Genomic DNA, 57671 nt, shown 5'->3' with positions numbered 1-57671 from the left:
TCGCTACGGCCATAGATCCTCAGGTCTCCGTCTTCGACGCGCCCTTCAGGCGTATAGAGGTACGCAGCCTTAGTGCGCTCACAGAAGCTGTTAATTTCGGACCAGGGTGCTCCGGAGCTTCCGAAGAGGCTCCCTTCGGGCTGCGTTCGCCTGCCGGAAGGGACAATCAGAAAGGTGATGGCCCTGTCATTGATGGCTTCGAGGAGCGCAAGCGGGTGGTTGGGCAGGAAGACCTCTTTGCGTGGCGGCCAGAAGTCGAACGGCCGGTGGTCCCCGTGCTGTCCGCCCACATGGAAGAGGTATATCTCCGGGTATTGGGGAGATGTTTCTCTGCGGGCGGGTGCGACGTCGTAAAAGGCTGTGACGGCTAACTGGATGAGTAAGCTAGCTCCCAAGGCTCCAAAGGGTTCTCTGACAATGACTCCGAGGCGGTCGCTTCGCTCCCAGTTAGGCAGGACGTCTTCTCTGGTGGCCGGATCGTTGGCCACCCTAACCTCGAACATTGAGCGGTCGATGAGCGTGGCCATGTGCATGGGTCTGCCTGCCCGCGTTTACTTCTGGGTGTATTTGGGGTCGTCCGCCCCATATTCGGCGAGGACGTTCTGGACCGTCCCATCGGCCTGGATGTCGGCGATGTATGCTTCGAGGGCTTCGCCTAGGGCCGGATTGTCCTTCGAGTGCGGGAAGTTAACGTCCCCGCCCTGTGTCAACTCTGGGTAGGCGGGGTCCTCTTCGAGGGCAACGACCTGTAGCTCGGTCTCACCGCGGGCTTCGACTTGATGCCCCATCTCGACGGCTGTACCAACGCCCGCCTCGATGCGGCCGGCCTTCAAGTCTTGGAGGATGGCATCCGCACTCTGGTACTGGCGTATGTTGTCGCTTCCGATGGCCTTTTCAAGCGGCTCTACATACACCGACCCGCCCACAACACCGACTGATTTGCCTTTCAGATCAGCGATAGAGTCAAGACCCTTGGAGGAGACGATGCCGTTGTAGTTGAACCAGACGGGGGTGGTTTGGCCAATGGACTCGCTGCGCTCCGGTGTTGCGTACCATCCACCTGCTGCCACATCTGCTTGGCCTTCGGTCATGGAAGCGACAGCGGCCGGGCCCCCAAGATTGCTGAACTCGGGCGATAGGCAGGCACGCTCCGCGAATTCGGTGTAAAAGGTTCCGTCGATGCCGCCGGCCTCGGTGGAGCCTGGCTTGATGTCGACATAGGGTAACGTCCCAACTGCCGCGATCACCAGTTTTCCATCCTGTACAGTCTCGAACTCCCACTCCGGCGTGCAGTTTTGGGCCCCGGCGTTCGGGGCGGCTTCGGTGCAGCCAACGAGCAGGGCTGCGGTGGAAGCGCAGAGGGCGACAAGGGCTAGGGTCTTCTTTGACATGTGCGTTCCTTTGAATGTGTTGTTCTTGACCGCTCAGGCGATCGGGGTCAGGGATGGAGAATGATGAACAGGTTTGGCTTTCACTGTTCCCTCGATTCGGCGTTGAACGAGTCGGGCCACGCCGGAAATTGCCAGCGCCACCAGCAGGTACATGACGGCGGCGATGATCATGAAGTGCAGCGTGTCGAAGCGCAGTGTCCCTTGGTCGTATGCCCGGCTTACGAGCTCCCTCAATCCGATGCTGTAGGCCAGCGCCGTGCCTTGGAAGACGATGATGGAGAAGCCAATTACGGGTGGTAGCACGATGCGCACTGCTTGCGGGCAGATGATGAGCACGAAGGCTTTCCACCGGCTAAGGGACAGTGCGGCTGCGGCTTCATGCTGAGCCTTGGGGACACTGGCAAGGGCACTGCGGAAGAGGTCAGCAGTGTATGCGGCAGTCGTATATCCAAACGCCGCCACCAAGGCCGGGAAGGCATCCAAAACGACCCCGAGAGACGGCAAACCGAAGTAGAACAAGTAGAGGGTCACCAAGGCAGGAAACCCGCGGCCAATTTCTGCAAGGATGCTGACCGTTAGTCGGAGCAGCCGGCTACTCTCAAACAGTGCCAGTCCGCCGGCGAGCCCGAGCGGAAGCCCGATAGCTAGGGAAGCGAGCATCAGTTGGACGCTCAATTGGAGGCCAGGCAAGAGGGCTTGAATGTCATCCAGCATCAGGCCACCGCCATCCTGTTGCGCTGGGCCCGGCTTTCGATCGTTCTCGCCAAGACACCGACAGGTGCGCTCAGAGCAAGGTACGCCAGTCCGAGCAGAAAGAACGCAAGGAACCCGTCGGTGCCGCGCTGAACGACATCATTCGTCAGGTAGGTCATATCTTGGACGCCGATGAGCGAAGCCAGAGCGGTGTCTTTTAGCAGGTGGATCCCGTAAGCGGCACAAGCGCTGATCATTACCGGGTACGCCTGAGGGAGGATCACGAGGCGCAGGGCCGCCCAGCGGGATATACCCAGCGCGTCCAACGCCTCACGCTGCGCTTTCGGGACGGACTCGAGTCCCGCCCGGTAAGCCTCCCCAATATAGGCCGATCCCACCGCACCGAAGGTAACCACCGCGGCGCTAATCGGTGTGAACCGCGCACCCTGGATCGTGATGCCGAAGAAGACAACGAACATCCAGACCAAGGGCGGCACGCCGCGTATGACTGTAATCCAAGCGATGGCAAGACATCGAACAAACGGATTGCCCGATCTGCGCGCACCCACGACCAGCACCCCAAGGGCAGCAGCAATGACGAACGACAAGGACGTCACCAGCAGGGTGATTCCAAGCGCACGGAGCAGGATCTCGATTGTCACAGCCCCTCCTCGAAAACAGCCGACAGGAACTGCTTGGTGCGCGAGTGCTGGGGGGAACTGAAAATCTGCGACGGCGTCCCCTGCTCCACGATGTTTCCGTCCGCGAAAAAAACCACTCGGTCGGCAACGTGCTCCGCGAATTGCATCTCGTGAGTAACTACCAACATGGTGACACCGGCTGCGGCAACGTCACGCATGACCTTCAGAACTTCGACCCGAAGCTCTGGGTCGATTGCCGATGTGGGCTCGTCAAAAAGCAGCACCTTTGGATCAAGCGCCATGGCCCGCGCGATCGCAACACGTTGCTGCTGGCCTCCCGATAACTGCCCCGGCTTGTGACCCGCCCGGTCGGCGAGGCCCACTTTAGTAAGGAGTTCGAGCGATCTGCTATTCGCTTCCTTTCTCCCCCGTCCCAAGGCATGGACCTGGGCGAGTGAAACGTTCTCAAGTGCCGTGAGCGTGGGGAATAGGTTGAAGGACTGGAAGACCATCCCCACATTGCGACGAAGCTTTTGAAGCTCCTGACGTCCCGGCTGGTGCCGCTCACTCCAAGCCTCCAGCCCGCCAACGCGCAAGGTTCCTGCCGACGGGGTTTCCAGCAGATTTAGACACCTGATGAAAGTGCTCTTACCGGAACCGCTCGGCCCGATAATAGCCACAACCTCGCCCTCTCGGACATTGAAATCAACTCCCTTGAGGACCTCCAGCGAGCCATACGACTTACGCAGCCCCACAATCTCCGCAGCGTAAGCGGTTGGCGCCTTCGTCAACATGAGAACCTCCGGGATTGTGCAGTATGCATCTGGGTGACCCTCTTCACAGTAGTGAGGTGGCCCCAGGAAATTCGCTAGACACTTGCATAGCGTTTATTAGACAATTGTCCAATGTTCGATTTGCAAGGACTGGTGGACGACCTGTGCGACAAGTTGGGCAGATCCATCGCCGTCGACAACGAGCACGTCGAAGTCATCGCAGCTAGTGCCCAGGTGGGGCGCATCGATCCCGAGCGCTCAGACGCGATCCTCAACCGTCGCACGCGCCCTGATGTCGTTGATTACGTGGATGCGCTGGAACTACGTCATGCCGTCGACCCGATCGAGGTTCCACCGCACCCTGAGCTAAAGACGCTCCCGCGCTGGTGTTTTCCCCTCAGAACGGATACCCGTCTGCTTGGCTTTCTTTGGATCATCAACGATCCGCCTCTGAGCGCAGACGAATTGGCCCTCACCAATTCCTACACCAGCAAAATGCGAGAGACCCTCGCCCGCAACATAGAACACGCAGACTCGATCCTGCGGACGAGCATCAGGTTGACCGAAGCAATCCTGAATGAGGGGCAAAGGCAGGCATTATCCGAGGCAAGCCGTTCCGGCTCGCTACTATCCCTGGGCCCAGTAACCGTGTGGAGCTTGGTGCTGTCCAGCGATGATTCTCCCAAGAAGGCGTTGACGACTGCGGACGTCATCGAACTCCTGGCAGACCTGCTCATGACCACACGCCCAGGCAGTTTCATAGGAGCACCAGCAGAGGATCGACTGGCACTAATAACCAGGGCGCCCTCCGGCAATACCGACCATGACGCCCTCCTCCGGGCTGTTCAACTCTCCTGCCGGAGAAAAAAGCTTCTTCTGGGTGCCAGCGGCAGAACCACACTGCAGGCCGCGGAGGATTACCGGGAAGCATATGAACGAGCGGCATTCACAGCCTCTGTGGCTCGATGGGATTCCGAAGGGACTGTACGTGAATGGGAGAAGCTCGGGGCTTGGACGCTCATCAAAGGCAAGCCTTGGACCCCTGAACTGGTTCGTTCCCTCAGCCCGTCCGTGCACGCGCTCGTCCACAACGGGAAATCGACGCTCTGGGAAACGCTCTTGGCTTACCTCGACTGCGGCGGGAACGCCTTAGAAACCTGCGGGGCCTTGCACATTCAACGTGCCACCCTTTACTACCGCCTCGGACGCATACGAGACATAACCGGCGACGAAATATTGACCTCCGGCTGGGATCAGACCTCGGCCCACATAGCCCTTCGCGTCTGGCGTGCCCATCAGCGTGCCGGTGCAAGCGACGAGCAGTTCGCTTACTAGATTTGCGCTGCGGCGTCTACCAAAACAACCGGACGAGCGGCCAAACACGCCTTCCGGGCCTCACCACCAGTTGCTCGGAAACACGTCAACCAGCCGTGCGCGACGCCCGCAGCAATCCGTGGACGCCATGGTCTTGCCTTCAATGACACGTTCGAAAAGGCGTGTACTGCCGTTCCCGCCTTGCCACGCCGAGAAGTCGCCTCGTCGCCCCTGCTCCAATGACTCGGCATACGCTCTGGCATGATGTGCTCGTGACTAATTTCTCCGGCCCCTTCGACCGCAAGGACGAAAGCTTCATCTCCTTCGACATAGGCATCGACCCACACGAGGATCCGTTCTCCTCTGCGACCCGAGAATTCACTGTCCAAGCACGGCGAATCAGCAACGACGCTTATCACGAGTGGGCTGCCGGTACGCTCCGGGGCTCGTTCATCGATGTTCGGGATGATCCTATTGAATGCCAGCCAGAGGGCTATGGCCACGAGCGGCAGGCCAGTGTGATCGGCTACGCTCACCGGCGACTGGAGAGCAGCCATCTGCTGGTGATCCGGACCGTCGAGGTCGTCCTAGAGGAGCGCGGCCGCCTGTTGGGGGCGTTCATGGCGGCGGCGGCTATTGAACAGTTCAGCTCCGCGCGCCGTATAGACGTAATCGTCAGACCGTATCCAGACTACGATGGAGACGAGCCTGGACAGGATTTCATCAACGAGGACGTGGATAAACTTCGCGGCTACTTTGGACTGCTCGGCCTGCAGACCCTTGCGGGAAATGAGGACTGGATGATGCTGCACGCAGAGGATTACGACCCGGAAGCGTTTTTCAAGCAAGCACGCCCCGTGCTAGCTGGCATCTGAGCCTCAATCACAGTCTTGCCAGGAACCTTCTAGTCATGGGAAGTCAGAAACAGGCTTCCTCTCCCAGCGATTGCCCATCCCTCCCCCGCTTCGCTCGCCACTGGCACGATGCCGGGATCGTTCCACCGCTTCGAGGACACGTACAGGATGACATGTACCTTCTCCCCTTGATTTCGCTGTCACGAGGCTCGACCCCCCTCGGCCTACGATCACTTAGATCCGGTTGTGATCATCGCCCAGAGAGCCGAAGAAGTCATTATGCTGGCAGGTTGCAGGAAGAGCTTTCGGCCAGCTGACGCCACGCCGGAGAGGAGTTGGCATGGACCGCCCTGTGCCCTCCCCTGCGTAGGATTCTTGAGGACCAAGAGGTAATCGAAAGTTGGGGAAGTAATGTCAATGCCACCGGGATGGTACCCGCAGCAGGACCAGCCGCAGCTTCTGCGCTGGTGGGACGGGAATCAGTGGACCGAGCATACCCGCCCCCGTGAGCCAGTGCCGGGACCGGGGTCCGCACCGCGGCCGCCGCGCCGGAAATGGTCAGTGCGCCGGAAGCTGATCACCTTCGGCAGCCTCGGGCTGGCCGCCCTCCTGATCCTCGGATGCCTCACGGCCGTACTGGGCATGTTCGCGGCTCAGCGGATGGAAGACGACCAGGCTGCCGCGAAGAACCGTGAGTGGCTGGCGAGCATGGCCGAGCAGCGGCTTCAGGACATGACGGACGCCGATACGCCGACAACCAGCAGCTACGCCGACCGCCTCCGGGCTGAAGCAGACCTCCGGAAGCTCATGGAACAGCGCGGCTGGAAGGGCCCGGGCAGCGGAGGCGTCTACTACAAGGTGGCTGACCGCTACTCCTCCGAGTGTGACGGCAAAATGTGCTTCAGGCTGGTTGTGACGACCACGGATGTCGGCGGCTGCAGCGGCGGTGTCGTAACCAAGATCCGTTTTAGGGACGACAAGGGAGTTGTGGTCGGGGAAGACTTCCACGTCACCCCGCCTGCGGATGACGGTGAGACGACCACCTTCCACGTTCGGGACAGCACCGGCACCGGAACCGCGGATGAATACCACGTCTATGAACTGAGCTGCGCCTCGGCCTGACCTGCGGGGGTGGATCGCACTGTCCAAAGGGCAGAGAACGGTGTCGATGTTTTGGCTAGGGTATGGGTGCCGAATGGCGACCTGCACGTCGGCTATCAGTGCAAGCATGTGCAGTCATTGACTTTGGCGGAAGTAAAAGCAGAGTGAGCAAAAGCCGAAGGATTCAGTCCGAGCCTGGCACAATACGTCATAGTCACCAGTATTGTGCGGGACGCGGGCTTGCAGTCCTCTGTGGCTGGGATCCCGAGGAGTCAATACGGTTTTGACGTAGACATCTGGTTTTGGGATGACCTCAACGAACTGTTGAACCGTACCGCTGACGCCGCCCAGGAGTACTTTTCCCAAGATCACCTCCGAGGCACAACCGGCGGCGGCCAAAGTCCATGCCGATGCCTTGCGCCGGGCGCTCGATCAACCTGCCTTCACGGACTCCATCCATTTGGAGCGGGACGTGGATGAACTCATCGAGGCCCTCTCCGCAACAAAGGGTTTCATGGGGACTGGACGCCTCTACGACAACCGCCGAAATCTCGTGGAGTCACTTGTGCCCCATTGGAGGATTGACGAGATTCAGTATGTGACGTTCTGCAACGAGTTCACGACAGGGCTCGACAAGCTTTATGACTTCGTAGTTGCGAACAGGCAAACCCTACGGGAAACCAGCACTAACGATGGTGCGAAAGCTGACATCAAATTCCCCTACCGGCGCTCAAACTTGATCGACCGCGCCAACAAAGCGTTCAAGAAGCACTCCGTTCCTGAATTGCCAATTCGCTGGTGACGCCCTACTTCATGCTCCCCAGGAGCAGGGGAAACATCCAACCGCTCAAATCGCCCCTCCCCTCTGCGCGCACTCCATCACACATTTCCTGTTAACGAGGTTCGAGATGAAGTGAATGGTTCTCCGGCGACATAGGATCCGTATGGATAACCGTTCGAGCATAGTTGGGGGAAGTATGTCATTGCAGGCCGGGTGGTATCCGCAGTCGGATAATCCGAGCATCTTGCGTTGGTGGGACGGCAATCAGTGGACGGCGCACACACGCCCAGCAGTCGACCAGTTTCAAGCACCGATCCCACCAAACAAGCCTCGTCGCCCTTGGAGCGGCCGCAAGAAACTTTTGGTCTGGGGTTCCCTTTCCCTGGCGGTCGTCCTAATGGCCGTCGCAGCTATAGCCGGCGTGCAAAACGTTCGCCAAAGTGTCCAAGCTCGCGCGGCCGAACAGGCTGAGGAAGCGGCGTGGCAGGCCAAGCTGAACGCTGCCAAAATCAATGCCGCAAGGGAAACCCTGAAAGCGGGGTTGAAGGCCACGGCCGAGGAGGACGAAGCAGTCCGGCGCGCAATGAACGATGCCGGATGGCAGTCCGTCGAGGACAACGATGTGTACTACTTCATCGATGAGGAAGCGACTTGCAGCTACACCGGTTGCGCAGTTTTGGGAGTGATGTCGCTGCGGCCTGACGGTTGTCCCCGGGGCGCCTACATCTCAGCCAGGTTTCTTGCTGATGGCATCGTGGTCGGCCAGGACAACCACATCACGCCGATGATTCGGAATGAAGAAGGTACCGTGTTCGAGTTGAAAGACTACTCCGACACTGGCGAGCAGTTTGAAATCACCGAACTGCATTGCGTGGGCGACTGACGGCAAGACGCCCACGGCTCGCGGATGAACCCGCTCACCCATAGGACGAAGGAAGCGCGAGGCTCCCGTCATTACGGGAAAGCGGCACCCCTTCGATCCGGAGGATGGCGAGGCATTTGGAGCAGAGACCGCCTAGATTCTGAGCCCCGCCGATAGCGCGTCAACACCAGCGCTTCGCTAAATTCGAACATATGTTCTACCTTTGATACATGGATCGGGACGTGCTGGCGAAGCTGGCGGCCCGTTACACCCGACGGGCTGAGCCGGTGTCGCTGACCCCGTAGGAGCTGGATCTCGAGCACTGCAAGAAAACCCGGGTGTGCCTGGGGTGCCGGTGTGGGCGTGGATACGCTTCCCCGGTTCGGCCGAGCTGGTCGCCGGCGAGGCGTTTGGGTGGACATCGAGAGCGGTGCAGGTCTCGTGGACGGATGCCGGGAATCGGAGGGTGACGTGGGTGTGGGCGTCCGCTGTGCGGCGACGAAACGATCAGGTGAGAAAGACGGCTTTGGGAGACAGGACAGCAAGAAACGATGACGTCGGTACAGGAACAGACAGACCCGCGGACGCTCAATGATCCGGTCGAGCTCCGGTTCACCCCGCAGGGAGTGCCACTGGCGGTACGCTGGCGCGGCCGGCTGTGGCCGGTAGCGGCGGAGCCGTTGCACTGGTTCAGCCGATGGAACTGGTGGGAGTCAACCCTGTCGGCCCGGCGCGGTCGGGGAAGCATCATCGACATTGAGTTTTGGCGGCTCCAAGTACGTGCCACGTCGACATCGCCGCTACGCACCCTGGAGGTACGGAAGCACCCAGGCTGGGATGGCTGGCATCTGACCCACGTGTCGGATGAATAGCGGAATTTGCCGCCAATGTGCGCGGACTAGGAGACCTATCGCTCGGTTGGCTCTGTCGCTAGCCTAGAACAAGGGACCAACGGATACACTGCCGAGTGGCCTAGACTGTGGGGGAATCTACCAGGAGGTGCGAATGCCCTTCATAGATCGCCCAAGCGGGAAGGCGCACATCCGTCCTAGGACTGTCGGCGCTTGGATTAAACAGCGACGCCCGGCCTTTACGGAGTCCGACCTCGTCGGAGCCTTGGAAGAGCACGTACGCCCGTCCGGCACCGTGAGCCTAGCCGCTTTCGAGCAGGAAATCTGGGAGAAGCATTCTGGTTTCACGGCCACAGCGAAAGACATCGCACAGGCTTCGGCCTCGAACGCTACGGCCACGGTATTGATGGACTCCACGTCGATGACCACTGCCGCGGTGGCCCAGATGCTGGGGCTTTCGGCATCCACGGTCCGCCACTATCGGGCGGATCGGAAGCTGAACTCTTACATGGTCAACGGCAGGGCCCTGTTCCCGGCCTGGCAGTTCGTCAACGGCCACCCCCTGCCGCATCTGGACCAGGTGCTGCAGGCGATGCCCCGGGACCTGCACCCGCAAACCGTGGCCGGCTTTTTCAAGACGCCGCAGCCTGAACTGGCCTCGGAAAGCAGGACCTTAACGGCGACGGAATGGCTGCTCTCAGGCGGCTCCCCCGAACCGGTGGTGAAGCTCGCCTCCGGGCTGGGTACCGCCTTCTGATGGCGCTGACACCGCATCTTTCCGGCACTTCGCGCGGGATCGGTGCCGATACACGGGCGCCCTAGGACGATGGGAAGCTCGCAGACTTCTGCAAAAGAGCACCTAGGATCGCCCCGGAAAACACTGGAGGAATGATGGCTCCACGACAGCTGGCGGGCGAACTGCTCAACGCTCTCCAGTCCACCACGGATCCGCTCGGGGTCTTGGAACAGGTGCTGCCCTGGCTGGTGTGGATGGGCAGCAGCGCCCGCAGCGAGGCCAGCGGGGAAATCCTGCTCCGGGCCCGTGACGCCGCTGCCAGGGGGAACTCTGACCAGTTAGCTGAAGCGATCCTTGTTTGGCACGACCGTTTGACGCCCGGCCGGCCAATCGGCCGCGATGGTGACCCCGAGCGACTTGACGAATCAATGGCGCCCCTCATACCGCCCAAGCCCTGGGACTTGCGGGAAGCCAAGCTCGAAAGGTCCTTGGAGCCGTTTGCGGGGCTTCCGCCCCGGGACTGGCGCCGGATCGGTCACATCATCTTCCGCCTGGGCGAGGCGTGGCGGGCCCGCGGCAGCGATCAGCGGTTCTTCCAGTTCGTGGCCAACCTCCCCTACTACCTCGGCTTTCAGGACCGGGACGTGTACAACATCGAGGACGATGAGCTGCTCTCGGCACTGACCCAAATCCAGGAGGACCGGGACCGCGAACGGTGGTCCGAACACAAAGTCGCCACCATGCCTGCCCCAGAGCCACCGCCGGCACACGTGCCCGAGGCCGAGGAAACGATCCGGCTGCTCTTTGAGGCCGCCCGGGACAACGGATGGTCCGAACGCGACGCCCTGCTGTGGCTGACGGCCCAGTCCACCTACTTTTCCGCCAGCGCGGCGTCGATCACCTCGACAAACCCGAATACGTCGCCGAACGGGCGCGGAACGCATTCGGCAGTATCTGGTGATGGAAGACCGATCTACTTCGTACAGCCAACATGGTTGCAGGGCGCCTACACTTCCGATGATGCGGACACGAAGGGTACATTTCTTTGGCCAAAACCTCTGCGGCGGCAAATTACTTCGCGACTACGTCTGCTTTGTTCGGACAGGTGAGCGCGGACCTTCTCGGCGAAGGCGTCCGTCGCGCCGGCTACCTCCTGGAGCAGGGCTCCGAGTCCATCCGCAGTGGGCAGCGAAAGTGCATAAGAGCCGATCGCGGCTTCCCCCAACTCGTCGAGTTGGGCCAGCAGCGAGTGCGCTTGCGACGGCCCGGTCGAAGTCAGTTGCCTCGCGGCTATTTTGCACTTTGTGAGTGGGACGGAGCACTGGTTTCAAACGGTCGCGGGTTTTTTGCCGGGATACTGCCAAATCCAGGAGACGCCGTTGGATTCGAATGCCACTTCCCCCTTGGGTGTTGTCACATCGAGGATGATGATTCCGGAGGCCTTTTCGCCTTTGCCTATGTAGTCCGGCAGTTCCTTCGCCTCATGGGCGAAACAGTTGATGGTTACGTCGGTGTCGACTTTGTTCATCCGGGTCCCGTTGGCGGCGTAGCCTTTCCAGTTATTCGGGGTGAAACCAATGAAGCCCGGCTGTCCGTCCACGGTGAGCGGGCCGACAAAATCAGCGGAGGTCTTTACTTCCAACGCGACTGCGATCGTCATCCCGTTCGGCTTGGGTGCCTGATCTCCGCAGTCGATGCGCTTGATGGAGGTGACCTTGAAAAGGAGTTCCTGTGTCTTGCCGTCTTCTGAGGTCCAACCGGCTGTCTCACCGATCTTCTTGATGATCTGACCGCGCTCGTTCACTGCCGGCCCTGGCGGTGTTGGCGTTTCTGCGGGTGCCGCCGGTTCGACATTCAACGTAGGGGCGGCTGATGGCTGTGGGGAGCATCCCGTGACCAGAAGTGCGGTTGCGGCCAGGGCGGCTAGGGCTGTTTTCTTCAATATTCCCTCAAAAGACTGCTGCGGTGTGAGTGACTCCACTCATCATATGGCCCGGTGGCCGCTTGACTGGGCAGTGTCCGGTCGTGCCCTGAGGGAAGGTGGAACATTCGAGAAAACAGCCTGCGTTCCGACGCGCCTTCGGGATCCTGAACGGTCTTCCTGAAGCTGCTAGAGGTGTGAAGTACTTGCAAGCCAATACTTCACGAAGATACGGCGAGTGAGGAGGGTGGTGTGCAGGAGCGGGAGCAGGTGTCGGGCAATTAAGTGACTGCGTCGTTCGAGAATGAAACGCCCGCAGTTAGAGCCCATTGCAGCCGAATCATCTATCTCGGGGACCGTCTTGCCGTCACCGGCTACCTTGCCGGTGACCGGCTTCATCGCGACACTCATCTGTCCCATTGCCAGCTCCACGCCTCCGCGGTTATGAGGCCCAAACGGCTGCGTCCCGCCGCGCCAAAAGCATCACTTGGTCCAGGTCCCCGCCTCGTGCCAGCCATTCAACCGCATTCTTGCCGTCGAGCTGGCCGGGTACGCGCCCCAGGAGCCAGAAGGCCCAGGTCCAACTGTCACCCGTACCGGCGGAGAGGACTCCAAGAACTTCAGACAGGCCGGAGATCGGTCCTCCGTCCTTTCGGAACTGCCAGACGGGATAGAGCCACTGGTTCTCCTCAGTCAGCAGGCCCAGCAGCCGGTGCGAGCACCGTTCCCGGGACTGGGCCTCCGGCGTGAGGCCAAGCCAAGAGGCCAAGCCTGCTGCGTCGTAGCATGGGCCGATGATTTCGGCCAGGCGGTTGCGTTCCTCCATCATTCCGCGCCCTCCAAGGTCGCCCTGAAAGTCTGTCGTGCACGACGCTTGGGGGCGGGGTCCACCTAACGTTAGGCGTTAGGCGTCCTCCCCCGTCCTTGTATCGCGCCGGCCCTGCCGCAGTGCTTTAAGTCTGCTCCACTAAGGGCAACTGCCCAGCCGCTCTCTTCGTTCATCCGGTGTAGGCATCGTCTGCCCAGGCGTGGGCGGCGGCGAAGACCGCATCTGAGTCGTCTTCCCTGATCGCGTGAATCGGGCTACGGCCACCGAGCATCGGATTTGGCGACATGAAAAACCTCTGGGCCCCTCCATTGCCCCGCGAACAGACTACTTCCCAGGCACCTGAGGCTGTCCTCAATCTGGCAGTCTCAGCACTATTCGGTGAGGCAGAACCGTCTGCCCAACGCAGCGGCGCGTCCCGATCCGTAGTACCGGCCATAGATGCCACTAGCGCCGCGGTCAGGTGCCCGACCAACATTCTGGCGACTGCGCTGATGTCTTGAGAAGGTTTCATAACTAGTTGACCCTCTCGAGGGACACGACCGGAGTAGTCTCGCGGAGAGTTAGCACGCCGTCCTCGCGTATATCAACCCAAATGTATCCTCGCCGAAAAAGCTGCAGTTGGTGAATCGACAGGAGTCTGAGCGTCTGGCTGTCCCTACGAAGGTCAGCCACCGGGAGTTGAGCATCTTCTCTGCGCCGCCTCTCCCCTGCCGGCAGGCGGGTCAGAGTTCGATGACCTGGCGTCAGGTCGATAATGTATACGGACCCCGAAGCAGTCCGAATCCGCCAGGTACCCTCGTCACGATCGGTTAGCCGATCCTTCAGCTCTACCATGGTCAACAGCACTTGTCGGTCCGCCGGGTCGTCCACCCCGTCCAGGTCTTCGATCCCGTCCACGCTCACCCGCGCCCCAGGCACGATCCGCTCCACCGCCTCACGAAACCAGGGCAGTGTGTGCACAGATATGGTGCGACCAGAGCCCGCTTGCACAACTAGGTACAAATCTGCCGGCGCATCAAAGGGCCCCAGATAAGGGTCAGAAACTACCCATACCCGGTCGAAAGCGATTCGTCGGGCAGCTCGAAGAATCAGCACCCGCTGCTCGGCTGTTAGCTCACCCACGGCCTGTTCCGATCGGTTGGTGGTTTAGCTTCGGGGCAGGTAATTGGGACCCGTGTGTCGCCGTCACGCACCCTGTCGACGTCTGACAGCCTGGCCCGGGTGACCCGCCCCGGCTAGTAGAGAGTTGGTCTGTGTTCACCTGCCGGCCCCGCTTATCCCAGCCTTGGCGGCCACGGGTGTATTTTCGGATTGCGTCAGCCACCCTGTCTTCCGGCGCGCACTCCGTACAGCCGCCAGCCCGACGGCGATTAACCACGCTGTCGTACTGCGCGTGCCCGGCAAAGCAGGTCCACCACCGTTTCCGGCTGCCCGGTACGACCTCGTCCGGACCTATTCCATTCAGTTCGTTGTCCCAGTCGCGGGCCAGTTTGGGTTCTTTCGTTGCTACGTCGTTGACACCCTGTACGAAATACCGCCCGGTTTCGACCCGGCAGGTCAACTTCCGATACCGGCAACGGGTGGCGACGGATTGTGGGAACTCGTGCCCCGCGGGGCAGCGCCACCACACCACCGATTCCGAGTTCGGCTTCACATCCACCGGCGTCAGGTCTCCATTGAGGTTCGGATGCCATTGCGCGGCGACATCCGGGCGGACCGTGGCGAGGTCGTTGTTCCCAGGGACCACGACGATGCGTCCTTCGCAGGCCTGGCAGCGTCCGCCGCTCTTGGCCATGCCCTCTGGACTTCGGACGAACTGGTGGCCTTGGGTGCATCGCCATGTGAGCGAAATTTTGGAACATTTTGCTGTGACTTGTGCCGGCGTCCTTATGTTCTCGGATTCCGGGTCCCACATCTTTGCCAGTTCCGAGTGAGTTGTGCCGAAGTCGTTGAATCCGACCAAGATCCGCTTGGATGCACAATACGGGCAGCCGGTTCCGAGTAAGGCGCGACTGCGAAATGCCGCCCGATACGGGTGGCCTTGCGTGCATATCCAGTAACCCATACGGTTGCTTCCGGCACTCACAGTCCACGGGGTGTGGTCAGTTGCTGCCCTACCGTCCCATTCGCCTGCCAGCCGGGGCAAGATGTCAGCCAGTGAGTTGTACCCGGCTAAAACTCGTTGTCCTGAGCACAGCGAGCACGTGTAGCCGTTCTTGTCTGGCCGCTTCGCATTACCCCGGTGCCGTTTTTCTATGTGGCCAGCGGGACACATGCGCATGCTGGCTGATCCCGGGCGGCTGAACCGGTCGTTCCACCAGTCCGGGTCGGCACGCGTGGCCGCCCGCACGCAGTCCAGATAGCGGTTGAACGGTTCCAGCGGACCAATGAGGTTTTCCTCGGGCGCCACGGGTTCGATGAGCGGAGCAGGATACTCGGTGTTCCACTCCCCCTGCCAGCGATAGCGGGCTGCGGCAGCCGTCCAACGGAGCATCAGCCAGGCCTGCTCCGCCACAGCAGTTCCAAAGGTATTTTCGTAATCTGCCGTCCGTTCCCTCATCATCGCGTATGCGGCCCTGTATGACAGGAGCGGGTCGCAGACGGAAGCCACGGTGGCAGGGTCAGTGACCGTGTCAAGTATGGCCCCAGCCAGAGGCAGGTCCGCCGGCGCCGGGACACCGGTCCACCTCCGCCGGTGAGTAGACGCCGCACGGCGGCAGGCCTCCCACACGATTGACCGGTCAGCAGGGTTGGCGTGGATGCGCTCAGCAGCTTGAACGACCGCACCACTGACCCGGCGGCAGTGGTCAGCGGCCGGTTCCGGGAGGCGGCCCACGCGGCGCGAACCGCTCATCCGCACGGGACCGGTCCAGCGTGAATGCTTTCTACACACCAGGGTGGCGAAGCGTGGATGAACGACGGCGGCAGCACCACACGTACATTCCCGGCAGGAGTGCCAGACTGTTTCCGGCGCGGTTCCCACGAGCTGCAAGCCGTCTGCCCATTCCCCGACTGCCTCACGACACAAATCCAATGCTGCCAGTTCAGCACTGTCATCGGGAACCCTGATAAGGGAGTGCGCCCCTCTTAGCTCTCGGTAGCGGGTAATCGCCAGCCGCCACAGGTGACCCGCCGGCGCACCGGTGGCTTCGTCGAGGCGAAGTGCGTAGCTGGACACGATTTCATAGGGCACCGGGACGGGTGCCAGCGTCCTTGGGAGCCGTCCATCGAATTCAGGCAACACTGGACTTATTCCGGAGCCACTGGGCCGTATGCGCTTCGCCGGCTATCGCGGACTTGATCAGCATTTCCTGTTGCAGCTCATTGGCCTTTGCCTCGGCGATACGGGTTTGGACCACCTCGTTGTCCGGGTCATTGGCGTCGATAAGGTCCAGTGATAGTTGACTAATGAGCGAGTTCAGGTGGCCGATGTGACCGTCCGATAGTCGGTGCAGGTCGTTTGCCAATGTTTTCAGGCCACCGCTGTTGTCGCCAAACAGAGGCATCGAGTCAATGAGTGCTTTCACCAAGCAAGTCCACCGCCGCCTGTCATTGATGCTTTCGATACTCGTATAGGAGCCCATCTCGGCCGCCCTGTACCGTTCGAAGATTTGGGCTCCCTCCTGGCCTTGCAGCAGATTCGTACTTTCCAGGGCGACACCAGTCAGAAGGATGGGACAGTTGATGTCATCCCCGAGCCGGCGGATAGCGGCGCTTACTTTGCTTGAATGTGCGCCTCCGTATTTCAAATTGTGGACATCGTCAATTACAAGCAGTTGCGTGCGGCACTCGTTAACTGCCTGCTGCACCATGCCTTCCAAGGTGGCCTCGGTCTCGCGGGGGCCAATAGGAAGACCGTAGTAGTGGGCAAGAATCCGATACAGCCCAAGGGGCGTCCCTGTGGAAGGGAGATTGACGTAACAGACGGGAACCTCGCCGCGGTACAGGCACTCCGGGTCCTGCCGGAGCCCCTGCTGCAAGATGTCCAGTATGAGGATCCGCGCAGCGGTCGTCTTGCCCAGGTAGGAGTCCGCCGAGACCAGAACGCCATGACCGCCGCCCTCACGAAACTGGTGTTCCCGCATCACCCCGGCCATTACCTTCTGGAGGTTCAAAAAAGAGTCGTTGCGGACCATGATGCCCCTGGTGATCGTCCTGACCCGCAGTTCGTTGTAGGCAAGGCGGTCGGCGGGGCTCTTGGCTTTGTAATCGGTCAGTGACATCTTTTTCATTGGTGTGCCGAGTTCGAGAAGGTGTTCGATGAACCCCTTGTGGAGCTTCAAGTCGCGCCCGGTGTGCTGGCGGAGTGGATACTGGCTCATGGGACCACACCATTGACTGTCTCAAAGCCTTCGATGTCATCGTCACCGGGATCCTCCCGGGCTTCCTCGGGATCATCGGAAGGGTACGGCGACGCCATCTCGGCGTCTGTAACATTGTTGATGGATGTCGAGTTGGGCCGGTGTCCCTGCTGCGTCTGCTGAATTTCCAGTTCCAACTTCATGGCCGCCGCTTTCCTCCGTTCCTTGCGAAGCTGGGCCAGGGCTTTTTCGATAAAGCTCATGCTCGCCTCATCGGAGCAGTACGAGGGGTCGACCAGCCCGTCCTCGACAATTCGCCGGGCCAGACTTCGGATCTGTCCGGAGAACGGTTTGTCCAGGCGGTCCTCCTTCCAATGGCACTCGATGTAGTTCCCCTTGTCTGGGTCGTAAACCCAGACCAGGCTGGGGTCCGTGGGCATGTAATGGACCTCCCACCTCGCCCCGGGCAAAGCGGTACCCGACGTGCGGCGGCGCAGGGCGTTCAGTTCCGGGGAGTCATACATCCTATAGTCGTACTGGATTCCGTCGTTCTGGATAGTTCTGAAAATCACGGGGAGCAGGGAGATGTAGTCGTTTCTGGACAGCGGCACCGGAACATAACCGACGTAAGGGAACAGGGCGTTGTAGGCGGCGTTCGGACTAAGCGGCTGCAGCGCGCCGACCAACGGATCCCGAAGTGCTTCGGTCGGTGTGTTCTGCCAGATATGCACCAGCCACCGGTCCAGCAGCCACGCAAACTCAGCCATTGTCAAGAGCTTTTCCCTCTCCGGGTGCTCGCCGCGGCTGGACTGCGAACCCCCGGTGAATCCGGGCAGCTTGGCTAAGAACCTGGTCTTGAGGGTGCCGAACAGGCGCTCGATGGCAGCCTTATCGGTCGCTGTGCGCACGGCCGCCCGTACGAGAGTGATTCCGAGCTGCTGGCAGGCAGCGTCTGCGACCCGAGAGGTGTATTCAGGTCCGTTGTCGGTTGTAATGCTGCGAAGACGCATTAGCGGAACCATGAGGTCCAACCGCTCGCGCTCGGCTGCGTCGAACATCTCGGTCCACGGCAGCTCCCGATTTTTGACCTCCCAGCGGTTCTTCGGCTCGGCCGGGATGTCCGGACGGGGCCGCGGTGTCATCGCCTGACCAATCATGAACGCCAGGTCCGCTCCGCGGATGTGTTGGGCCAGTGAGAACGCCACGACGCTGTGCGTCGCCTGGTCGAGCATGAAGGCTCCTTCCGGCCGGCCTGGCTTACCATCCGGCATGATGAGCAGAACATCCAGCCTGGTTGAGTCCACTTGGCCTTTCCCAGGCAAGATGGCAGGCTGGCTCCGGAAGACGCGCTTAGGCGCATTGGCTGCCGTTCGGCGGTTCAGCGAATCACCCTCGGGGTACTGTCCACTGGACAGTTCGGCCAGAATTGCCCTGAGGCGTTTCTGGGACGGCAACTCGAACTCATGCTCCGGATACTTTCCGTCAATTCGTTTCAGCACCAATGCGACCCTTTGCTTCTTAGTCACCCTTGAACGTGGTGCCAGATCTTGGATGACCGACTTGCATACCTTCAGCACCTCGGATGCAACGCCATCCAAAACGTGATGGTGACGGGTGCGCCGGCCGTCAATTAGTGCAGCCGGACCCTCCTGAAGGTACTTGCTGGCATCCCGGAATAAGGTTGACTGTCCCCTTGCCAGCCTGTTGGCCAGCTTCGGCTCTCTATCTCGCAGTTGTTCGGCCAAGGCCTTAAGCTCTGCAGCCTTCAGGCCGGCGCGCGACCAGAGGGATGACCCTTCACCGTATCCGGGCGCGGGAGCCGAAGCGCCGATAGAGGTGCCATAGGCGACCTCGTGGACATCCCCGAGCTTTCCCTTGACCTCGTCCAATGCCTCCTTCTGGCGCCGGTAGGGAGCGTAATTTTTCCCGGAGGGGTTCATCGCAGCCAGGGTTTCGATTGCATTCAGCCGGGCGGTGTGGCTGCTGAGGCGGTCCTCTGCAGGATTTTCCTCGATGACCCGGGAAACTGACGTGGTGATGCGTTCGCCTGTGTCGACACTGCGCAGTCCCAACCTCTGTCCGGCGATGTCGGCTATTTCCCATTCCCGGCTGTCGTAGGTGATGTAGTCGCCGATGCGGTACATGCTCATGAGTAAACCTCCTTAGTGGTTGCACGGGAGGCTGCAAGGACCAGCAGCCCGGGGTGGAATGGTCCGGGCTCGCACGGAACCACCTGGCGGTGGAACATCATGTTGGACAGCAGGGCGAAGCCCAGTCCGAGGTGCAAGCGAGCGTCGATTCGGATGGCTGTGTCCTGCATTGTCTGCGGAGTGGAGAGGAACTCCTGCGTCTTCCGAGCTGTCTCTTTATCCGGTGTGTACTCGGCAAACCTGAACGCACACATCCACTCCAGGTTGGCTGCCCGCCAACCCTGGGGCCCGTGCATCAAGTGGTACTCCCACTTCTGGGTCTCACAGGCCTTGCGGGTCAGGTTTGCGACATGCAGGAATTCCTGCCGGACCGCAAATCGCTCGGGCCTAACGTCGACGATCCGCCTCCTGCCATCGGACGTCCGGATGGCGAAGTCCGGGTAATGGATGGTGCCGTCCGTGAAGACCAAGCCGAACGGCTGGGCTGCAATAGCCTCCACGGTTCCCTCATGGTCCAGTTCCATCAGACACGACAGTTCGGTCAGGGACTCAAAAATCACCATCTGACCGGTTCGGATGAACGGGTAAAGGCCGGAGTAGTGTCGCCGGTGCTGGTACAGGGCAGTGGACCGGCAGGGCGGGAACCCCTCAGGGCTTATTTCACGCCGCCGCACATCCAGCAGCCAACCGACACGCTCGCCGTCTGCATTGAAAGCCAGAAGCTCGGGAAAACCTGACGTGTTAATTACGCCTCTGAAGGGATGATTCTGCAGCCCACTCATCCAAGTTCCTTCTGTGTCCGCTTTAAGTACCGTTCCACATATGGGCCCTGTATCACTGCGCAGGTTTCTTTCGACCATCTGCCCCCTGCCGGCTTCAGGCTTACTGTCGTCTCTCAATCCGAATGGGTCCTCGATGCGGATCGCCCAAACTGGTTCCAGGTACGGTGATGGTCAGCACTCGAGAGGCCTGCCCAATCCCCATTCCTCAGTCAGGGCCTGCACGGCGGGTCTAAAGTAGTGGTGGCGCCGAGGAACCAGTCACGGACTTTGCAAAATGAAACTGTTCTGGATGACCAACTCGTCGGTATGGTGGCGTACCGTGCACTGCGGCGTGCCGCTTCTACCTCGCTTTTTTGCTTTTTCTGGCCCTGGCTTGTGTCACACGCGCTAGCATCGGCGCACAGAGCAGCGGGACACTTCTGTGAGGGTTGTCGGGGAGAGCCGCTATCGGCCTGCCGGCAGTCAATGCTCCTGACTTACGAAACGCAGTACGCCAACCAATCGAGGTAAGCTTCGGACGCGATGTCCCAAGTGTATTTGTCGCATACGAACCGGAGCGGTTGGGCGACGGCCCCGTACATGCCTGGGTCCAATTTGTCGCAGGCGCGATGTCAGCTGCAGCGGTGGTCAGCGCGCCTCGCACACAACCAGGAAAGGCTTCGGCCGGGCACCGACAAAGCACCAAACATCGAACACTCGACGATTTAGAGAGCTGACTCAGCTCCTTTGGCCGAGTTCATTCTCCACATCCTTGCACTAATATTATGCACCCTCGGGGGCCATTAATTATCACTTCTGGATGGGAAAAAATAAGTACGAGAACGCGGCCGAAAGCCGGAAGCGTAGCACCTTTGGCAATTATGCCAAATGCATGCGAGCAGGCCCCCGTGTGCCCGCCGGCGACACTTACAAGCCCACGAGAAGAAACAGTCTAATGTGCTACTGCAGGGTCCCCTATTTGCTGCAGGACTCGTCAATCACGGCGCACCAGTCGGCCGCCTGGGTCGTTTGCCGGTCAAACACCGGGCTGAACCGCCCCCAACGGAGACCGCACCTTCTTCAAGGTCCACGCGCCCGATTGGTCCGACCGGTGAAAACTTCAAGCTTTCCCACGCTCCAGGGCCGTCTTGCTACACCTCCGCCTTCAAGAGCCACTGCGGGCCGAAGCCAGAAGGAATGTCCGACGTTGCTTTCTGCCGATGCCTGCCCACCGATTAGCATTGTTGACGACTACATCCGGCCGATTGGCCGAACATGACAACTGAATCAATTGGGGGAAGCGTGGAACTGCAACCGGAGAAAGAAAACCTGGACCGAACGTTTTCACAAACGGTGTTTCACATCGATTTCTACCAGCGGAGCTACAAGTGGGGGCACCAGCCCGTCCAGCGACTGCTGGATGACGTGTTCTTCCCCTTCAATGAGACATGGAAACGTCATGGGAGCCTTGAGCCTTCCACAGCCAGCATCACCGAGCATTACCCGTGGTATTACCTGAACACCTACGTGACGAACACCGTGGAGGGCCAGGTCTTCGTGGTCGACGGTCAGCAGCGGCTCACGACGCTTACCCTCATTCTCCTCAAGCTTTATCGCCTTGCCGAGAAATTCGAGTCCAACCATCGTCAATGGATCGAAAGCAAGATCCTTGGCCATTCAGGCGACGGTCGCCGGTTCTGGATGAACCATGAAGCGCATCTTGGCGCCTTGGATTCCCTTTACAGCGGGGTTGCCGTCGACAAGATCGACGTCACTTCCGGGGTAACGGCAGCCAACATGGTCGCAAACTACCGACTGATCGATTCCTACCTCGAGGCCCAGCTCGCGGACAAGCGCCGTTTCGAGGCGTTTGCGATCTACTTCCTAAAGCGACTTGTCCTGGTCAATCTGGAAGTCGGTTCCACGGATGTCCCAATGGTCTTCGAAGTCATCAATGACCGCGGCGTGCGTCTCCGGCCTCACGAGATCCTCAAAGGCAAGCTCTTGGGCCAGATCGCCAAGTCCGAACTCGCACGCTTGGGCCTCAACGAACTCTGGGACTCTCGCATCGAGAAACTGGCCTCATATGGGGACGAGGTCCCCGACGACTTCTTCCGGACGTGGCTGAAAGGACGCTTTGCGCCCACCCGCAGCGCCGGACGGCGGTTCGACGGCGACTACCACCGAGAGATGTTCACGCATGAGATGAACCAAGTACTGAACCTCGAGCATGACCCGGTAGCTGTAAAAGCCTTCCTCCTCGCAGATTTCGCCTATTACTCCAACCTCTACATCAGGATTCAGGAACTCACCCGCACGGAATCATCGGGCTTCGAAAGCATCTACTACAACGGTGCCGTCATCAACAAGCTTGATTCTCAAGCTTCCCTGATCATCGCCGCCTGCTCCATCAACGACCCCGACGAAGACGCCAAAATTGCGGCTGTCGGAACCGGCATCGACAAATTGTCAACGCTGCTGCGCCTTCAAGGCGCATACGGTTCGAACGAGTTCCTCGATCGAGTCTTCCTCGTGGCAGCGGATCTTGACGACGCTGGCGTCGACCGCATTCCGTTGGTCTTCGAACGCCACCTGCAGGCAGAAATCGCCTTACGCCGGGGAATCGACAATCCCGGAGCCTTCAACCGCCAACTCTTCAACACCATGACGGTCGACCGGCTCGGCAGCCGCTTCACACGGTACTTCTTCGCACGGATCGAGAAGTTCCTTGCCGAGGGAATGCGAAAGGAACCGAAGCATCCCCTCGAGGACCTGGTCACCAAAACCGGACACAAGACCGGCTTCCACATCGAGCACATCCTCTCCTACAACGACGAGAACCGGTCCCTTTTCGACGGGGACGAGGAACGTTTCGAAGCCGAACGGAACAGGCTCGGCGGAATCCTCCTTTTGCGGGGCCGAGACAATATCTCAAGCAACAACGAACCCTACGCGGACAAGCTGCGCTCCTACGCCAATAGCCTGTATTGGAACGAAACGCTCCGCGAAGACACCTACAAGAGCAAGAAGGACTTCGCGGACTTCATCGCCTTGGAGCAGCTAAACCTACGACCACTCAACTCGTTCGGGCCAAAAGAACTAACGGAGCGGCACGAACTGCTGGGAGAAATCCTTCAACGTATCTGGCCGGTCGTAACCACAACGGCGTATGGCGTTTCCCCTTCCCAGCCGCTGGAGGAAGCGAACGACGACGCTTTAACCCCGGTCGCGGGATAGGAATGCTTCCTAAGGTGAGGGCCGACCTTTGCCAGAGCCGGCCCTCACCTTCCTTCACCCAGGTCCCAGCCGAGAGCCTTGCGCAAAACGCCTGTATCCGGGATAAGTCGGATAGGCTAGGTCGGCCCGAAATCAACCGAACGTCCAAGGACCCCCTGACACCATGCAGCACGATGAACCAGGACTCTTCGACCTCCCCGACCAGACGCCGGCACCAGTAACCTTCGAAGAACCACTCATCACGGAGCAGCAAGTCGCAACCATCCGTCAGGCCTTCGAGGACGCCGGCATTCTCTCCATGGATGAACGCCAGAAACTGATCCAGACCTGCACCGTCCGGCCCATCGCCAACATCCGCGAACTCTATGTGCGAAACGTCCGCCAAGTCCTCAGCCGTATCGAGGATTGGAAGAGCTACACGGGACCCAGCACCGGCTCGTCATGGGACAACCGCGAAGAAGTCACCTGGATCGACAAGCTCTGACCCAGTCCCAAGACCCAACATGTCGGCGGGCGCCCTTAGCCTGAGCACGAACTTCAATCTGGATTGATAATCTGAAATACCCGTGCCTTGGGTCGGGGAACGAATCTGTCATAGGGGGAGGTGGCGTGGAGCCAAATCGCTGGGTTGAAGTTAGCCCGTCTCAATTCGCCCATGAGACCGAAGGCCTGCTTTACCTCAAGGACAGGCTCCCTGATCAGAGCCCGTATCGGGTCTGGAGCAACTTCGAGTTCCGCGACAGTCGCGGCGGCTGGCATGAGGTGGACGCGCTGCTGCTGGGCCGTGGCGCCCTCCACCTTCTGGAGCTCAAGTACTACTCAGGCCGTCTGACAGGCAATGACACCCAGTGGCTCCGTGACGGCAAGCGCGCGGAATCTTCTCCCCTGTTGCTGGCGCGCCGCAAGGCCCAGTACCTCGCCTCGAAGCTCAAGGACGCGCTATACGACTGGGCGCGTGAAAAAGGCGTCACCATCGAGGACACCCGTAGCATCGTACCGTTCGTTAATCAGGCCGTCTTCCTCCACCATCCGTCGTTCACCAGCGAACTGCCCGCCTCCGCCGCTATCGGCCTCTACGGCCTCGACGAAAACGGGGCCAGCAGCCACCTACCCGGGATCAGCGACCTGATCAATGAGCAACCGCGCGCCAACGCAGCCATCGGCCAGAACCAGGAAGCCATCCTCGTCGACCTCATGGCCCGTATCGGTCTAGTCCAGCGCCGAGAGCGGGAGGCTGGTTCTTGGATCATCGAGGATGGTGCCCTAGACGAGGGCCCAGGCTGGCAGGACTGGCGCGGCTACCACAAGGTCGCCAAGCAGGAGCCGGTCCGGATCCGCTTCCAGACCACTCCCCCGGGCACCGCGCAGTCAGTAACCAACCGCAACTACAGGGTCGCCGAGCACGAGTTCCGGCTTATGAGCCGGCTCTCGCACGACGGGCTGCTCCGCCCCCGCGACCTCGTGGATTCCGAACTCGGCGTCGGCCTGGTCTATGACCACGCCGACGGCATGCAGCGTCTGGACCTGTGGCTGGCCGAACAGACCAACGGCCTGCCCTTGGACCAGCGCCTGTCCATGATCCGGCAACTGTCCGAAGCCCTGGACTACGCGCACCGCAACCGGGTGGTCCACCGCGGCCTGGGTCCGAAGGCCGTCTGGGTGAAGACGGTCCACGGGCAGCCCAAGGTCCTCATCGGCGACTGGCAGAGCGCTGGCTTGGCCTCGCAACAGGCCCTGACCGGTTTCGCCGGCGCCGGTGTCACGTCCCTGCTGGACACGCGCCCGGATCCCAGCTCGGCGGATGCTTGGCTGGCCGATGCGTTCGAGGCCCCCGAGGGCCGCTGGCAGCCGGAGTCTGCCGACCGCATCCGGGCGGATGTCTTCTCCCTCGGCGCGCTGGCCTACTACATCCTCACGGCCCAGCCCCCGGCGGCCTCCGCCGCTGCGTTGAAGGAGCGGTTGCGCAACCAGCGCGGCCTGGACCTGTCGCTGGACCTGCCGGAGGTCTCCGCAAGCGTCCGCAGCGCCGTCCTTGGTGCCACCCGGCCTGCGCCGGGCGAGCGGTTCGACGCCGTCGGGAAGTTCCTAGGTGAGTTGTTGTCCGCGGCAACCACCTCTCCGGCCGTAGCTGAAGACATCGACCCCCTCGATGCCTCTCCGGGCGACGTCCTAGCGGACGGCCGCTTCACGGTCGTGCGCCGACTGGGGCGCGGTTCGACGGCGGTTGGCCTGCTGGTCACGGACGCGAACGGCGGCGGGGCCCACCGGGTGCTCAAGGTTGCCGTGGATACCAAGGCTGCTCAGCGGCTGCACGACGAGGCCGCCGTGCTGCGCACGCTCTCCGGCGCGCGGTTGGTCAAGATCCTTGAGGGTCCGCTGGCCCTCGGCGATCGCAGTGCCCTGCTGCTGGAGAGCGCGGGTGAGGAAACACTCGGCGAGCTGCTGCGTGGACGCAAGCGGCTTTCCCTGGACCTACTCGAACGGCTTGGCGGGGAGCTTCTGGAAGCTTTGGTCCAGCTGGACAAGGCCGGCGTGGACCACAGGGACATCAAGCCGGGCAACATAGGCATCCGCACCGAACGCGGCGCCAAACACCTGATGCTCTTCGACTTCTCCCTCTCCCGGGCCGCCGCCTCGGACATCACCGCCGGGACACCGCCCTACCTGGATCCCTTCCTCGGCGGTGCCCGCAGCCGGTTCGATTCCGCGGCGGAACGCTACTCGGCCGCAGTGGTGCTCTTCGAGATGGCCGCCGGCCACACCCCGTTCTACGGAGACCCGCTGGCCGATCCCGCATCAGTCACCGACGACGTCACCATCGCCCCCCACGATTTCGACGGCGCCGTGGCCCCGCGACTAGTGTCCTTCTTCCGGACCGCGCTGGCCCGCGACGCGAAGCTCCGCCACGACACCGCCGCGGAAATGTTCGACCAGTGGCGCGCCGCCTTCCCCAGCGACGCCACCACGGCGCCCGAGAACGCGGACGAACTGGCCAACGCAGCCACGGTGGCCACACCACTCGAACAGTCCGGACTCTCGGCCCGGGCACTCTCCGCCATTGAACCCCTGGGAGTCTTCACCGTCGGGGACCTCATGGCGGTCGATCCGGTCCGCCTCAACGCCCTGCGAGGTGTTGCCCACGCAACCAAGCGGGAAGTAGCGACCCGCGCCGGCTCATGGCGCGCGAGGCTCACCACGAAGGGGACAACCGGCGCACCCGGTGGCGCTCGGCTCCCCTCCGTCTTGGCGCTGTCCGAACGCCTCGTTGACGCCGCCGGCACCAAGGCAGCCGTGCAGTCCCGCGCAGCCGCCGGGCTGATTCTCGGCACATACGGCGACGTCGATGCGTTCGCAACGCAGGCACAGCTCGGCGCCAACCTCCCCAACGCCGTCACGGCCGCCGCCGCCAACCAAGTCGTCGGCAGACTACAGACGTCCTGGGCTGAGGACACTCAAGCCCTTCAGTACCTGCGCCTTCTGACTGGTGTGGTTACCGGTCGGCTCAAGGCCCTCGGCGGAGCCGCCACCATCGATGAATTGTCCGCGGCGATTCTGGCCGAAACCACCGTCGAATCACATCGCACCGGCGAAAACCAACGCATCGCGCGGGGTCTGTTGCGCATCGTGGTGGACCGCCAGCGCGCCCTCAAGCGAGCCGACGCAGATGATGCTCCGTTGGAGTTGCGCCGCCGCGATGGCAACGCGGTGCTGGTCGCTGTTGAAACGTCGCTTTTGGACATCGCCGAGCGTCTGGGCCGTGAGGCGGACGCACTCCTGTCGCTGTCGACCGCGCAACCAGCGGTCGTGTCGGCCGAGCGTGTCCATCAGCGGTTGATAGCGCTCCTCGACGCCGCGGACATCGAAGACCCGCTCCTGCGCGATCGCTCCCGGCTAGCCGGGCTGGCTGCGGGACTCTCCCGCAATGCGGCCGCGTCAGGCAGTGGGGAGCTCCACGATCGGAACCTGTCCCAGGTCGATGCGCTGAAGCTGGCGCTTGGAAGCGTCGCAGGTCCGCAACGGCTCTCCGCCCGCGAGATCACAGACCGGGTCCGCGTTCGTTTCCCCGCGGTCGCACCCCTGCCCACTTCCGGACGCCTCGGCGAGCTACTCCGCGAAGCCGGGCTGGATCTGGTGCACGATCCCGAATCGGGCACCTACGGTGCCCCCACGGTGGTGGACCGGAGCAGCCAGGCCTCATCGCGTCTCGCCACAGGTTCCCACGTTGGCGGGGTGGTTCACGGCGGGCGGACACCGGAGGAGCGGCTCCGCGAGAGCGTCGCTCAGCGCTCGTTCCTGGCCTTGGGCGTCCGGGCCGACCGCTGCGAATCCCTGGCTTCCTGGCTGGGGGCCGCGTTTGGAGCGCGGATTGTCGATGTCACTGGCCTACTCATGGATGAGCTGCTGCGCCTCAGCCAGCAGGAGGGCTTCCCTTCATGGGAAGCCTTGGTGAAGGCGGATGCCCGTCCCGAGAATGACCGCTCCGCCCGCGGTGTAGCGGCCGCGGTGAACGTCGCGGTCCCAGTGGTCGAAGCCGCCATCGCCGAGGCGGCGGCAGAATTCCCGGGCGAGGATCCTCGGCCGGTGTTGATTGTGGAGGCATCCCCGCTGGCCCGCTACGGCCGGGCGGACCTCATCCGGCAGTGGAGCGACCTGGCCACACGTCGCGGCCAGGCGGTGTGGGTCCTCCTGCCTCAGGTAGGTGCCAACCAGGGCCCGTTGCTCGACGGTGTCTCTGTGCAGACCTCCCCCAACCAGTACTTCCGCGTCGAAACCGCGTGGATCGACGAACAGTCAGACCTCATCCCAGCAGCAATCCAAGGAGCCATCGCGTGACCATTGGCAACGACCTCACCACGAAGCTGCAGAAGCTGGTGCTCCGGGTAGAGGACGACCTCCGAGCCCGGCTCGAGGACAATGTGGAGCTCAAGGCTCGCTGGCAGTCTGAGCACAGTGACGCGCTGCGGGCCGAACGCACTTCCTTTGCGTGGGTGAGCTGGCGGGACGACCGCATCACCCAAGCCGCCGTCGGCTGGGTCCTCACCACAGTGTTCCTACGGTTCTGCGAAGACAACGGTCTGCTTTCCAAGGTCTGGATCTCCGGCCCGGGCGCCCGCCGCCAGGAGGCGTTCGACGCCGAAAACGCCTACTTCCGCGCGAACCCGGAAAACACTTGGCGCGAATGGATCCTCGAGGGAGTCACCCATCTGCGGTCCTTCCCCGCCACGGCCGAACTGGTCGACGAGCATGCCGCGCTGTGGCAGGTGTCCCCGTCCGGCGCCATGGCCAAGGAGGTCCTCGACTTCTGGCGCGCCACCGACGAGGCCGGCGTGCCGCTCCACGACTTCCAGGACGACGAACTCTCCACTCGCTTCCTCGGCGACCTATACCAGGACCTCTCCGAATACGCAAAGAAGACCTTCGCGCTTCTGCAGACCCCGGAATTCGTCGAGGAATTCATCCTCGACCAAACGCTCACCCCCGCGCTGGCCGAGCGCCCGCTGGAGGGGTTCAAGCTCATTGACCCGACCTGCGGCTCCGGGCACTTCCTGCTGGGCGGCTTCCATCGCTTGCTGGACGAGTGGAGCGCCAAGGCCCCGAACCTGGAAACTCGGGAGCGTGTGCAGATGGCCCTCGACGCGATCCACGGCGTGGACCTCAACCCATTCGCTGTGGCCATTGCCCGATTCCGGCTCACCATCGCCGCGCTGCAGACGACAGGCGAACGAGATCTGGAACGGGCCCCTGACTTCCGATTCCACCTCGCCGCCGGCGACTCTCTGCTACATGGGCAAGTCCAGCGTGAGTTCCAGTTCGAGGGATTCGACGCTGACGCGGAACTCTCCGGTTTTTATTACGTCACGGAGGACCTCGAACAGCTTAAGCGCATCTTAAAGCCGGGCCAGTACGATGTCGTGGTCGGCAACCCGCCCTACATCACGGTCAAGGACAAGACCCTGAACGCGGCATACCGTCGTCTCTATTCGACGTGCAAGGGCACATACGCACTCTCAGTGCCCTTCATGGAGCGCTTCTTCGGCCTCGCTAAGCACGGCAGCGAATCACAGGCGGCGGGGTGGACGGGGCAGATCACTTCGAACTCCTTCATGCAACGCGGATTCGGTTCAAAACTCATCGAAGAGTACCTCACACGCCAAGACTTGCGGCAGGTCATTGATACCTCCGGCGCCTATATCCCCGGGCACGGCACTCCGACCGTGATCCTGATAGGCAAGCACCAGCGGCCTGTCAGTCAAACCGTGCGCACAGTACTCGGTGTTCAAGGAGAGCCTGGGCGACCCGAAGATCCCGCCAATGGTCTGGTGTGGAGGTCAATCACGGATCATATCGATCTCCCCGGATACGAGGGCCCGTGGATTTCAGTTGCTGATCTGTCGCGGCAGCGATTGGCCACTCATCCGTGGAGTCTGACCGGCGGAGGGGCCTCAGAGCTTCGTATGGTCGTAGATGCGGCTCCTAAGCGCCTTCATACTTACATTTCTTCCGGCATCGGAAGAGCTGTCCGGATGGGCAGTGATGATGCTTTCATCCGTCCTCGCCTCAGGTGCCTACCGATTAGCGATCAGCCAATGATGAAAGCGTTTCTTGCAGGCGAGGCTGTCCGCGACTACCGCGCTGAAGGGCAAGAGTTCGTGCTGTATCCATATGTAGATGGCAAGGCTGTGCCAGGTAGTTTGCCGGAACTGCTGTGGCCTTATCGAACACTGCTAAAGGAACGCTCCACGTTTCAAGGGAACATGGAAGATGCAGGGCGCGAGTGGTGGGAGTATATGCAGCACACTGCCTCTGCATATGAAACGCCCTTGTCCATTTCGTTTGCCAACGTCGCAACACACAATCACTTCGCGATTAATCGTGGAGAGACTGTTTTCAGTTCTCATGCCCCAGTCATCAAGCTGCCCGAGGGAGCGTCCGAGGATGACCACTTGGCGCTGCTCGGCGTGCTCAACTCCTCCACCGCCTGCTTTTGGCTCAAGCAGAACAGCCACAACAAGGGCCGTCCGGGCGCAAATTCCGCGGGAGCCGACGAACCGTGGGAGCACCGATATGAGTTCACCGGAACGACGTTGCAGGATTTCCCGCTTCCCTCTGAGCTGCCTGTAGAATTCGGACGTCGTCTTGATCTCCTTGCCCAGAAAACGGCCGCTTCGTCTCCTGCTAGTGTCTGCCAGAGTGCTGTGCCAACAGCTTCAATTTTGGAACTGGCGCGTAAACAGTATGAATTCGCCCGGGGGCAAGCAATCTTCTGGCAGGAAGAGCTGGACTGGTTGTGCTACGAGTTGTACGGTCTTATTCCGTCCGCACCGCTGCATCGAGGTATAGAACCTGTTCTCATTGGTCCAGCGCAGCGTGCTTTCGCCATCGACTTGGCGCGGCAGTCCGGCACCGGACAATCGACGAGCTGGTTCGCACATTGGAACCACGGCTATACTCCTGCGACCGAGATCCCGGACGACTGGTCCGAAGAGTACCGCAATGTCGTCCAACGCCGCTTGGACGCTGTCGAATCCAACCCGAACATTAGATTGCTGGAGAAGCCCGAGTATAAGCGCCGGTGGGCAACCGAGCCGTGGGAAAAGCAGCTGGAACGCGCCCTCCGTGGGTGGCTGCTGGACAGGCTTGAGGACCGTTCCTTCTGGTTCGACGCGCAGGACCGCCCGGTGGCACGGAGCATCGCGCAGCTTGCCGACGTGGTTTCTCGCGACGCCGACCTGGTCAGCGTCCTAGCTCTGTGGGACGGTACCGTGGACGTCGACGTCACCAAGGCGCTTACCAAGTTGCTCACCGATGAGGCTGTTCCCTACCTCGCGGCCCAACGGCTCAAGGAACCCGGTCTGCGCAAACGCGAAGCGTGGGAAGAGACGTGGGAGCTCCAGCGCCAAGAAGATGCAGGCGTGGACGTGGGCAAGATCCCCGTGCCACCCAAATACACCGGCACAGATTTCCATAAGGCGTCTTGGTGGCAGGCGCGCGGCAAGCTCGATGTCCCCAAGGAGCGCTTCATCCTGTACCCGGAAGCGGGACGTTTGACTGACCCGACGCTGCTGCTTGGCTGGGCCGGGTGGGACTACGTGCAGCAGTTCCTGGTCCTGGCGACCCTCATGGATGAGCGGATCGCCGAGGGTGCCGATGATGCCCAACTGGTACCGCTGGTCACCGGCTTGGCCGAGGTGCTGCCGTGGGTCAAGCAGTGGCATGCCGACGTGGACCCGACCTTCGGTATGAGCATGGCGGACTTCTGTTCCGCCCAGCTGGAGGAACGGATGACCCAGCTCAACGTGTCCGCAACCGACCTCAAGGCCTGGCGCCCCGTCCCGGCCACCCGCGGCCGCCGTACCGTCAAGGAGAACGCATGACCATCCTGCTTCGCGATGTCTTCGACATCCCCGAACGCGCTGGCGTCGAGGACTACGTTCTCCGCCTTACCGACGCCGTCAGCGGCGACGGAGTCCGCCACGCCCTGGATGACTACGTGGTCACCCCGTCGCTGGTCGAGGCCTTCGACTCCGCGCTGGGGCTGGTATCAAACGCGCTCACAACCGGTATCAACCGCGGCGCGTTCCTTACCGGCTCCTTCGGCTCCGGTAAGTCACACTTCATGGCGGTCCTGCACGCGCTGCTCCGCCACGACCCCAAGGCCCGTTCCGTGGCGGAACTCCAAGAGACGGTTGCCCGGCACGACCCCGTGCTGTCCGGGAAAAAGATCCTGCCGTTGGCCTTCCACTTCCTCGACGGCAAATCCATGGAACAGGTCATCTTCGACGCCTACGTGCGTCACATCCAAACGGCACACCCCGAAGCTTCCCTGCCGGCGCTGTTCGCCTCCGATGCCTTGCTGGAGGACGCGGAGAACCTGCGCCGGCAGATTGGGGACGAGGCCTTTCTGAGGGGACTTGGCGGCGATTCGGGGGAAGACGACTTCGACGAATTCGCGGGGCTTCTCGGCTCCAGTGGTTGGAACCTGGAGCGTTACCAGGCGGCCCGCCATGCTCCCGCCCAAAGCATGGACCGGCAGTCGCTCGTCAGCGACTTGGTGAGCGCATACTACGGTTCCTACGTCCGGTCCGGCGAGTACGTGAACCTCGACACCGGCCTGGCGGCCCTGTCCGCCCACGCGAAGTCGCTCGGGTACGACGCCGTTGTGCTGTTCCTCGACGAGCTGGTCCTGTGGCTTGCCTTCGGCATGCACGAGCCCGAGTTCTTCCGCCGCGAATCGCAGAAGCTGACCAAACTGGTCGAAGGCTCCTATGGAAGCCTGGAGGCCCCGCTGGTCTCCTTCGTGGCCCGGCAGATGGACCTACGCAAGTGGTTCGCCGATGCCGGCGCCAACGGCGCGCAGCAGGAAGCGCTCGAATCCGCCTTCCGGCACCAGGAGGGACGCTTCGCTAAGATCGAACTCGGCGATGACAACCTCCCGTTCGTCGCCAGCAAGCGTCTTCTCAGCCCCCGGGACACCGGCGCACGGCAGTCCATCGATGACGCCTTCACCCGGCTGGACCGCAACCCCAAGGTATGGGACGTCCTGCTCGACGGCGCCAACGCCGACGACCAGCACCGAGGGTCGGACGAAAAGGCTTTCCGCCTCACCTACCCGTTCGCACCGGCCCTGGTCTCCACCCTGCGATCGCTGGCCAGCGTGATGCAGCGTGACCGCACGGCGCTGAAGGTCATGCAGCAGATGCTGGTCGACCGGCGGAACACCATGAGCATCGACGAGGTCATCCCGGTCGGCGACAGCTTCGACTACATCGTCAAGGGGCAGGCCGGCGCGGCCCTGGACGCCCAGGCCGCGGCGCTCTTCCGATCCGCGATCCAGCTGTACCAGGACAAGCTGCTGCCCAAGATCCTGGCCACCCATCACCTGGCCTCAAACGATCTGCAGGATCCGTCCCGCTGGACTCCGGCGTTCCGCGCAGACGACCGTCTCGCGAAGACCCTGCTGCTGTCCGCCGTCGCACCGAACGTCCCGGCCCTCAAGGCTCTGACTGCGGCCCGGCTTGCCTCGCTGAACCACGGCTCCATCGCCTCCCCGCTGCCCGGCGGCGAGGCCAACATCGTGCTGGCGAAGGTGAAGGCCTGGGCCCGCGAGGTGCCGGAAATCCATGTCGGATCCGAACCGCTCAACCCGATCATCCGGGTCCAGCTGTCCAACGTGGACTACGAATCGATCGTCAGCAAGGCCAAGGGTGAGGACAACCCCGGTCGCCAGCGCGAACTTATCCGCAAGCTGGTCGCCGACGGTCTGGGTCTGGAACTGGGCGAGGCCGATGCTTGGAACGTCTACCGGCAGCCTGTCATCTGGCGAGGCTCGAAGCGTGAAGTGGAGCTGGTCTTCGGCAATGTACGCGATGCCGGCTGGCTCACCGATGACCACTTCCGGGCAGGGGCCGGCGCATGGCGGTTCGTCATCGACCACCCGTTCGACGAGCAGCAGCACACCGCGACGGAGGACATCGAACGCATCGAGAACCTGCGCGCCCGCAACTTCACCTCCCGCACCGTCGTCTGGCTGCCGCGCTTCCTGTCCGCGGACTCCATGCGCGACCTGCGCCGGCTGGTGGTGCTCGACTGGCTGCTGGACGGCGCCGGCGAACGCTGGAACAGCCATGCCAACCACCTCAGCGAGGTGGACCGCCAGCAGGCCCGCGGTATCCTCGAATCCCAGCAGACCGCCCTCCGGGAGGGCCTGCTGCGCGTTATCCAGCAGGCCTACGGCGCCGCGACCCCCGCCCAGGGGACCCTGCTGGAAGATCCGGCGCATGTGGATGTCCTTTACTCGCTGGATCCCGAGTACCTGCCACAGCCTCCTGTCGGCGCCACCCTTGGTGCCGGCTTCAAGCAGCTGGTGAACCGGGCGTTCGAGTCCACTTACCCCGCCCACCCGCGCTTCGAGCCAGAGGACACCGAGGTCCGCATCGCTGACCTCAAGGCCGTCGCCGCTGCATTGGAAGCAGCGGCCGCCGATCCCGAGGGCCGGGCGCAGTATCCCGCGGATTCCCGTCCGGTCCGCCGGGTCGCCAATCCACTGGAGGTCGGGCTCGCCGGGGAAACCCATTTCCTCTTCGGCGACGGTCGGTTCGGGACTTGGGGAGCGGTCTTGGAGCAGGGGCTGTCCAAGGCCGGCATCGGCAATGACGACTCCGTCAAGGTGTCCCAGTTGCGGGAAATCATCGACGTCGTCGAGCCTGCCCACGGGCTGCGCCACGAGGTGTCCGACCTGATCATCATCGCCTGGGGCCTGCTGCGGCAGCGCGCGTGGTTCAACCACGGTGGAGCCCTGCCCGCCGCGCCTGCGCCGGGATCCCTCCAGCCGAGCATGGAGCTGCGTTCCCAGCCGATGCCCGCCGAACAGGAATGGGAAGCCGCTCGACTAACCGCAGGTAGTGTCTTCGGGATCGAATCGCCGAAGTACCGCACTCCGGCGTCCGTGGCCAACCTCGTGGATTCGATGCGCGCGCTGGCCCGGCGAAGCGTCGCCGAAACGGAGGCGTTAGTGCAGGCCCTGGAAAATGCGGCATCCCGCCTCGGCACCGATGGCGGGCCCCGGCTGGACCTCGCCCGCCATGTGACCGTGGCACTTAATAAGCTGCAACACCAGAGCGGCGTCACCCTGATCCAGTCCTTGGCGGAGTTGGACCTCCAAGCAACCGCCCCGGAAGCCTCGGCCTCGCTGGCCACGGCGAAGAACGTCGCAGCAGCGCTGAACAACTTCCCGTGGAACCGGATCAGTCCTGCGATTCAGGCTGCCACCGGCACTGACGAACGCGCCAACGGGGCCCAAAACATCCTGGACCGGCTCACCACGGCACTGCGTTCCCACGAACAGGCCCAATCCTGCGCCACGGCCCTCAGAAACGCGGTGGACGAGACCATCGATTGGTTGGCCGCGGCGCCTGCCCCACCTGTAACTCCTCCGGCAGGACCTGCAACACCACCGGTGGCCCCGCCCGTTGGACCCGTCACGCCGCCGGTTACCGGCCCGGGACCAATCCCCGTCCCTGGTCCCGAAGAGAAGGGGCCGGACGATGTCCAGCTGCCCCCGACGCCGACGACGCCGTCCACGCCCGGCGGTGAGTGGCGTAAAACCACTGGTTCGGACAACGCCGTCGCCGAGCTGCAGGACTTCATCCGAACTAACCCGGGCAAGCGCATCGAAGTCCAGTGGAGGATTGTCGAGTGAGCGGCCAGGCGACCCTCGCCAGCACGGTGAGCACCGCCGTCGTGCGCTCGCTCATCGCCGCCGCGCGCAAGCACAGCACGCAACGCGTGATCGGCGTGCGCGCCGATCCGGCTCCGGACGCCGAACGCCGGTTCACCGACGCCGGGGAACCGGTGCACGTACTGCCGTGCATCTCTTCGTTGGCGATCCGTGACGCGCTGCGCCACCGTGCCGATGGCGAGTGGCTCGTCATTCTCACCGACCGACCCGAAGATGACCTCGGGGCCGGAATTGTGGGGCATTTCGCGCACCAGCGTCTGCAGGCGCCTGGAGCGTGGGATGCACTGAAGGAGCGTTTCGGCGCCGACAGGATCGACCGCCCGCTGGCCACCCTCAAGCAACGGCTTCCCGTCGCGCAGGGCATGTTGCGCATTACGCCGGACGAGGGGTGGCCCGCGGCCCCCGGAGCCGTGCTGAGCATTGACCACGCTTTTGGTGCGGTCGCTGCGCGCCGGCTGGCCGTGCCCACCGGACCGGTGGACGCGCTGAGTGTCCTCGACTGGAGCACCCGATCCGACGCCACGGACCGGGTGGCCGACCTCCGCGAGTTCGGCGGCACTGAACTCACGGACGCTGTCCTGACGTGGCTGACAGGCCGTGCGGGGCAAGCCGGTCTGCCGTTGCTGCGGCTCCTGCAAGCCGGCCGGGCCGCCGAGATACTGCCTGTGGGGATCGCTGTGCATGTGCTCACCGGAACGCCCGTGCGCACCCCGCAGGACCGGCAGCTCACTGAACTAGCTCTGGCACGCCTCGAGTACCTGTGGACGGGTTCCGGGGAGTCGGTCACCCCGCCTATGCTCGCGGCCCTGGGGCAGACCGCGCGCAGCGTCGTCGAAGCACGCTTGGATGATCCTGCCCGTTGGCTGGAGGGCCACGCCGCCCTCCAGGCAGCAGACCGGCTGCTGACCAGGATTCAGGCCTCCAGCCTGGGTCGCGACTCGCTGCTGCTGCCCACCGGGCTCACCGCCGCGCTGCAGCAGTTGGCCGATGCCCTGCGTTTATTCCCCGCCTCCGGGACCGATGCCGTGGAGAAGGCGTGGGCAACCGTGGAGGCCCACCGCTTGGCCTACCCCCTGCGTGGGAATGCGCCGGATCCCCGGGTAGGCCCGTTCCATGCCGCCGTCCGGCTGGCCCGCTGGTTCGGCGAAGAGGATGCCCTGCCGAGCAGCCTTGCCGAGGCCGTGCGCCTGCATTCGCGGGATGATGCATGGGTGGACGTCGCCTACAACGACGCCGCCGAAGGGGTCACCGACCACCTTCTCGGGGAAGGCCTCGGCACCGTGCTGCGGCTGACAGATGAACGCCGCCGTGCCCACGATCGCGCCTTTGCGAAGCTACTGGCGGCATCCACGGCGGCCGACGAAGGACGGGCCAACGGCTTCCTCGACGGCACAGGCGACCGGGTCTGGCATCTGGAGCGTCTGCTGCCCTCCGTGGTGATGCCCCTGGCCCGCACGACCGGGACCCTGCTGCTGGTGCTGGATGGCATGAGCGCCGCCACTGCTGCGGAACTCGCCTCCATAATCCTTCACGGGAGCGAAGGCTGGACCGAGGCCATTCCCGAGTCTGCCCAACGCCGCGGTGCTGCCGTGGCAGTGCTGCCCACGCTCACCACCCTGAGCCGGGCCTCGCTTTTCAGCGGCGAGTTGGCCTCCGGCGGACAGAACGTCGAGGCCACCGGATTCATCGCAGTGGCCAAGTCCGGCGGGATCGAACGGCCCGTCCTGTTCCACAAGGCGCCGCTGGATTCCTCCCGTCCCGGGCTGGCGCTGCAGGACGACATTGCCGTGGCCATCGCCGACCCGCAGACCCGGTTGGTGGCGTGCGTCCTGAACACCATCGACGACGCCTTGGACAAGAGCGACCCCGCAGGAACCACGTGGACTCCCGAGACCATCCGGCACCTGCGGCCGCTGCTCTCTGCGGCCATGGCCGCACGGCGCACCATAGTGATGACCTCCGACCACGGCCACATCGTGGAGCGCCGCCGAGGGGGACTGCGCGCATTCGCCGAGATCACCAGCGCCCGCTCCCGGGCCGTGGACGGTCCGGTGGGTGAGGACGAGGTGCTCGTCCAGGGCCGCCGTGTTCTTGCCGAGGGCGGCCGCTCGGTGCTAGCGGTCGACGACACCGTGCGTTACGGTCCGGTCAAGTCCGGATACCACGGGGGCGCCTCCCCCGCGGAAGTAGTGGTGCCCGTCGTCGTGCTGGTTCCGGGCGATTCCGTGCCTTCCGGATGGAAGGAAGCACCGATGCAGGAGCCGCTGTGGTGGTCGGTGGCAGGGCTGGGCCGTACTCCGGTCCAGCCGGTCATCGGAAGCGGACTGACAGCGACAGGGAAGAGCAACACTTCGTCCCTGTTCGAAGAGATCGATGCAGCCGCACCGGAACTACCTGGAATCGGGGCCGCCGTCATTGCATCGGCAACCTACAAGGCGCAGAAGGCGATCGCCGGACGCTTGGCGGTCGGGGACGAGCAGGTCGGGGCACTGCTGGATGCGCTTGCCGCCGTTCCCGCGTCCCGGCTGACCAAGGAAGCTGGCGCCACCGTCCTCCAGATCCCGCCGATGCGGATTAACGGGGCCGTGGCCCAGCTCCAAAAGCTCCTCAATGTGGAGGGGTACGGCGTACTGCGGGTTGACGGTGCATTCCTGGTCCTAGACGCGCAGCTGCTCACCGAGCAGTTCGAGGTGAAACAGTATGGATGAGGTCTCCCCCCGGCGGCGCCGCGAGGTCATCGACGCGCTGCGCCGCGGCACCGTCCCGGCCAACGGGCTGGACCTGCTCGCCGTCGGGCTGGACCGGTTCCAGCAGGCCGTCGCGGAGGAGCTGGACGCCGTTGCCGGTGGCGGCGGCGTGGTGAAGGCGGTCCGTGGCGAGTACGGCACCGGAAAAACCTTCTACACGCGCCACCTCTCGGAGAAGGCACTGCAGCGGGGATTCGCCGCCGCCGAGGTGCAGATCTCGGAGACCGAGACGCCGCTGCACAAACTGGAGACCGTCTACCGCAGGATCACCGAATCGCTGCGGACCGCGTCCGTGGCGCCCAGCGCATTCCGGTCCGTGCTGGACGCGTGGTTGTTCACGCTCGAGGACGATGTGATCACGGCCAGTCCTTCGTTGGATTCGGGTTCTCCCGAGGCTTTGGCCGCTGCCACAGACGAGTTGCTGGACCGCCGGTTGGCGGAGGTCACTTCCAAAACCCCGGCGTTCGCCCAGGCTTTGCGCGGCTACCGCTCCGCGATAGCCGCAGGGGATGCAGCGACTGCGGACGGGCTCGCGGCCTGGCTCGGCGGGCAGCCGCACGTGGGGGCTGCTGCCAAGCGCGGGGCCGGGGTCCGCGGAGATCTGGACCACTTCGGGGCGTTGGGGTTCCTGCAGGGGTTGCTGCTTATCCTGCGTGATGCCGGGCACCCGGGCCTACTGGTGGTGCTCGACGAGGTGGAGACGCTGCAGCGGATGCGCTCCGACGTGCGTGACAAGGCACTTAACGCGTTGCGCCAACTCATGGACGAGGTGGATTCCGGGCGGTTCCCGGGGCTGTATCTGGTACTGACGGGCACGCCGGCGTTCTTTGATGGTCCGTCTGGGGTCCCGCGGTTGGCTCCGCTGGCCCAGCGGCTGTCCACCGATTTCGGCACGGATGCACGCTTCGACAACCCCCGAGCAGTGCAGATTCGGCTGACGGGCTTCGACCGCGGATCCCTTGAAACGCTGGGGTCCAAGGTCCGAGACCTGTACGCCGATGGGGCCTCGGGAGGCGAGCGTGTCCGCCGGCTGGTGAACGATGCGTACATCACGGATCTGGCCACCGCCGTGACCGGCGGACTGGGCGGGAAGGTCGGCATCGCCCCACGGATCTTCCTGAAGAAACTGGTCGGCGACGTGCTGGACCGGGTGGACCAGTTCGAGGACTTCGATCCCCGGGTCCACTACGCGTTGATGCTTTCCCGGGAGGAGTTGAGCCCGGAGGAGCGCAACGCCGCCGGTGTCAGGGCCGGGGTCGCTGCGGTCGGCTTCGCGGCGACCGCCGACGACGTCGAACTTGACCTGTGAGTCAGACAGCGACGGGGTTCGATGCCCTGAACCCGGTGGTCCAGCACCACATCGCCAACACACTTGGCTGGGGTGGCCTGCGGCCGCTGCAGTCCGAAGCCATCTCGCCGGTCCTGCAAGGCGATGATGCGCTGCTGCTGGCACCCACCGCGGGCGGCAAGACCGAGGCAGCCATGTTCCCGCTGCTGACCCGCATGGGGGACGAGGCCTGGACCGGGACGTCGGTGCTCTACGTCTGTCCGCTGCGGGCATTGCTGAACAACCTGGAGCCGCGGGTGGCGTCCTATGCCGGGTGGCTGGGTCGGACCGCCTCCGTGCGCCACGGGGACACCACGGCCGGGGCCCGCAAACGGCAGATTTTCGAACGTCCGGACATCCTGCTGACAACGCCGGAGTCGCTCGAATCAATGCTCGTTTCCACCCTGGCCAACCCACGCGCCCTGTTTGCGGACGTCCGTACGATCGTGGTGGACGAGGTCCATGCATTCGCCGGAGACGACCGGGGCTGGCACCTGCTGGGGGTCCTGGAACGGATCTCCCGGCTGGCGGGCCGGCCCTTGCAGCGCATCGGTCTCTCGGCAACGGTCGGGAACGCGCCCGAACTGCTGGAGTGGCTGCAGGGAAGCAACCGAGCTCGCGGTGTCCAGACAACTGTGGTGTCGCCGGACGGTGTGGCTGCAGCCGTCCCGGAACTGCAGCTCGACTTCGTGGGCAGCGACCTCAACGCCGCGAAAGTGATCTCCGCCCTGCACCGGGGCGAGAAACGCCTGGTGTTCGCCGACTCGCGGCGGACAGTCGAAAAGGTTTCCCTGAGACTGCGTGAACTGGGGACCAATACGTTCGTGTCGCACTCCTCGCTCTCCGTCGACGCGCGGCGCCAGGCCGAAGCGGCGTTTGCAGAGGCGAGGGACTGCGTCATCGTGTCCACGTCAACCCTAGAACTCGGCATCGACGTGGGCGACCTCGACCGGACGGTGCAGATCGGAGCTCCACGGACGGTGGCCTCCTTGCTGCAACGGCTGGGCCGGACCGGACGGCGGCCGGGGACCTCGCGAAACATGCTGTTCCTCTCCACGGACGATGCGCAGTTCCTGCGAGCCTGCGGACTCTTGCTGTTGTGGTCCGAGGGGTACGTCGAGCCGGTGGTTCCGCCGCCGTCGCCATTGCACGTGGCTGCGCAGCAGCTGCTCGGCCTGACGTTGCAGGAGCGGCGGATTGGGGCGGCCACCTGGCAGGAATGGTTCTCCGGACTCGAGCTGGCCCCGGCGGACGAATGGCAGGAGATCGCCGACTGGCTGGTGGAAACGGGCCACCTCGACTCGGACCAGGGCATGCTGTTCATGGGCCCCGAGGCCGAACGCAAGTACGGCGGGATCCACTACCGGGACCTCATGGCCGTGTTCACCGCGGACCCACAGGTGGTGATTCTCCACGGGCGCGAGGACATCGGCTCGGTGGATCCGATGCTGCTCCAGCGGAAGGTTGAGGGGCCCCGTCTCCTGACCCTGGGCGGCAGAGCCTGGCAGGTGAACTACATCGATTGGAAACGGCACCGCGCCTACGTGGAGCCTTCCCCTAAGGCAGCCGATTCCAAGTGGTCGAGCATGCCACAGCCCGAATCCTTCGCGCTAAGCGACGCGACCCGCAGGGTGCTGCTGGGGGCCGAGATGTCCGAAGTCGTGCTATCCAAGCGGGCCCTGGCAAAGCTTGAGGAGTTGCGTGAGGAGTATGCGCACCGCGTAGCGGACGATGCGACAGTGCTGGTCCGAGAGGAGACCGGCCGGCTGCGGTTGTGGACCTGGGCTGGAGCCCGGGCCAATGCCGTGCTGGTTTCAGCCCTGCTGGAAGTGGCTCCCGAACTACTCGACGAAACCCGCGCCTACAACAACTGGCAACTCGGGCTCCGGGGCGACGTCACAGCGGGAACACTGGGAAGCGCCCTTCGAGACGTTCGCGACGCACTGCACACCGAGCCAACCCGCTTCCTGCCCGAGATCGATGCCCGCGCGCTGAAGGCTTTGAAGTTTTCCGAGCTCCTGCCCATGGATTTGGCTATCGGCACCATGACGCAACGAACCGGCGAGCCGGGGACCGCTGCAGAAATTTCAGCACGATCGATCGCGTCGTTTCAATAACAGCTCTAACGCATCCGCGGCTCCGAGTCGCGGCCAGCGATGTCGATAGATTCCCAGTGGCCCGAATGCTTCTTGGCTGCGTGTCCGGCGTTCAGCTATATACCCGATCTTCGTCCGAAAGCGCGGTTGGCGGTTTCTTCCGGCATGGTTGGCGATCTCCGACTGGCGCGGCACGCGCAGTCGGAGATCGCCGAAATTCCGGAAACCCTTGGCAATCCATAGACCGTCAAGATGCCCCCTAAACGGCGTCAATTTCGTTCGTAGCCGTTGCTTCCTTCGGCTCCGGCGGTGCGGTGGGCCTCGTCGAACAAGGCGATGTCCCATTCGGGCAGGCCGGCACCGATGAGCTTGTCGATGGACTGGTAGGTAGCGAACAGGACGCGGCGCTTGCCCGCGTATGCGACCAGCCACCCGGCGACCTCGGCCGGGTTGGTGGAGTGGGCCAGGGTCAGGTCGTTCTCGCCCAGATCCACCGCGTCGGAGGTCCGGGTGATCTTCGTCCGGGTGCCCGAGCACAGGGCAAACGCCTCGAAGTCAAGGTCTGCGTTGGCGGTCCAGGCTTCGTAGGTCTGCTGCACCAGTGCCAGCGACGGGAACAGCAGCAGGATGGCTGCATCGTCGGCTGGCACGATGGTCTCGACGGCCCGCTGACCGGTGAGCGTCTTGCCAGTGCCGCACGCCATGATCAACTGTCCGCGGGTCTCGCCGCCGGCGAAGTGGGCGACTGCATTCTCGACGGCTTCAGCCTGGTACGGGCGCAGACGGGTGGTGAGGCGGGTGACAGACAAGGGTTCCTCCGAAATAGGGGTGGTTTCGCGTACAGAAACCCATGTGTGCGGAGGTCGCTGTAAGACTCACCGGCGCCCAGGTCCCCTGCCCATCCAGCCGGATATGTTGATGTCGAGCCATTCCTGCCGGACTTCAGGAAGGGCACCTCTACGGCAGGCGGCACGCTGGTTCCCGAGCCAGTTGCCTAGCAGTGCCTCTTCGGAGGATCTAGCGCCTCAGTGGCGGGAGCGTTGAACAGCAGGTTGCACATATCGGTGTGTGTGCGGCCCATTTCAAAAAACGCAGGACCACACACACATGAAGTGCGTCACAATTCTGCTCCAGTGCCCCGTTACCTTCTTCGTAGGCCCTGAATAGGCAAGAATCAGGGTTGCTGGCCTGTCGGCCCCGGCATGATGTCTGCCCCCAATGCTCCGCGACATGACCCTCTATGAAACACCCCCGCTCAAGGCAGCCTGACCCCTTGACGAAGAACTGTGAGGCTTTGTCATAGCTGGTCTGGGACTGGCTGGCAGGATGGGTACGGCCGTTCCACGCCTTGGTTGTGACTCTATGAAAGAACTGACCACTTGGTGTCTTTCCTATGACTTGTCCAACCTCGGGTGGCCCGGCCGGACCTGTCCAGCCCACCTCGGTAGCTTGATCAGAAGATTGTCCGCGACTTGAGGCGCGTGACCCGTCACAGTGCTGTTCCGAAGTGACTCGCCCCGGACTGGTACCGGCCGACAGCGGCCTGACTCTGTCCATCACTGCGGAAAGGTGCCATGACCCCTATGCCCATCGTCGCCCATGCCCACCCATTCGTCGTCGGCGTCGATACCCACGCGCGCAACCACGTCTATGCCATCCTCGCCGCAACGACCGGCGAGCTGATCGACACCCGGGACTTCCCAACCACCAGCGCCGGCATCAACAGGGCCATCGCCTGGGTAGCCCGCCGAACCAACGCAGACGCCGACACCCTGTGGATGATCGAGGGCGCTTCCTCCTACGGGGCCATCCTTGCCGGCACCGTCACCGCCGCAAGCTACCCGGTGGCCGAAGCCCCGAGGATGGATGCGAAGAAGCGACACGGCATCGGTAAATCTGACACCCTTGATGCCCACAACATCGCCGCAGCCGCACTGCCCCTGCCACTGGAGAAACTGCGCCGACCGCGGCTCAACGACGGGGTCCGCCAGGCCCTGCGGATCCTAGTCACCGCGCGGGACGCCATGAGCACCGAGCGCACCCGCTCGGTCAACTCGCTCACCGCACTGCTGCGCACACACAAGCTGGGATTGGACGCCCGCAAGGCCCTCTCAGGAACGCAGATCACTGAAGTATCGCGGTGGCGCGCACGCGAAGAGGAACTCTCCCTCAGCATCGCCCGCGCGGAGGCAACGCGGATTGCCAAACCCATCCTCGAACTCGATGACCAGCTCAAAGCCAACGACAAGCAACCGACAGAGCTGGTGCAGATCAGCGAAGCAGCGCCCCTGCTGGAGGAAAAGGGCTTCGGTCCCGTCACTGCAGCGACTTGCCTCACCGCCCGGTCCCATCACGGACGCATCCGCGATGAGGCAGCCTACGCGTCTCTGGCAGGGGTCAATCCCATCCCCGCTTCCTCAGGCAACACCGTCCGGCACCGCCTGAACCGAGGCGGAGATAGAAACCTGAACAGTGCCCTCCACCTGGTCGCTCTCACGAAGATGACCCACGACGAACAGACCCGCAAATACGTGGAGAAACGGCGAGCAGAAGGCCGCACCGACCGGGAAATCCGACGATGCATCAAGCGCTACCTGGCCCGCCGCGTTTACCGCACGCTTAACGCCGCCATCCCATGCCCGAACAGCGTTTGACAGACATAGAAGAGTCATAGGGACACCCCCCAATTGAGGGCGTTGACCTCTCTCCCGGACGGGTGCAGACTCTTGTGACACGTGCGTCCGAGGAGAAACCATGACGACCAACAACCCGTTCCTGCAGTCCATTGATGACTTCCGCGACCAGCTCCTGCAGATAGCCAGCAGCCAGCACGTAGTCGAACTGATGGACTCTTTGCCTCCGGATCATGACGAGCGACTTGAGGCAGTCCGGAGAGTCCGCGATGAGGACATCAAAGAGGGCGTTCAGGGGCTTGACGGGAGCCTGCGCGTCTCCCCCAGATGGTTCGAGCTCGAATCGCCGGCGGATGATCCGGGGATGACCACCTACACCTATATCGATGGATATGCACCCGGCCCACGTCCTCGCCAGCCAATACCGAAACCGCCCAAAGACGACGACAAGGCTGCGATCTGTGTCTCCCTCGGTGCAGGTCTATGCGCGTCCATCGGGGGTTAGGCCATGACGGACGTTTCGGGAACAGAGCGGCGGGCCCTGACAGCTGACATCACCAGACGGCTGCTGGACGAACTGGACCGAGTTCGCCTGGATCCATCTTTCGCGGGTCTTCTGGATGAGCTCTGGAGCCTGCAGCCGGGCGACGAGAGACAGCAGTTTGTCCGTGATGTTTTGTGCCGGGAGGAGGCGCTGGCTGAACGCAACGTAACGCTGCCAGAGGACGTGACACTCCAGAGAACCTATTTCGAGGACGGTAGGCCGACGCTTTTTGCCCTCGTGGCGGCTTTCCCTCCGGGCTACCCCTTTTCGAAGGCGACCATCACCTTCGACGACACGGAGTCAGTAAAGCCGCGGGATTGAGCCGGAGCTACCTCAGGCCCCTATCGTGCCAGGCTCTCGGCGTGACCTCAGTCCAGAGGTAGCCGTTGCCGGCGGCCAGTCCGGCTTCCATCACGCTGACGATGCGGACCTGGTGTTCCTTGCCGGCCAGCTTCACCGTCAGGCCGCTCTCCATGAGCCCGTTTTGGTGGAGTGCATCTTGGACCATGTTTCCCAGGTCGGGGGCGCTGCCAGCGGTCTCCGAGTCGACGAACAGGACGACGGCGCAACGGGTTCGCTCGGTGCTCATGCAGTTCTCCCCCGCCATCCGGGCAAATCGCGTCCAGCCAGTCCAAGCGGTCCTGGCGCAACGTGCCTTTCTTGGCGAAACTGCGGCAGGTACTTAGCCAGTATCCGAGCCTCTTTTCCGTTCTGTCTGCGGCATTTGTCTTAGGCATCCAGCCGTGTTGCTTCACGAAGGCATACGTTCCCTCAGAAACAGCAGACCATGCTAATTCTGCGGTTGGGATGGCCCAGTCTGGAACGTGTTCATTCAGCCAGTTAATTCCGGCGCTCCCGGTTCCGTTCGGCAAGCCACGTGCCCAGCTGCCCCTCCTGTGGATCTGTTGCCGGGTATCGAGGGAGGCGTCCGTGCCCTGCACTGCAATCACGGACCGCCGTACCGAATTCCAGCCATTCAGCGTCGGGGTCGACACCTTGGTATACCCATTGCGCTTGCCGCTTTTCCTGTGCACTGGAAGCGTTCTTCTGTGGAAGGCGGCCCTTGTCGTTCACGAATTCGAGGAGAGTCCGGGCCTTCGCATCGAGTAGGCCCGTCACCGTTCCGTCGGCATAGAAGCCGGTGTGACGTCCTTCATGTGTGCAGGGCTGCTGCAACCCGAGGGGCGCCGCACACAGACCAATATGTGCAACCGCCTATACAACTCCACAGCCGCCCACGCCCTCACAGACCCTGACCTTGAGGGCACTGTAAAACTGGTCTACATGGACCCGCCGTACAACAGCGGCAAACGGTTCAACCAGTATTCAGACTCCGCCCCGGTCAAGGAATGGCTGGCCATGCTGGAGGAAACCCTCACCGCGGCGAAAGCCACCATGCGCGAGGACGCCAGCGTCTCGGTCCACCTGGACGACAAGTACATCCACCGGGTCCGCTGCCTGATGGACGAAATCTTCGGCGAAGCCAAACTACATCTCCACCGTCATCTGGGAGAAGAAAAACCGCGCCTCGTTCCTGAACACTAAGCTCTCCGGCGTCACCGACCAGATCCTGGTCTACGCCGACGCAGCTCGCCCCGTTCGTCTCCTCCTCCACCGCCGTCGGCAAGCGTGTCCCGGTCCACCACAAGGGCAACCCGGACACCGTGCTCGAGTTCACGGCCGGCTGCATGAGCTTCAACATCCCGGACCAGACGGTCCCGGCCGGCGAGATGAACACCCCGTCAATCGATTCAGCCCTGCTGTCCAGTCCAGTTGGAAGTCTTCCAACTGGTGAGGTCGGAGGCTAGTTGGCGGTTAGCGCCAGATGCGAATCACCGTGTTTCCGCGGTTTCGGTGGACTACTGACCATGTCGGCTGACTGACCTACTTGGCGAAACTGATAGGCAATGCGAAGTATCACCCTGTTCATGGCTGAAAGGTACACATCTTCGTGGCCACATCAGCCGAAAGTTTGGCCTGAACCGAAACTGAGCAATGCCTAGATGCGGCGAACCAGCTCAGGTCATCCATCGCCGGGTTGAACGGCACGGCCAGGCTCTACACCGGCGCCACATGCTCGTTACTACTGCCCAGTGCGGAGAACGATGTCGCCTGAAATCTGCCCAGCTCAGGAGCCGCCCAGCTTCCCGAGGTACTCGGCAAGGGCATCGAGGATCGGCACCTGCCCCTTCGCCAGTTTGCTGCGCGCCTCGGACTCTAGGAACCATCTGGCATCGTCGATTTCGGGATACTCCCGCACAACACCGGAACCCTTCGGCCATTCCAGCGGGAACGTGTTGCTGGTGATGTGCTCTGGCTGGAAATCCGATTCGGCGGCAAAGGCGGTGATGACCTTCCCCGAAGGCTGGCGGAAAGCGCCCAGCTCAAGGTAGTCCGCCTGAGGCGCCGGCGTCCCGATTTCTTCGGCGAACTCCCGCAGCGCGGCCACCAGAGGGTCCTCCGCGTCGAGGTATATTCCCTTTGGAATTGTCCAGGCGCGGGTGTCCATGCCGGTCCAGTGAGGGCCACCATTATGGGCGATCCAGACCTCCAAGTGCCCTTCCAGGCTCCGCCGGTACAGCAGGATGCCTGCGCTGCGAACTGTCATACGCCCTCCACATCCCTAGGCTATAGAGATTGCCGGTTCTTGTCCTGCGGTGGCGAAAGGGCCCTCGACCGGATCGGGGATCCGCTCTACGACGATTTGGTGGTGGTAGAAGATCAAGTAGCCGGCGTCGATGGCTTCGTTCAGCTCGTACGCGAAGGTCGGCACGTCGTTTTCGATGCCGAAAAGGGTGTACGTGTTGTGGTCGAGGTTCATCATCGTCGGGTAGGTGGCTACGTGGATGCGGCTGGTATCGATCTCGGCGTCGCGGCCCAAAACCACCGGGGAGGACCCGGCTTAAGGTTCTGCCGTCTTGAGAGAACGTCTCTTTCGAGAGCTGACGGTCTGTCGTTGTGTGCTTGATTTGCAGGCGGTAGCGGGTCTTATCCGCGTATGTGATGTTGACATCGTCAAACCGATCTGTATCGAACCCCTTGGTGTCGACGGTGACGGTCTCGGCGGCGCCTAGGATGAGGTCGACCAGGGCGACTGCTGTGATTAGGTCCTGGTAGAAGTAGCCGTGGTGGGTGGGACCGAGACTCATCGCGTTGTATCCGCCCCTCTACTTCCGCTCGTTGGTCCGCTCATTCGGAACACCTTTTTGCGCGCAATGATCGCACGGGCCTAGTGGGCGGGAGATCGGCGCTGATCGAGTATACGCGTGAGATGCTTCCCCCCGGCCGAATCTGTCCCTGGAGGGCCATCGGCCGAAATTGACTAAAATGCCTTTTACCCTTCATTGTTCAACGAGTGGCGACTTCAGCCCAGGATGCATTCGTAAGCCACTGCACAAGGCCGGCGGCATCAGTCAGGGTCGCGCTCAGCCCAGCCGTCAGGAACCGAGATGGATCTTTTGCAAAAACGCGCCCGTTCAGCGCGGGGACTTCTACTGCGCGAGTCAGGACTAGCCCGTGTCGCGCACGCGACATCATTACGGATAGAACTCGCGCCTCCTCTAGAAGTGCTTCCTCACTCTTTGCCTCGAAGAAGGGGACATTTCCTTCTTCGAGGCCGATGACGACAACCCAATCGAACTGCTGCCCCTTGCCGGCGTGGCCTGAGAGCAGGTGCACCCCCGCCTTGGTCAACAGCGTCGAGTTGTCACCGACTCGGATGCGCTTCGAGATCTCGGCCGGTGTCAGCCGCTGAGTGAGCAACTCGAGCACCCAACCTAAAGCATCAGCAAGCGCCATGCGATCCGCTGGATCTTGAATCTGGTGAAATTCGGCAAACTCCCGTAGGAACTCAATCGAGTCATCGGCCGCGAGCACACCTGGCACGTCCACGCTGGCTAGAACTGCCTTTACTCGACGCGCCGTGGAGGTATCGAGGACGCCATCGTCCCACCGGTGGCTCTCAAGGCTAGGTTCGCCGGCGAAGGCCTCGTCCAAGAATCGGCGGCGAGAACCAATGCGAGTGATGACGCCGATCCGCTGAGTCGGCGCGTACGAGAGAATCGCTTTCGCGAGTTGCACAACCCATGCTGCCTCAGTCTCCGCGGTCGGGTGCCCCACCGTGGCTGCCACGCCACCGAAAGGCCAGGTTTGGGGCGCCGCACACGTCAGGATAGTGCCCTTGGTAAGCGGCACTAACGCGTTCACCGCAGCGAGCACGGACGGGGACGAACGATGCGACTCAGTCAGTTCGACGATCTCGCCTACTTCATTGGCAATGCGGGAATATATCTCTTCGGGCTTGGCGCCAGAAAAACCGTAAATCCCTTGGGCGAGATCACCGGCGTAGGTGGTGCGGCCAGCGCCAATTCTGTTGATTATTCTCAGCTGCTGGGGCGTAAGGTCCTGAAACTCGTCAACAAATACGGCGGCGAAGTGAGAGCGATAAAGATCGGCTACTTCATTTTGCGCCAGAATCAGTTCAGCAGCACGAGGAAGATCATCGTAAGTGAGCTGTTTATTACGCACCCGGAGCTTCTCAATTTCGAGAGCGTCGGGATTTCCGTTCGCCTCCACCAGTCGGAGTATCTCGGCGTCATTCACAGGTTCCTGCTTGATGCTCTGGAGCACTTTGGCTACAGCAGCGCTCTGCCCGAAGTTGAGTCCGGAGCGCTGGCATTGTTCCTTCACCCAGTCGTTCTCGGGCAGGGTCCACTCGGGGTCGAGGCCGATGGCAGCAGCGTGTGAACGGTACAGCCGGGCGGAAAGACCGTGAAAGTTAATGACCGTCACCTTGTCACGCAGCTCTGCGGCCGTCAAGTAGCTGCGGAGGCGCTCTCGAATGTTGTCTTTGGCCCTGTTGGAGAAGGTTGCGACCAGAATACGACGGGCACCAGAGGCCACGCCGCGGCGCAGCATCCCTTGTACGCGCAGAGCGAGTGCTTCGCTCTTGCCGCACCCTGCCGGCGCGACGACAAGCATACCCATCTGGTGGCTGTCGCGAATTTGGAGCTGGGCGTTTGAGGGTTCAACCTTCACAGCAAGGCCTCGACCTGACTCAGCATGCCGTCGATGCTGACAATCGCCCGCGCGGAGGCCTCGTCGAGCAGCGAAACTGCCACCAGTGCGGCATTGACTTTGAACCTGCGGCAGAAGCCCGCCAAGTCAGCATTAGTGAACGTTCCACTTGGGCCGGTGGGCACGAGTGCGCGCAGTTGGTTCGGTTTGAACAGGGTCGAAGCAACGAGCGCCGACTCGAGCTTCGCGGCTCCGATCGCGGTGACGTACTCGTCTTCGAGATCCGCGCGCGAAACCCACACGAAGTTGCTGTTAAGGTCTGGAGGCTGCACACCGAGCTTCATCGCTGTCGCGGCTTCGGCATCAGCGTCAACGAGCATGGAGAGCGGCACGTTGAAGCCTCGAGAGCCGAACAGGGTGTGGATGGCTCCCATGTCTCCCGCGCCGTTCGTTTCGATGAGTGATACGCCGAGCCGGTCGAGCGTCCGGTTGGTGAGCTCGGCAGCCCGCTCAACGATAATTCGATCTGCGATACCCTCAACAGCGATAACGCGGCGGGCGGTCAGCGGCTCGAGCCGGTCACGGACCCACCAGCGGACCGTAAGCCTTTCGTCGCTAGTGAGGAAGCCTCTCTGGGGCTGGACCACGTTGCCCCCTGGCTTTACGACGACGATTGAGTCCGGGTCGAACGCGCTAACAATGTCCGGTGAGTGCGTGGCAATTATCTTCTGGTTATTGCTGGATTTGAGCAGCCGCGCGAGGCTCCGTTGGCTAGTCGGGTGCAGGTGGATCTCAGGCTCATCGATACCGACCACGTTGGCGCCCGAACTCGTCATATCGTAAAGCGCAATGGCGTACAGTGCCCGCATGCCATCAGACTGTGCAGTGAGATCTCGGAGCTCGCCGCCCTTCTGGATTTGGAGACGGACGTCATTCAGGAGATCTTGTTCCGCAGACGAGCCGGGCACAAAAGCCAGGTCATCGGTGCCGATAGTTAATGGCAAGGCCTTGGTCAGTTGTGCCGCCAGATCTGTCCGGACTCCTTTCATGACGGTCGATTCTGACAGGACAGTTGCGAATTGCTCCACTGCATCGTCGAAGTCAGCCTTCTCAGTGCCAAGCTCGACTGCGTCGAGTAGGTCTCGGAGAGCAGAGCGGCGGTCCTCACGGAGTTCGCGCACCTGACTAGTCGCGCTGAGGAAGCGCCATCCGATGGCTGAGAGTTGTGGTCTCGACAGCTGACGTCGTGTGCCGGCGCCGACAGCGATTCGCTCAACACTCAGAGTCTCATCGGCATCGACTGTGGCGCTAAGACGAAGAGTCAGAGTTAGGCGACCGGTAGCAGCATCGACATTAATTTCGTCCGGAAATGCCGCCTGTTCGTCGTCCGAGAAGTCGGCGAGCTCGACCTGGACGACGAACTCACTTGCAGCGTCCCGGAAATCCTCGGCCTTGATCTGTGCGTAGAGCTGGGCCGTGGACGCGCCGAGAATGAGCTGAAGGCACCGAAGCATGGAGCTCTTCCCGACGTCGTTCGCTCCGACGAGTACGAGGTGGTCACGAACCTCGATCTCCACATCAACGATGCGACTGTGATTCTGAATTTGGAGGCGAGTGAGCTTCATCGGTTCCTGTTTCCATTAGAGCGAATCGAGTTCTTCGTAGGCGTTGGGAGCTGTCGGTTCAGTCTTTGTTCTTGACAGGAAGTCAAAGGCATTTCGCTGAGACCATTCCTGAAGCCGCTGGGCGGACCACATTCGCGTCTCAGCTTGCCAGAACCTTGCCACTGAATTCCCCCTATTGAGTGGCTGGCTGTTTAAAACCGCTGCGAGCCCCCACGTTGGTCACTCTGCTAGACAGTCAGCAGTTTGGGGCCAGCTACTGAGAAACGTGGCCGTGTGTTGCCCTGATTTGGCCAAGCGGCAAGGGACATGGCCATCCAGATTGGAAAATTGGCCATGTCCCGTGGAATCTAACATGCAGGACCCGCTTTAGCGGCAGCTACTTGGAAGACTTCCAACTAGACGATGCATTTCTTCCAAATAGGGTGCCGTTCTTCCAATTAGGTCGACATCTCACACGTAGTTAGAAGTCCCAGTCCTCGTCTTCGGTGTTGACGGCCTTGCCGATCACGTAGGAGGAGCCGGAGCCGGAGAAGAAGTCGTGGTTCTCGTCGGCGTTGGGGCTCAGGGCGGAGAGGATGGCCGGGTTCACGTCCGTGACGGTGGAGGGGAACATGGCCTCGTAGCCCAGGTTCATCAGCGCCTTGTTGGCGTTGTAATTCAGGAACTTCTTGACGTCCTCGGCCAAGCCCACGGAGTCGTAAAGGTCGTGGGTGTACTGCACCTCGTTCTCGTACAGCTCGTAGAGCAGTTCGAAAGTGTAGTCCTTCAGCTCCTGCTTGCGCGCTTCGGTCTCCCCTTCGACGCCCTTCTGGAACTTGTAGCCGATGTAGTAACCGTGGACGGCCTCGTCGCGGATGATGAGCCGAATCAGGTCCGCCGTGTTCGTCAGTTTGGCCCGTGAGGACCAGTACATCGGCAGGTAGAAGCCGGAGTAGAACAGGAAGGACTCCAGCAGCGTGGAGGCGACCTTCCGCTTAAGCGGGTCATCGCCGTGGTAGTAACCCTCGATAATCCGGGCCTTCTTCTGCAGGCTTTCGTTCTCGGTGGACCACCGGAACGCCTCGTCAATCTCCTTGGTGGAGCACAAGGTGGAGAAGATCGAGGAGTAGCTCTTGGCGTGCACGGATTCCATGAACGCGATGTTCGTGTACACGGCTTCCTCGTGCGGGGTCAGCGCATCCGGGATCAGGCTGACTGCGCCGACGGTTCCCTGAAGTGTGTCCAGCAGGGTCAAACCGGTGAAGACGCGCATGGTAAGCAGCTTTTCGTCTTCGGTCAACGTTGCCCAGGACTGCACATCGTTGGACAGCGGGACCTTCTCGGGCAGCCAGAAGTTGTTGCAGAGCCGGTTCCAGACCTCAACGTCCTTCTCGTCCTCAATCCGGTTCCAGTTGATCGCTTCCACGTGGTGCAGAAGCTTGACTTTCTCGGCTGACATCGCGTCCCCTTCTTCCCAAAGTCTGTGTTGTTCCATGATGCCCGAAGGCCGGCCGTGGTGCGGCCGGCGGTCGCCCGCGGGTGGGCCGGATTGCCGGCGTACCGTCGGTGCCCGTACGACGGCGGGCGGGCACCCGCCGTCGTACTTTTCAGTTGTCTGGGGCTGCTACAGCATGCAGCTGACGCAACCCTCTACTTCGGTTCCTTCGAGCGCGAGCTGGCGGAGGCGGATGTAGTAGATGGTCTTGATGCCCTTGCGCCAAGCGTAGATCTGCGCCTTGTTGATGTCGCGCGTGGTGGCGGTGTCCTTGAAGAACAGCGTCAGCGACAGGCCCTGGTCCACGTGCTGGGTGGCGGCGGCGTAGGTGTCGATGATCTTCTCGTAGCCGATTTCGTACGCGTCCTGGTAGTACTCCAGGTTGTCGTTGGTCAGGTACGGGGCCGGGTAGTACACGCGGCCCAGTTTGCCTTCCTTGCGGATCTCGATCTTGGACGCCACCGGGTGGATCGAGGAGGTGGAGTTGTTGATGTAGGAGATCGAACCGGTCGGCGGAACGGCCTGCAGGTTCTGGTTGTAGATGCCGTGCTCCATGACCGAAGCCTTCAGCCCCCGCCAGTCTTCCTGGCTGGGGATTTCCACATTCGCGAACAGTTCCTTGACCCGCTCGGTCTGCGGCAGCCACTCCTGCTCGGTGTACTTGTCGAAGAACTCGCCCGAGGCGTACTTGGACTTCTCGAAGCCGCCGAACGTCTGGCGGTGTTCAATCGCCAGCTTGTTGGAGGCACGCAGGGCGTGGAACAGCACGGTGTAGAAGTAGATGTTGGTGAAGTCCAGGCCCTCTTCGGAACCGTAATGCACCCGCTCGCGGGCCAGGTAGCCGTGCAGGTTCATCTGGCCCAGGCCGATGGCGTGCGACTGCAGGTTGCCTTCGGCGATCGAGGGCACCGAGTTGATGTAGGACATGTCCGACACGGCGGTGAGCGCCCGGATGGCGGTCTCGATGGAGGTGCCGAAGTCGGGCGAATCCATGGTCTTGGCGATGTTCATCGAGCCGAGGTTGCAGGAGATGTCCTTGCCGATCTCGGCGTAGGTCAGGTCCTCGTTGTACATCGACGGCGACGAAACCTGCAGGATCTCCGAGCACAGGTTGGACATGATGACCTTGCCGTCGATCGGGTTGGCCCGGTTCACCGTGTCCTCGAACATGATGTACGGGTAGCCCGATTCGAACTGGATCTCGGCCAGCGTCTGGAAGAACTCGCGGGAGCTGATCTTGGTCTTCTTGATCCGGCTGTCGTCGACCATCTCGTAGTACTTCTCGGTGACGGAGATGTCCGAGAACGGCACACCGTAGACGCGCTCGACGTCGTACGGGGAGAACAGGTACATGTCCTCGTTCTTCTTGGCCAGCTCGAAGGTGATGTCCGGGACGACCACGCCGAGCGAGAGCGTCTTGATGCGGATCTTCTCGTCCGCGTTCTCGCGCTTGGTGTCCAGGAAACGGTAGATGTCCGGGTGGTGCGCGTGCAGGTACACCGCGCCGGCACCCTGGCGGGCGCCGAGCTGGTTGGCGTAGGAGAAGCTGTCTTCGAGCAGCTTCATGACCGGGATCACGCCGGAGGACTGGTTTTCGATCTGCTTGATCGGCGCGCCGTGCTCGCGGATGTTGGTCAGTGACAACGCCACGCCGCCGCCACGCTTGGACAGCTGCAGGGCGGAGTTGATGCCGCGGGCGATCGACTCCATGTTGTCTTCGATGCGCAGCAGGAAGCAGGAAACCAGCTCGCCGCGCTGGGCCTTGCCCGCGTTGAGGAAGGTCGGGGTGGCCGGCTGGAAGCGGCCGTCGATGATCTCGTCCACCAGTTGGGTGGCCATGGCCTCGTCGCCGCGGGCCAGGTGCAGCGCCACCATGCAGACACGGTCTTCGTAGCGCTCCAGGAAACGCTTGCCGTCAAACGTCTTGAGCGTGTACGACGTGTAGAACTTGAACGCGCCCAGGAAGGTCTCGAAGCGGAACTTCTTCTTGTAGGCCCGGTCGTAGAGGGAGCGGATGAAGTTCATCGTGTACTGGTCAAGCGTTTCGCGCTCGTAGTACTCGTTCTTGATCAGGTAGTCGAGCTTCTCTTCCAGATCGTGGAAGAACACCGTGTTGTTGTTAACGTGCTGCAGGAAGTACTGGTGTGCAGCCTCGCGGTCGGCTTCGAACTGAATCTTGCCGTCCGGGCCGTAGAGGTTAAGCATGGCATTGAGCTCGTGGTAGCCCAGCCCCTTGAATGCGGCCGGCAGCTCTGCCTTGGCGTCGGCTACGGCCGCGTGTGCAACTGTCGTTTCCAAAAGAGTTCCAATCCTTGCTTGACCCGGTCTACGTCCTCGGACGTGCCCATGAGTTCGAATCGATAGAGAAGGGGCACCTGGCACTTTGCTGCGATTTTCTCCGCCGCCAGGCAGTAGGTTGTGCCGAAATTCGTGTTGCCGGCACCGATCACGCCGCGCAACAGCCGCCGGTTCTCCTCGCGGTTGAGGAATTTAATAACCTGCGGCGGAATCGAGTTCCTGCCGGATTCCCCGCCATAGGTGGGCAGCACCAGCACGAACGGCCGGAGCGCTTGCAGCGTCTCCTGTTGGGTGCGCAGCGGGATCCGTGCCGCCGGCAGTCCCAGCTTCTGCATGAAGCGGTCCGTGTAGCCGGAGGCCGAGGAGAAGTAGATCAGGTCCGTATCGGCTGTCCCGCCGACCGCCGGACTTGCCTGCTGCGTCCTGGTGCCCTCGCTCATCAGCAGCTCGGTCATGACGTGTGGTTCTGGTTTCGCTCGGTGCGGGTCAGGCTACGGAAGCGGCGGCCTGGGCCAGTTCCTCGATCTTGTCGGGGCGGAAGCCGGACCAGTGGTCCTGCTCGGTGACGACCACAGGGGCCTGCATGTAACCAAGGGAACGGACACGTTCCAGCGCCTCAGGGTCCTGGGACAGGTCAACGCTCTGGTAAGCGATGCCCTTCTTGTCCAGAGCCCGGTACGTGGCGTTGCATTGCACGCATGCTGGCTTGGTGTAAACCGTTACAGTCATGGTCCTTCTCCCCTAATTTCGGTACGACGTTTCTGCTGTTTTCTTGGCTGCGCGGCCTCCCCTGGAAGGTCCCGGACTTACTGCCCAACAGCTGCTCCAATACTACATCTAGTGGACCCGGCCGATCGGAACCCCAAGATGATGTATTACAAGTATGTCATTCCATTCCCAGCTTCGTCCACAGCCCGTGGGGATATCTTTGGGTGGTTAAACAGTTGATATTCCGCCCTTCTCGGTCCGCCATCCACAGCCTGTGGATTCCCTGCCCACAGCTTGGGAAAGTATCGTGTCGCCGCTTCCTCGGCGTGTCGCTCGTAGTGCGGCCGCCACTAGATGTTGTGGTGCGTCGGTCTGAGGGTGTCCGTGCTCACCGCTCGGACCGCCCGATGAGTGATCTGGACGATAGCGGACCCGTCGGACCCTTTCGGTGCCACGCCCGGCCCACCGGCGCCTGTCCCCCACGACCTTTTCGCACCCCCTTATACAACACTGCACGACGCCGGCACATTCCTACTGAGGCAGCAGATCGGGGCCCCGGATTGTCCTCCCTGCTGGGCCGGGCCCCGGCTAGGACCGGCCGGACCGCGGGCGGCTCCGGCAGCCCAAGGTAGGCTGGGCTCAAACATCCAGATGCAACAGGAGAGCTGATGGTCAACACGGTGCACCTGCGCACGTTGCTCGAAGTGACCCGGCGCGGATCGTTCGCCGCCGCAGCCGCCAATCTGGGCTACACGGCCTCGGCGGTCTCGCAGCAGATGTCCGCTCTGGAGCGCGAAACCGGCGCCAAGCTGTTCGAGCGGTCGGCCCGCAGCGTCCAGCCGACCGAAACGGCACTGGTGATGTCCCGGCATGCGGCCAAGGTGCTCACGGACATCGATGCCCTGCTGGCTGCCACCGCCCGCAGCCAAGACACCAGCACGCAGGAAATCCGATTGGGCATCTTCCCAAGCCTGGCCACGTATGTTCTCCCCCGCCTGCTGCAGGCACCAGAATGGCCGGGCCTGGGCATCAATCTCAAAGTTTCGGTCGCCGAGCCGGGGCAGACGATCCAGGGGCTTCGGGCCGGCGGCGGACTCGACGTCGCGCTGGTCTTCCAGGTGGGGCAGGGCGGTTTAGCCTGGCCCAACACCGTGAGCCGGCAGTGGATCGGCGACGACAATTTCCGCGTGGTACTGCCCACATCGTGGGGCATCCGTCCCGGCGCCTCGGTGACGGCCTCGCAGCTGGCCGAGATGCCGTGGATCATGCACCACCCGGGCACCGCGGACGCCACGGTGATCGAGCGGCTCTTTGCCAGCTGCAACCTTCATCCGCGCGTGGTTGCCTACTGCGACGACTTCAATGCCAGCCTGGCTATGGCCGGTGCCGGGCTGGGTGCGGCGCTGGTCCCGGAACTGGCCATGCACAACGGACCGGACGGGATCGTGGTGCTGGACGTTCCGGAAATCCGGTTGGCCAGGAACATCTTCGCGCTGCTGATCAACGACAGGCAGAACGCGCAGCTGGGCCTGTTCATGGACCAGCTGTCCGTGATCCTGCGCGACATGAGCATCACTACCAGGCGCACCTAGGCAGGACGCCGGCAGCAACACGGCGCATCGGGCCGGCGCCCAGAGGCGACGGTCCCGCCGAGCCGGGCACCGCCGTCGTTATCCAGCGCACCCGGCAAACGGCAGGCGCCGCCGGTTCCCGCGGTGAACGGGAGCCGGCGGCGCCGGGCTGGTTAATGCCGGTGTGGTGCTGAGCTG

44 protein-coding genes and 1 pseudogene (1 of these 45 only partly in view) are annotated in these 57671 nt (G+C 62.4%); 23 read left to right on the top strand and 22 right to left on the bottom strand.

All coding sequences use genetic code 11. The features are described from left to right. The 5 genes in view from AC5RWT_RS03685 to AC5RWT_RS03665 are tightly spaced (at most 33 nt apart) and all read right to left on the bottom strand, a layout consistent with a single transcriptional unit that may run on beyond the window. Positions 1-527: the 5' portion of a hypothetical protein gene (locus AC5RWT_RS03685; protein ID WP_494079183.1), read on the bottom strand. Its footprint begins 277 nt before the window's first position; only the first 527 of its 804 coding nucleotides appear in the window; the start codon lies at positions 525-527; its stop codon lies beyond the left edge, outside the window. 24 nt (positions 528-551) lie between these two features. Then, positions 552-1391: a substrate-binding periplasmic protein gene (locus tag AC5RWT_RS03680; protein ID WP_494079182.1), complete on the bottom strand. Its 840-nt coding sequence runs from the start codon at positions 1389-1391 to the stop codon at positions 552-554. Between the two features lie 33 nt (positions 1392-1424). Next, entirely contained in the window at positions 1425-2105 is a 681-nt protein-coding gene (locus AC5RWT_RS03675) for an amino acid ABC transporter permease (RefSeq protein ID WP_494079181.1), read from the bottom strand. Next, positions 2105-2746, bottom strand: coding sequence for an amino acid ABC transporter permease (locus tag AC5RWT_RS03670; protein ID WP_494079180.1), 642 nt, complete (start codon positions 2744-2746; stop codon positions 2105-2107). The genes AC5RWT_RS03675 and AC5RWT_RS03670 overlap by 1 nt, the downstream gene beginning before the upstream one ends. Further along, positions 2743-3519 carry an amino acid ABC transporter ATP-binding protein gene (locus tag AC5RWT_RS03665; RefSeq protein WP_494079179.1) on the bottom strand — a complete coding sequence of 259 codons (777 nt, stop codon included), beginning with the start codon at positions 3517-3519 and terminating at the stop codon, positions 2743-2745. Before AC5RWT_RS03665 ends, AC5RWT_RS03670 begins: the two co-directional genes overlap by 4 nt. 111 nt (positions 3520-3630) lie before the next feature. Here AC5RWT_RS03665 and AC5RWT_RS03660 point away from each other — a divergent pair, with 111 nt between their 5' ends. The 9 genes and pseudogenes from AC5RWT_RS03660 (at position 3631) to AC5RWT_RS03620 (ending at position 11106) form a co-directional block, all read left to right on the top strand. Further along, positions 3631-4833 carry a PucR family transcriptional regulator gene (locus tag AC5RWT_RS03660; protein ID WP_494079178.1) on the top strand — a complete coding sequence of 401 codons (1203 nt, stop codon included), beginning with the start codon at positions 3631-3633 and terminating at the stop codon, positions 4831-4833. Between the two features lie 251 nt (positions 4834-5084). After that, positions 5085-5687 carry a hypothetical protein gene (locus AC5RWT_RS03655; RefSeq protein ID WP_494079177.1) on the top strand — a complete coding sequence of 201 codons (603 nt, stop codon included), beginning with the start codon at positions 5085-5087 and terminating at the stop codon, positions 5685-5687. 390 nt (positions 5688-6077) lie between these two features. Further along, positions 6078-6173, top strand: a pseudogene (locus AC5RWT_RS03650) (DUF2510 domain-containing protein); the annotation flags it as partial. A gap of 54 nt (positions 6174-6227) precedes the next feature. Then, positions 6228-6788: a hypothetical protein gene (locus AC5RWT_RS03645; protein WP_494079221.1), complete on the top strand. Its 561-nt coding sequence runs from the start codon at positions 6228-6230 to the stop codon at positions 6786-6788. A gap of 451 nt (positions 6789-7239) precedes the next feature. Next, a complete protein-coding gene (locus tag AC5RWT_RS03640) occupies positions 7240-7569 on the top strand; it encodes a hypothetical protein (RefSeq protein ID WP_494079176.1) in 330 nt (109 codons plus the stop codon). A gap of 142 nt (positions 7570-7711) precedes the next feature. Continuing rightward, positions 7712-8431, top strand: a complete 720-nt coding sequence (locus AC5RWT_RS03635; protein ID WP_494079175.1) for a DUF2510 domain-containing protein — start codon at positions 7712-7714, stop codon at positions 8429-8431. Between the two features lie 530 nt (positions 8432-8961). After that, positions 8962-9282, top strand: a complete 321-nt coding sequence (locus AC5RWT_RS03630) for a hypothetical protein (RefSeq protein ID WP_494079174.1) — start codon at positions 8962-8964, stop codon at positions 9280-9282. 244 nt (positions 9283-9526) lie between these two features. After that, positions 9527-10018: a helix-turn-helix domain-containing protein gene (locus AC5RWT_RS03625; RefSeq protein ID WP_494079173.1), complete on the top strand. Its 492-nt coding sequence runs from the start codon at positions 9527-9529 to the stop codon at positions 10016-10018. A 131-nt stretch (positions 10019-10149) separates the two neighbouring features. Next, positions 10150-11106: a hypothetical protein gene (locus AC5RWT_RS03620; RefSeq protein ID WP_494079172.1), complete on the top strand. Its 957-nt coding sequence runs from the start codon at positions 10150-10152 to the stop codon at positions 11104-11106. Between the two features lie 218 nt (positions 11107-11324). Here AC5RWT_RS03620 and AC5RWT_RS03615 read toward each other — a convergent pair whose 3' ends face one another. From AC5RWT_RS03615 to AC5RWT_RS03585, 7 genes are all read right to left on the bottom strand, one after another. Beyond that, entirely contained in the window at positions 11325-11939 is a 615-nt protein-coding gene (locus AC5RWT_RS03615) for a hypothetical protein (RefSeq protein ID WP_494079171.1), read from the bottom strand. A gap of 168 nt (positions 11940-12107) precedes the next feature. Next, complete coding sequence (locus AC5RWT_RS03610) at positions 12108-12338, bottom strand: hypothetical protein (protein WP_494079170.1); 231 nt, start codon at positions 12336-12338, stop codon at positions 12108-12110. A gap of 22 nt (positions 12339-12360) precedes the next feature. Beyond that, the gene (locus tag AC5RWT_RS03605) at positions 12361-12747 is read right to left on the bottom strand and encodes a hypothetical protein (RefSeq protein ID WP_494079169.1); all 387 of its coding nucleotides are present in this window, start codon (positions 12745-12747) and stop codon (positions 12361-12363) included. 1114 nt (positions 12748-13861) lie between these two features. Next, entirely contained in the window at positions 13862-15022 is a 1161-nt protein-coding gene (locus AC5RWT_RS03600) for a zinc-ribbon domain-containing protein (RefSeq protein WP_494079219.1), read from the bottom strand. Between the two features lie 958 nt (positions 15023-15980). Further along, complete coding sequence (locus AC5RWT_RS03595; protein ID WP_494079168.1) at positions 15981-17069, bottom strand: TniB family NTP-binding protein; 1089 nt, start codon at positions 17067-17069, stop codon at positions 15981-15983. After that, positions 17066-18937: a TnsB C-terminal domain-containing protein gene (locus tag AC5RWT_RS03590; RefSeq protein WP_494079167.1), complete on the bottom strand. Its 1872-nt coding sequence runs from the start codon at positions 18935-18937 to the stop codon at positions 17066-17068. Before AC5RWT_RS03590 ends, AC5RWT_RS03595 begins: the two co-directional genes overlap by 4 nt. A gap of 257 nt (positions 18938-19194) precedes the next feature. After that, entirely contained in the window at positions 19195-19818 is a 624-nt protein-coding gene (locus AC5RWT_RS03585) for a hypothetical protein (protein WP_494079218.1), read from the bottom strand. Here AC5RWT_RS03585 and AC5RWT_RS03580 point away from each other — a divergent pair. From AC5RWT_RS03580 to AC5RWT_RS03540, 9 genes are all read left to right on the top strand, one after another. After that, positions 19708-19935: a hypothetical protein gene (locus AC5RWT_RS03580; RefSeq protein ID WP_494079220.1), complete on the top strand. Its 228-nt coding sequence runs from the start codon at positions 19708-19710 to the stop codon at positions 19933-19935. The two genes, AC5RWT_RS03585 and AC5RWT_RS03580, sit on opposite strands and share 111 nt — an antisense overlap. 1326 nt (positions 19936-21261) lie before the next feature. Beyond that, positions 21262-23196: a DUF262 domain-containing protein gene (locus AC5RWT_RS03575; RefSeq protein ID WP_494079166.1), complete on the top strand. Its 1935-nt coding sequence runs from the start codon at positions 21262-21264 to the stop codon at positions 23194-23196. A gap of 163 nt (positions 23197-23359) precedes the next feature. Further along, positions 23360-23680, top strand: coding sequence for a hypothetical protein (locus AC5RWT_RS03570; RefSeq protein ID WP_494079165.1), 321 nt, complete (start codon positions 23360-23362; stop codon positions 23678-23680). 125 nt (positions 23681-23805) lie between these two features. After that, a complete protein-coding gene (gene pglW, locus AC5RWT_RS03565; protein WP_494079164.1) occupies positions 23806-28029 on the top strand; it encodes a BREX system serine/threonine kinase PglW in 4224 nt (1407 codons plus the stop codon). Further along, positions 28026-31571: a BREX-2 system adenine-specific DNA-methyltransferase PglX gene (gene pglX / locus AC5RWT_RS03560; protein WP_494079163.1), complete on the top strand. Its 3546-nt coding sequence runs from the start codon at positions 28026-28028 to the stop codon at positions 31569-31571. The genes pglW and pglX overlap by 4 nt, the downstream gene beginning before the upstream one ends. Then, positions 31568-35395 (top strand): DUF6079 family protein, encoded by a 3828-nt coding sequence (locus AC5RWT_RS03555; protein WP_494079162.1) that lies wholly within the window; start codon positions 31568-31570, stop codon positions 35393-35395. Before pglX ends, AC5RWT_RS03555 begins: the two co-directional genes overlap by 4 nt. Further along, the gene (gene pglZ / locus AC5RWT_RS03550) at positions 35392-38142 is read left to right on the top strand and encodes a BREX-2 system phosphatase PglZ (RefSeq protein WP_494079161.1); all 2751 of its coding nucleotides are present in this window, start codon (positions 35392-35394) and stop codon (positions 38140-38142) included. The genes AC5RWT_RS03555 and pglZ overlap by 4 nt, the downstream gene beginning before the upstream one ends. Next, positions 38135-39490, top strand: a complete 1356-nt coding sequence (gene brxD / locus AC5RWT_RS03545) for a BREX system ATP-binding protein BrxD (RefSeq protein WP_494079160.1) — start codon at positions 38135-38137, stop codon at positions 39488-39490. The genes pglZ and brxD overlap by 8 nt, the downstream gene beginning before the upstream one ends. Beyond that, the gene (locus AC5RWT_RS03540) at positions 39487-41625 is read left to right on the top strand and encodes a DEAD/DEAH box helicase (protein ID WP_494079159.1); all 2139 of its coding nucleotides are present in this window, start codon (positions 39487-39489) and stop codon (positions 41623-41625) included. Before brxD ends, AC5RWT_RS03540 begins: the two co-directional genes overlap by 4 nt. Before the next feature lie 248 nt (positions 41626-41873). Here the strand turns inward: AC5RWT_RS03540 and AC5RWT_RS03535 are convergent, their stop codons facing one another. Continuing rightward, complete coding sequence (locus tag AC5RWT_RS03535) at positions 41874-42413, bottom strand: DEAD/DEAH box helicase family protein (RefSeq protein ID WP_494079158.1); 540 nt, start codon at positions 42411-42413, stop codon at positions 41874-41876. Positions 42414-43178: 765 nt separating this feature from the next. On the opposite strand from AC5RWT_RS03535, the gene AC5RWT_RS03530 reads away from it, so the two are divergent. The 3 genes from AC5RWT_RS03530 (at position 43179) to AC5RWT_RS03520 (ending at position 45102) form a co-directional block, all read left to right on the top strand. Further along, positions 43179-44258 (top strand): IS110 family RNA-guided transposase, encoded by a 1080-nt coding sequence (locus tag AC5RWT_RS03530; protein WP_494079157.1) that lies wholly within the window; start codon positions 43179-43181, stop codon positions 44256-44258. A 100-nt stretch (positions 44259-44358) separates the two neighbouring features. Beyond that, complete coding sequence (locus AC5RWT_RS03525) at positions 44359-44742, top strand: hypothetical protein (protein WP_494079156.1); 384 nt, start codon at positions 44359-44361, stop codon at positions 44740-44742. A 3-nt stretch (positions 44743-44745) separates the two neighbouring features. Next, positions 44746-45102, top strand: a complete 357-nt coding sequence (locus tag AC5RWT_RS03520; protein ID WP_494079155.1) for a hypothetical protein — start codon at positions 44746-44748, stop codon at positions 45100-45102. A 7-nt stretch (positions 45103-45109) separates the two neighbouring features. Here the strand turns inward: AC5RWT_RS03520 and AC5RWT_RS03515 are convergent, their stop codons facing one another. Next, the gene (locus AC5RWT_RS03515) at positions 45110-45370 is read right to left on the bottom strand and encodes a hypothetical protein (RefSeq protein WP_494079154.1); all 261 of its coding nucleotides are present in this window, start codon (positions 45368-45370) and stop codon (positions 45110-45112) included. A 614-nt stretch (positions 45371-45984) separates the two neighbouring features. Between AC5RWT_RS03515 and AC5RWT_RS03510 the strand changes: the two genes are divergently transcribed. Next, on the top strand, positions 45985-46326 hold the full coding sequence (locus AC5RWT_RS03510) for a DNA methyltransferase (RefSeq protein ID WP_494079153.1): 342 nt from the start codon (positions 45985-45987) through the stop codon (positions 46324-46326). Between the two features lie 583 nt (positions 46327-46909). Here AC5RWT_RS03510 and AC5RWT_RS03505 read toward each other — a convergent pair. From AC5RWT_RS03505 to nrdH, 8 genes are all read right to left on the bottom strand, one after another. After that, the gene (locus AC5RWT_RS03505; protein ID WP_494079152.1) at positions 46910-47389 is read right to left on the bottom strand and encodes an NUDIX hydrolase; all 480 of its coding nucleotides are present in this window, start codon (positions 47387-47389) and stop codon (positions 46910-46912) included. 15 nt (positions 47390-47404) lie between these two features. Beyond that, positions 47405-47668, bottom strand: coding sequence for a hypothetical protein (locus AC5RWT_RS03500; protein WP_494079151.1), 264 nt, complete (start codon positions 47666-47668; stop codon positions 47405-47407). 461 nt (positions 47669-48129) lie between these two features. Then, positions 48130-49818 (bottom strand): UvrD-helicase domain-containing protein, encoded by a 1689-nt coding sequence (locus AC5RWT_RS03495; RefSeq protein WP_494079150.1) that lies wholly within the window; start codon positions 49816-49818, stop codon positions 48130-48132. Next, the gene (locus AC5RWT_RS03490) at positions 49815-51422 is read right to left on the bottom strand and encodes an ATP-dependent nuclease (protein ID WP_494079149.1); all 1608 of its coding nucleotides are present in this window, start codon (positions 51420-51422) and stop codon (positions 49815-49817) included. The genes AC5RWT_RS03495 and AC5RWT_RS03490 overlap by 4 nt, the downstream gene beginning before the upstream one ends. Before the next feature lie 460 nt (positions 51423-51882). Next, positions 51883-52860, bottom strand: a complete 978-nt coding sequence (gene nrdF, locus AC5RWT_RS03485; RefSeq protein ID WP_494079148.1) for a class 1b ribonucleoside-diphosphate reductase subunit beta — start codon at positions 52858-52860, stop codon at positions 51883-51885. 165 nt (positions 52861-53025) lie between these two features. Beyond that, positions 53026-55146 carry a class 1b ribonucleoside-diphosphate reductase subunit alpha gene (nrdE, locus tag AC5RWT_RS03480; RefSeq protein WP_494079217.1) on the bottom strand — a complete coding sequence of 707 codons (2121 nt, stop codon included), beginning with the start codon at positions 55144-55146 and terminating at the stop codon, positions 53026-53028. A gap of 17 nt (positions 55147-55163) precedes the next feature. Beyond that, on the bottom strand, positions 55164-55649 hold the full coding sequence (nrdI, locus tag AC5RWT_RS03475) for a class Ib ribonucleoside-diphosphate reductase assembly flavoprotein NrdI (protein ID WP_494079147.1): 486 nt from the start codon (positions 55647-55649) through the stop codon (positions 55164-55166). A 31-nt stretch (positions 55650-55680) separates the two neighbouring features. Continuing rightward, positions 55681-55923 carry a glutaredoxin-like protein NrdH gene (nrdH, locus tag AC5RWT_RS03470; protein ID WP_127513743.1) on the bottom strand — a complete coding sequence of 81 codons (243 nt, stop codon included), beginning with the start codon at positions 55921-55923 and terminating at the stop codon, positions 55681-55683. A gap of 647 nt (positions 55924-56570) precedes the next feature. On the opposite strand from nrdH, the gene AC5RWT_RS03465 reads away from it, so the two are divergent. After that, positions 56571-57494, top strand: a complete 924-nt coding sequence (locus AC5RWT_RS03465) for a LysR family transcriptional regulator (RefSeq protein WP_494079146.1) — start codon at positions 56571-56573, stop codon at positions 57492-57494. Positions 57495-57671: the final 177 nt, after the last annotated feature.

The organism is Arthrobacter sp. Dra40, assembly GCF_059091905.1.
This window is presented reverse-complemented; position numbering and strand designations above follow the sequence as displayed.

What these genes read in the sequence shown, in the direction of transcription:
- AC5RWT_RS03680 (WP_494079182.1), bottom strand. Translation starts at nt 1,391, where the DNA reads ATGTCAAAGAAGACCCTAGCCCTTGTCGCCCTCTGCGCTTCCACCGCA.
- AC5RWT_RS03675 (WP_494079181.1), bottom strand. Translation starts at nt 2,105, where the DNA reads ATGCTGGATGACATTCAAGCCCTCTTGCCTGGCCTCCAATTGAGCGTC.
- AC5RWT_RS03665 (WP_494079179.1), bottom strand. Translation starts at nt 3,519, where the DNA reads ATGTTGACGAAGGCGCCAACCGCTTACGCTGCGGAGATTGTGGGGCTG.
- AC5RWT_RS03660 (WP_494079178.1), top strand. Translation starts at nt 3,631, where the DNA reads ATGTTCGATTTGCAAGGACTGGTGGACGACCTGTGCGACAAGTTGGGC.
- AC5RWT_RS03635 (WP_494079175.1), top strand. Translation starts at nt 7,712, where the DNA reads ATGGATAACCGTTCGAGCATAGTTGGGGGAAGTATGTCATTGCAGGCC.
- AC5RWT_RS03630 (WP_494079174.1), top strand. Translation starts at nt 8,962, where the DNA reads ATGACGTCGGTACAGGAACAGACAGACCCGCGGACGCTCAATGATCCG.
- AC5RWT_RS03620 (WP_494079172.1), top strand. Translation starts at nt 10,150, where the DNA reads ATGATGGCTCCACGACAGCTGGCGGGCGAACTGCTCAACGCTCTCCAG.
- AC5RWT_RS03610 (WP_494079170.1), bottom strand. Translation starts at nt 12,338, where the DNA reads ATGGGACAGATGAGTGTCGCGATGAAGCCGGTCACCGGCAAGGTAGCC.
- AC5RWT_RS03605 (WP_494079169.1), bottom strand. Translation starts at nt 12,747, where the DNA reads ATGATGGAGGAACGCAACCGCCTGGCCGAAATCATCGGCCCATGCTAC.
- AC5RWT_RS03600 (WP_494079219.1), bottom strand. Translation starts at nt 15,022, where the DNA reads ATGTGTCCCGCTGGCCACATAGAAAAACGGCACCGGGGTAATGCGAAG.
- AC5RWT_RS03595 (WP_494079168.1), bottom strand. Translation starts at nt 17,069, where the DNA reads ATGAGCCAGTATCCACTCCGCCAGCACACCGGGCGCGACTTGAAGCTC.
- AC5RWT_RS03580 (WP_494079220.1), top strand. Translation starts at nt 19,708, where the DNA reads ATGGTCCAGTTCCATCAGACACGACAGTTCGGTCAGGGACTCAAAAAT.
- AC5RWT_RS03570 (WP_494079165.1), top strand. Translation starts at nt 23,360, where the DNA reads ATGCAGCACGATGAACCAGGACTCTTCGACCTCCCCGACCAGACGCCG.
- AC5RWT_RS03555 (WP_494079162.1), top strand. Translation starts at nt 31,568, where the DNA reads ATGACCATCCTGCTTCGCGATGTCTTCGACATCCCCGAACGCGCTGGC.
- brxD (WP_494079160.1), top strand. Translation starts at nt 38,135, where the DNA reads ATGGATGAGGTCTCCCCCCGGCGGCGCCGCGAGGTCATCGACGCGCTG.
- AC5RWT_RS03530 (WP_494079157.1), top strand. Translation starts at nt 43,179, where the DNA reads ATGACCCCTATGCCCATCGTCGCCCATGCCCACCCATTCGTCGTCGGC.
- AC5RWT_RS03525 (WP_494079156.1), top strand. Translation starts at nt 44,359, where the DNA reads ATGACGACCAACAACCCGTTCCTGCAGTCCATTGATGACTTCCGCGAC.
- AC5RWT_RS03520 (WP_494079155.1), top strand. Translation starts at nt 44,746, where the DNA reads ATGACGGACGTTTCGGGAACAGAGCGGCGGGCCCTGACAGCTGACATC.
- AC5RWT_RS03515 (WP_494079154.1), bottom strand. Translation starts at nt 45,370, where the DNA reads ATGAGCACCGAGCGAACCCGTTGCGCCGTCGTCCTGTTCGTCGACTCG.
- AC5RWT_RS03510 (WP_494079153.1), top strand. Translation starts at nt 45,985, where the DNA reads ATGTGCAACCGCCTATACAACTCCACAGCCGCCCACGCCCTCACAGAC.
- AC5RWT_RS03505 (WP_494079152.1), bottom strand. Translation starts at nt 47,389, where the DNA reads ATGACAGTTCGCAGCGCAGGCATCCTGCTGTACCGGCGGAGCCTGGAA.
- AC5RWT_RS03490 (WP_494079149.1), bottom strand. Translation starts at nt 51,422, where the DNA reads ATGAAGCTCACTCGCCTCCAAATTCAGAATCACAGTCGCATCGTTGAT.
- nrdF (WP_494079148.1), bottom strand. Translation starts at nt 52,860, where the DNA reads ATGTCAGCCGAGAAAGTCAAGCTTCTGCACCACGTGGAAGCGATCAAC.
- nrdI (WP_494079147.1), bottom strand. Translation starts at nt 55,649, where the DNA reads ATGACCGAGCTGCTGATGAGCGAGGGCACCAGGACGCAGCAGGCAAGT.
- nrdH (WP_127513743.1), bottom strand. Translation starts at nt 55,923, where the DNA reads ATGACTGTAACGGTTTACACCAAGCCAGCATGCGTGCAATGCAACGCC.
- AC5RWT_RS03465 (WP_494079146.1), top strand. Translation starts at nt 56,571, where the DNA reads ATGGTCAACACGGTGCACCTGCGCACGTTGCTCGAAGTGACCCGGCGC.